Raw genomic sequence first — 55,573 nt, 5'->3', positions numbered from 1 at the left:
ATGAGGCCCGTCCAGACACCATAAAAATTGAGGTTTGCAATGAATCAACCCCGCTGGCTGCGCAACGTGCGCCCCTACGGCGCCCCCGCCGAAGACCTGCTGATCGAAAACGGCCGGTTCACCCTGCGTCGCCCGGCCTCGACTACCGAGCTGCTGGCCACCGACATCGACGGCCAGAACCAGTTGCTCACCCCCGCACTGGTGGAAAGCCACGTACACCTGGACAAAACCCTCTGGGGTCAACCGTGGCGCCCCAACAGCGCCGGCCCGACCCTCAAGGACTACATTGCCAACGAAAGGCGCATTCTGCGTGAAGTCACCACCCCCATCGCGCAACGGGCCGGTGCCCTGCTGGAAAACTGCATCGCCCGTGGCTCGCTGACCATGCGTTGCCATGTCGACATTGACCCGGAATTCGGCCTGCGTCATGTCGAGGCCATGCAGCAACTGCGTGAAAACTACCGCGACCTGATTGACCTGCAACTGGTGGTGTTCCCGCAAACCGGCCTCATCAGCCGCCCCGGCACCGCCGAACTGATGCGCGAAGCGATGGCCCTGGGCGTGGAGAACGTCGGTGGCCTGGACCCGTGCGGTATCGACAATGACCCCATCGCACAACTCGATTTCGTCTTCAAACTGGCCAGCGAGTTCGACCGTGGCGTCGACATACACCTGCACGACAAGGGTGAGCTGGGCCTGTGGCAGATCGCCCTGATCGCCGACTACACCGAGCGCTTCGGCCGCGAAGGCCGGGTGATGATCAGCCATGCCTACTGCCTGGGGATGTTACCGTGGAGCCAGGTCAAACCTGTGGCCGAGCGCCTGGCGACGCTGGGTATTTCGCTGATGAGCTCGGCCCCGGCCGATTGCGCGGTGCCACCGTTCCTGGCCCTGCGGGAAACCGGTGTGAATCTGTGCCTGGGCTCCGACGGCATTCGTGATGCCTGGTCGCCCATGGGCAACGGCGACATGCTGGAACGGACGATGTTGCTGGCGTTCCGTTTCGATTTGAACAAAGACGAAGAACTGGCGGCAGCGTTCGAAGCGGCGACCGTCAACGGCGCCCAAGCGCTGGGTTGTGAAGCCAATCGCCTGGAGATCGGCCAAGCGGCGGACTTCTTGTTGATGCCGGTGCAAACACTGGGTGAAGCTGTGGTTGCGCGGCCGCTGCGTCAGGTTTATCGCGCGGGTCAGTTGATTGCTGAGGGTGGCCGTTTGCTGGAAAGCCGCCTGTGAGGCGCATCGGCTTGCGGGCCAGTTGCGTGGTCGGCTTCGATGGCATGCAGCATGTGCTGTGGCGCGACGGCGAAGTGGTGTTCGAAGGCTCACGCATCGAGTTTGTCGGACGCGGTTATCCGGGGTCGGTGGATCAATGGATTGATTACGGCAACGCGCTGATCGGTCCCGGCTTCATCGATCTGGATGCCCTTGGCGACCTCGACTCCACGGTGCTGACCCTGGACAACGGCGACGAGCGCGACATGGGCCGGATGTGGTCGGCGGAATATCTGGCGCGTGGATCGCGGGAAAGCTACAGCCCCGAAGAAGAAGTCTTCAAATACCGCTACGCCTTCACCCAGTTGATCCGCAATGGCATCACCACGGCCATGCCGATCACCTCGATGTACTACCGCGAGTGGGCCGAGACCTACGACGAGTTTGCGGCGGTAGCCGGTGTGGCGGCCGAGTTGGGGCTGCGCACCTACCTCGGCCCCTGCTACATGAGCGGCATGAGTTACTGGCGCGCCGATGGAACCCTGGCGCACCACTGGGACGAAGCCAGGGGCATGGCCGGGCTCGATGCCGCCGAACGGTTTTTCCGGGATTTCGATGGCGCGCATAACGGTCTGATTCGCGGTGCACTGCTGCCCGATCGCATCCAGACCTGCACCCCGGCGTTGCTGCAACGCACCGCCGCGCTGAGCCAGGAACTGAACGCACCGATGCGTTTGCACTGCTGTCAGGGTCTCGGTGAAGTAGCGATGGTCGAGCAACTGCGCGGCACTTCGCCACTGGGCTGGTTGCAGCACCTGGAGCTGCTGACCCCGCGCAGCCTGCTGCCCCACGGTATCTACACCCGAGGCGATGATGACCTGCAACGGCTGGTGGATGGCGGCGCGAGCCTGGTGCATTGCCCGGTGGTATTTGCCCGGGACGGCGAGGCGCTGAATTCGTTTGGACACTATCGGGCCAAGGGCATCAACTTCGCCCTGGGCACCGACACCTGGCCGGCGGACTTGCTGGACAACATGCGCCAGGGTTTGAACATCGCCCGGCTGATGGAGGGCGGTAACGACCTGACCAGCACGCTGGATCTGTACAACGCCGCGACACTCGGCGGCGCCAAGGCACTGGGCCGTGATGATCTCGGCCGCCTCGCACCGGGCTGCAAGGCCGATATCACTGTGTTCAACCTGCACGGGATGCACCTGGGGCCGCTTTTCGATCCGCTGAAGAATCTTGTTCTGGCCGGCCGCGGCGATGACTGCATCGCCAGCTATATCGACGGCCGCTGCGTGATGCACGACGGTCAGGTCCAGGGCGTCGACTACCCCGCCCTGCAACGCCAGGCCCAACGCCAATTCGAAAAACTGATGCGCAGTCACAGCGACCGGGCCTTTGGCCAACCGGACTGGAAAAGCCTGTTCCAGCCAGCCATCCCGTTCGCCGACGACTACAGCGCCCACACGCCACTGAGCGCGATCGATCCACTTCTTTAGAGATTTCTGCTCATGCAAAGCTTCGATTTCAGCACCCTGAGCCCACGGGACAAATACAAGATTCTGATCGGCAGCGTCGTGCCACGGCCAATTGCCCTGGTCACCACCGTCGACGGCGAAGGCCGGGTCAACGCGGCGCCGTTCAGCTTTTTCAATGCACTGTCGGCCGATCCGCCCATCCTCGCCCTGGGCGTGGAAAATTACGGCGACCAAAGCCCCAAGGACACCACCCGCAATATCCAGCTCAACCAGGAATTCACCGTGAACATCGTCAGCGACGCGCTGGTGGAGGCCATGAACGTCTGCGCCGTGCCCTTCGCCCCCGGCTTCGACGAATTGACCGCCGCCGGCCTCACCGCCATCCCCGGCACCACGGTCAAATGCCCGCGTATCGGCGAAGCCCCGGTGGCGCTGGAGTGTCGGCGGATGATGGCGCTGTCCATCGGCCAATCCCGGGAGATCATCTTTGGTGAAGTGCTGATGGCGCATGTGCGTGACGAACTGATCGATCCGAAAACCCTGTACATCGATCAGTTGGGGCTTGATGCAATTGGACGGATGGGTGGTCATGGGTATGCGCGCACACGGGATTATTTCGATCTGCCGACGCGGTCGTTGCAGGCGTGGACGGATGCACCGGGGGGCGGGGAGCGGTTTTGGCCGCTGGCCAAGTAAGCCGCTGCTGCACAAAACCTGTGGGAGCGGGCTTGCCCGCGAAGGCGTCGGCACATTCAATATTAACTTGTCTGATACACCGCTATCGCGAGCAAGCTCGCTCCCACAGGAATTGCGGTATTAGTGAAAATCCCGGCTACGCACAGTGATCCCATCCAGCAACGAACTCAGATCACTCAAGCGCCCGGCAATCAGATGCCGCACCTCGCCCTCCTTCTCCCAGCGTCCATCGACCTTGAGCAGTTGCGAGCCGACCAACACCTGGCGTTGCCGCTCGGCCAAGTCGCGCCAGACCACCACGTTGACGTTGCCGAACTCGTCCTCAAGGGTGACGAACGTCACGCCGCTGGCGGTGGCCGGGCGTTGCCGGCCGGTGACCAGCCCGGCGACGCTGACCGGCCGACCGTGCTCTACTTCCAGCAACTCCTTGGAACTGCGGCAGCGCCGCGCCTTCAACTCACCACGCAACAGGGCCAGCGGATGCGGCCCGAGGGTGGTGCCGACACTGGCGTAATCGGCTTGCAGGTCTTCGCCCACGGTGGGCTTGGGCAACGCCACCGCGTCTTCCTCCTGGCGCGGCAGGCCGGCAAACAAACCCAGCTGCTTTTGTACTCCGGCCACTTCCCAGCGTGCCCGGTGCCGGTCGCCGGCCAGGCCACGCAACGCGCCGGCATCGGCCAGTTGCTCCTGGGCACGGGCATCGAGCCGCGCCCGCTCGCCGAGATCGGCGATGTCGGCGAACGCCCCTTTCGAACGAGCCACTTCGATGCGTCGGGCATCGTCCTCGCGAAAGCCCTTGATCATGCGCAGCCCCAAGCGAATCGCCGGTTGCGCAGCGCTGATCGGCTCCAGGCTGCAATCCCAGTCACTGGCACACACGTCCACCGGGCGAACCTGCAAATGATGGCGCCGGACGTCCTGCAGAATCTGGTCCGGGCTGTAGAACCCCATGGGCCAACTGTTGATCAGCGCACAGGCGAAGGCCGCCGGTTCGTGGCATTTCAACCAGCAACTGACGTACGTCAGCAAGGCAAAACTGGCCGCGTGGGACTCGGGAAAACCATAGCTGCCAAACCCCTTGATCTGCTCGAAAATCTGCGCGGCAAACTCGGCGGTGTAGCCGTTTTTTTTCATCCCGGCGGCCAGCCGCTCCTTGTGCGGCTCGAGCCCGCCATGGCGTTTCCACGCGGCCATGGAGCGGCGTAGCTGATCGGCCTCGCCGGGGCTGTAGTCGGCGGCGACGATGGCGATCTGCATCACCTGTTCCTGAAACAGCGGCACGCCGAGGGTGCGCTTGAGCACCACTTCCAGTTCCGGCGACGGATACGCCTCCGGTTCTTCCTTGTTCCGTCGCCGCAGGTACGGGTGCACCATGCCGCCCTGGATCGGCCCCGGCCGAACGATGGCGACCTCGATCACCAGATCGTAAAACGTCTTCGGCCTGAGCCTTGGCAACATCGACATCTGCGCCCGGGACTCGATCTGGAACACGCCGATGGTGTCGGCCCGACCGATCATTTCGTAGGTGGCCGCATCCTCGGACGGGATGGTCGCCAGACTCAGGTCCAGGCTCCGGTGCCGGCGCAGCAGATCGAAACATCGGCGAATCGCGCTGAGCATGCCCAGCGCCAGGATATCGACCTTGAGCAGGCCCACTGCGTCGAGATCATCCTTGTCCCACTGGATGATGGTGCGCTCGGCCATGGCGGCGTTTTCCACCGGCACCAGACTGTCCAGCGGCTGCTCGGAAATCACGAAACCGCCGGGGTGCTGGGACAAATGCCGGGGGAAGCCGATCAACTGCCCCGTCAGGCTCAGCACCCGATGCAGCACCGGACTCTCGGGGTCGAAACCGCCCTCGCGCAGCCGCTCCACGGGCGGCGTTTCATCGCTCCAGTGACCGCAGCAATCGGCCAGGGCGTTGATCTGGTCCGGCGGCAAGCCCAATGCCTTGGCCACATCACGCACCGCACCGGCTGCATGGTAGGTGCTGACCACCGCCGTCAGCGCGGCGCGGGCCCGGCCATAACGCTGGAACACGTACTGCAAGACTTCTTCGCGGCGTTCGTGCTCGAAATCGACGTCGATGTCCGGCGGCTCGTTGCGTTCTTTGGAAAGAAAACGTTCGAACAGCAGCGTGGTGCGGTCCGGGTCGATTTCGGTGATCCCCAGGGCGAAGCACACTGCCGAGTTGGCGGCAGAACCACGACCCTGACAAAGAATCTGTTGCTGGCGGGCAAAGCGGACGATGTCGTGGACTGTCAGGAAATAACTTTCGTAGCCCAACTCGGCAATCAGTTGCAGTTCCTTGTCGATTTGCTTCAGCACCTCGACTGTCGGGCCGTTTCCCCAGCGCCAGCGAATGCCCTCCTCGGTCAAATGACGTAGCCACGAGGTGGCTGTGTGGCCTTGCGGCACCAGTTCGCGGGGGTATTGATAACGCAGTTGGCCGAGGTCGAAGGTGCAACGCCGGGCAATGGTCAGCGTTTGCGCCAGCAAGGCTGGCGGGTAAAGCGCCTGCAGCACGTCGAGGCTGCGCAGATGGCGTTCGCCGTTGGGGTGCAGGCGCAACCCGGCATCGGCCACCGGCAGGTGATGACGGATCGCGGTCATGGTGTCCTGCAAGGCCCGTCGTCCGCGAGCGTGCATGTGCACATCGCCACTGGCCACGGCCGGAACGCGCAATTCCCTGGCCAGTGTCAGCAGATCGTCCAGGCGCCGGGCATCGTCCTGACCGCGATGCAACTGCACGGCCAGCCACAGGCGTTCGGCGAAGACCTGTTTGAGCCAGCGGCCCTGTTCAAAGGCATCGACTGCATCCGGCACCCACAATGCCAGCAGCCCCGGCAACGGTTCGCTGAAGTCTTCGCGCAGCACCTGGTACTGGCCTTTCTGCGTGCGGCGCCGGGCGCGAGTAATCAATCGGCACAGCGCCTGATACCCCTCCAGGCTCTCCACCAGCAGCACCAGTTTCGGACCGTTCTCGATGCGTATTTCACTGCCGATAATCAGCGGCAACTCCACGGACTTCGCCGCTTGCCAGGCGCGAACGATGCCCGCCAGGGTGCATTCGTCGGTAATCGCCAGGGCTTGATAACCCTGTTTTTTCGCTCGCTGGAACAGTTCGAGGGCACTGGAGGCACCACGCTGGAAGCTGAAGTTCGACAGGCAGTGCAATTCGGCATATTCGCGGCTCATGCGAACCAGCCCTGCAACCACAACGGGCCGTCCTCACCGACCGCCCGGTAGGCCCAGCCCTGTTGGCCGGCACGGGTTTCGATCAGGTAATAGTCGCGGCGTACGTCGCCGCCGTCCCACCAGCCGGACTCGATACGCTCCGGCCCCATGAGGATGCGCGCCGAGCCCTGATGCACGGCCAACGGCTCGGTCAGCAGCCAGCCCGGCCGTTTCACCGCGGCCGGCACCGCGCAAGGCTGGCTGTCGGCACTGGCCTGCCACGCGCACTCGGGGCGGTGATCGGCCTGAAAGCGCAAGCCATGCACCGCGTCATCCCCCAGCCGTGCACGCAGGCGTTCGCGCAGTTGCTCCCAGGGCAAGGACTGCTGCGGGCGATCGCCGAACAGTTCCTGATGCTGGGGCACGAAGCTCGGCAAATCCTCGGCGCGCAAGCGAAAGCCGCGCACCGGCGCCTCGACCTGCACTTGCTCCAGCCGCCCCCGGGCCAACTCGAAGAGCATCGCCGGATCGCGCTCGGCACTGAGCAGGCCGACCTTGATGACCGTATCCGGCAACCCGGCATGCTCCAGATGCAGGTCGAAACGCTGTACGCCGCTGTCGCGACCGCAGAGGAACGCCGACAGGTCGCCCGTCAACCGGCGCAACGGAAACAGCAGGGCTTGATGGGACTGCACATCGAAATTGAGCTCGATACGCACATCGAAACGGTCCGGCGGCAGGTAAAACGCCAGCGCCAGCCGCCGCGTGCCAAGCAACGCATCCAGGTGCTTGAGCACCTGGGCCTCGAAACGCCGGGCCAGGCTATGTCGGGGCAACGCCTGCACCTGGCTCAAGGTGCGCAAGCCCATGCGCGACAAGGCCGTGGCGACCGGTGCTTCGAGGCCGATCCGGTCGACGGGCATTTGCCCAAGGTGATGCTGCAAGGCTTGATCGTCCGGCACCACCAGACCGTCATAGGCGTTGGCCAGCACCCGCGCCGCCATCGGGTTGGGCGCGGCCACGATGCGGTGCCGAAACCCCAGCTCACCGAGCTCACGGCGCAAAAGCGCTTCGAATTGCGGCCAGGCGCCGAACAGTCCCAGGCTGGATTCGATTTCAAACACCAGCGCCCGTGGGTAATGCACGCTGACCTGGGAACTGAAGCGGTAGGCCCAGGCGGCGAGAAACTGCTGCCAGTGTTCGATTTCGGTGGCGTCGTATTCCGCCGTGACAAAGCCTTTGCTCAAGGCCTGCGCCGCACTCATGGACTGACCGGGACGCAAACCCAGCGCCCGCGCCGCACCGTTGACGGCCTGCAGCACCCGGCGCTGGGCCGGGCCGGTCAGCAAGGCCAGGGGCTCATCGGGGTCGACGCGCTGACGCAGTACCGCGTCCAGCGCCAATTGCGGGAAAACAATGCAGACCCAGCGCATGGCAACCTCAATGCCCCACGGCGAAGGCAATCGGCGCCGAACGGGCCAGGCCGCCGCGGCACTTGAGCACGCGCAGTTGTGCCGGTTGAGCATCGATGGCAATGCGCAAGGCCGCTGGCGAAGGATTGATCGCTTCACCGATGGGGCGATAGGCGAAGGCCAGGGTCTGGCCGGTTTCCGCCGCCACCTGCAAGCGGCGCAAGGCGCGGTCGTCGGCCTTGGGTGGCCAGCACAGCACCGCGCCGCAACTGCCCGAACGCAGGCATTGTTCCGCAGCCCACAGCGCGTCGCGCTCGCTGGCCTGGATGATCGACAACTGACGCAGATCCACCCCGGCGCTCTGCCACGCCTGGGGGTACGGTACGTAAGGCGGCGCCACCAGCACGATGCACTCGCCCGCCGCCGACAGCCGTGCCAGCGTCGGCCACACCAGTTGCAACTCGCCCACCCCCTGCCCGGCCAACAGGATTTCCGTCAGCGCCGCCTCTGGCCAGCCACCGTTGGGCAATGCCGCGTCCAGTGCGGCATGCCCGGTGGGTTGCGGGCTGGCGGCCGGTGGCGCAGGCCGGCCCTTCCAGACCTGGCCACCATTGAACAGCGTATCCAGCGCAACGACGGCCCCCATCAGCCTTGCCTCACCAGGCCACAGAACACGCCTTCGATGGCCAGGTCCCGGTCGGCTTCGACAATGATCGGCCGGTAGGCCGGGTTGCGTGGCAACAGGCGAACCACATCGCCGACCCGCTCGAAGCGTTTGATGGTGACTTCGCCGTCGAGCCGCGCCACGACGATCTGGCCGTTGAGCGCCTCGGGGTTGCGGTGCACGCCCACCAGATCGCCGTCGAGAATGCCGTCCTCGATCATCGAATCGCCCCGGACCCGCAACATGTAGTCCGGCACCCGAGAGAAGATCGACGGATCAAGCAGCAAACGGCTGTGCACCTCGGCATCGGCACCGATCGGCGCACCGGCCGCCACCCGGCCAAGTACCGGGATGTCCAGCAACTCGGGACGCGGCGGCTGCCCGAGCAGGCGAATGCCCCGGGCCTGATGCGGGTTGACCTCGATAAACCCGGCTTCGGTCAGCGCCAGCACATGCTTGCGCGCCACGCTGCGGGAGGCGAAACCAAACGCCTCGCTGATTTCAGCGAGGCTCGGAGGCTGACCGTGCTCGGCGATGCGATCGCGGATGAAGGTCAGGATGGCGGTACGGCGGGGAGTCAGAGTCGTCATGGAGTACATTTGTACTCTTTCGGCTTTTGCCTGGCAAGGACCGTCAATCATCTGGTCGATAACCTGTGGGAGCGGGCTTGCTCGCGACGGCGGTGGATCAGCCAATGAAGTATCGACAGACACACCGCTTTCGCGAGCAAGCCCGCTCCCACACTGGATTTCAGTGGCTCAAGGGGTGAGTTGTGCCAGATACGCCCACGGATAAATCCCGCGCTCATGGCCATCGCTGAAGACCAGTTGCAGGCCATAGCCCTGCGGATTCAGTTCGATCACCCGCACCCGGGCATCCACCAACGGCGCCATCCCCCGCATACGAAACGCCCGGCACTGCGAACACGGGCACTGACGACGCAGCTCGGCGTGGTCCAGCCACTGTTCGCGGCCATCGGGCCAGTTCAATCGCAGCAGCTGCCTACCCTGCGAATTACCCACCGCCAGCGGATTCATTGCAGTTGACTCAAGGCAATGCGCACGGCCTTGCGCACTTCAGGGTCGCCGTCGTGTTGCGCGGCCTGTAATGGCGCGATGGCCCGTGGGTCGTTCAATTCGCCCAGGGCCAACGCGGCTTCCTTGCGCAGGTTGCTGATGCGGTGGCCGAGGGTGTCGATCAGCGCATCGAGCGCAGGTACAAAACGCAAGCGGCCGAGGCTGCGGGTGGCGCGCAGACGCACTTGCCAGTAATCGTCGTCCAAGGCGTCGATCAGGGCCGGGCCGGCGTCGGGATGGCCGACCTTGCCCAGGGTGGTGGCGGCTTCTTCGCGGACTTGCCAGGCATCGTCCCGCAAGGCCTGGCGCAGGGCCGGCAGCACCTGTGCGTCAGACGCCAGGCCCAGCGCCCCGGTGGCGGCACGCCGCACGTCGGTGTCCGGGTCAGCGCTGGCCAACCGCGCCAGTGCCGGCAAGGCATCGAGTTGCTTGAGCCAGCCGAGTACGCCCACCGCCTCGCGACGCACGCTGGCGCTTTCATCGTCCAGTGCCCGGGCAGCCGCGTCGGCGGCATCGGGGCAACGCAACTCGCGCAACGCTCGGAACGCGGCAATGCGTACGCCGATGTCGGCGTGCCCGGTCCACGGCAGAATGACCCGGCCCGCCGCTTCGCTCTTGAGCAAGCTGAGGCTTTGCGCAGCGGCCGCCTGCACCGCCGGGGATGGATCCGTCAGGGCCTGGCACAACGCTTCGACCACGGGCGCGTCCTCCCAGGCTTCCAGTAACCGCGCGGCTTCGGCGCGAACGTCTGCACTCGGGTCTTCGGCCAGTCGATCGATCAACCACTGCAGGCCGTCCGGCTCCTCGAGATCGGCCAGCTCGATCAGTGCGATCCGGCGCACGCCGGGGTCGTCATCGGTCAGGCGCGGTTGCAGGGCAAGAATGTCGTCGTTATCGGTAACATCGAATAGAGAGGTCATAGGGCAAATCGCGGCAGTTTGTTTTCAGGGGGAAGTCCGAGCGGGTTCAGGCGCGGCAGCTGCCGACCGTCTTCGTGCCGCAGGAGTTCGAGGCAATGACGCTTGAGGTGCGAGAATTCAGGGCGGGTCACCAGTTCCGTGCTGCGCGGCCTGGGGAACTCCAGGCGCAGGTCTTCGATGATTCGGCCGGGACGCGGGCTCATGACCAGCAAGCGATCGGCGAGGAACAGCGCTTCGTCGATGTCATGGGTGACAAACACCACGGTGGTGCGGATGCGCGTCCAGATGTCCAGCAGCAGTTCCTGCATGTTCAACCGGGTCAGGGCATCGAGGGCGCCGAAGGGTTCGTCCATCAGCAACAGGCGCGGACGGTTGACCAGCACCCGGGCAATTTCCACCCGTTGCTGCATGCCGCCGGAGAGCTGGTCGGGCCAGCGCCCGGCAAAGCCTTCAAGGCCCACCAGCGCGAGGATTTCATCCGCCGCCTTGTGCCGTTCGACCTTGCCGACGCCGCGCATTTTCAAGCCGAACGCTACGTTGTCACGCACCGTGCGCCAGGGAAACAGGGTGTGCTGCTGGAACACCATGCCGCGTTGTGGCGATGGCCCAGACACCGGCGCGCCATCCACGTTCAAGGTGCCGCTGCGCGGTTGCAGGTGGCCGGCCAGGGCGCCAAGCAAGGTGGACTTGCCACAACCGGACGGCCCGAGAATGCACACGAACTGGCCCGGTTCAATCTGGCAATCGAGGCCCTGCACCGCTTCGAAAGCCCCGTGGCCCTCGCCCAGGCTGATCGACAGCCCGCGTATATCGATACGCCCTTCCAGGTGTTGAAAAACGCTCATCAGGCTTTTCCTCGCGGTCGATGCCAAGGTGTGAAGAACCCACCCAGGCGTTTGATCAACAGGCTGCTGCCCATCCCGAGCACGCCGATCAGCAACATGCCGACCACGATGTCGGCGTAGTTCTGGATGGTGTAGGACTCCCAGGTGTAATAGCCGATGCCGAATTGGCCGGAGATCATTTCCGCCGTCACCAGGCAGAACCACGAGGTGCCCATGCCGATGGCCAGGCCGGTGATGATGCTCGGCGCCGCGCCCGGAAGTACGACCTCCAGCAGGATGGCCCGACGCCCTGCCCCGAGGCTTTTCGCCGAGGCGACCAGCCGTGGGTCGACGCCTTCGACGCCGTGCACGGTGTTGAGCAGGATCGGGAACAGTGCGCCGGTAAAGGTGATGAACACCATCGACAATTCCGACGAAGGGAACATCAGGATCGCCAGGGGAATCCACGCCACCGCCGGGATCGGGCGCAGCACTTCCAGGGGTGGCAGCAATAGATCTTCGGCCCATTTCGAGCGGCCGATGGCCAGGCCCACGGCCACGCCAATGATCAGCGCCGCGAGGTAACCGGCGAACACCCGGCCGAGACTGCTGCCCAGGTGCTGGGCGAGTTTGCCGGAGTCGCCGAGGCCGAGGGCGGCTTCAATGACCGCCAAGGGTGTCGGGACGTTGGCGAAGGTCACCAGGCCAAGGTTCCAATGGTGGCTGGCGGCGAGTTGCCAGAACAGCAGGCAGAGCAGCAGTGAAGCGGCTCTGGGAATCCAGCGTGAATATGATCGGTACACAATTTTTCCTCTCAACCCACCTCCTGTAGGAGCGAGCTTGCTCGCGAAGAACGCCAACGATTACGCGCTCTGTCTGACGGATCGCGTTGTCCGGACGTTTTTAGCGAGCAAGCTCGCTCCTACAGGGGGCTGTGGTGTTTCGGCGGTTAGCGGGCGGCCACGGCCTGTGTGGTGGCATCGGCGAAGTCGAACACTTTGCCGCCCTGCGCCGTGGCGAACTGCTGGGCCTGGCCTTTGAGCAGGAACGCACTGAGTCGCCCCTTGGCATCGGTGGCAAACCACGCCTGATCCGCCAGCAACTTGATCCCGCTGTCGCTGGCCTGGGTGTACACCGCGCGGATGTTCTTGCCTTCCTGCTTGAGGCTGGCCAACGCGGCAAAGGCCGCTTGCGCCGAGGCGTATTGACGAACTTTCGGCTCGCCACGCACCCAGATTTCCGCCACGTGACTGAAGTCGGTGATGGCCTTGCCGCTGGAGGCATCGACGGCCTTGAGCGGCGTCTGCTGATAGTTCGCAAGCTGCGCGCTGTAGTCCAGGTTCGAGGCCTTGAAGGCGGCGCGGATGTACTGGTCGTCGATGAAGGTGTTGAGATCGAGACCGCGATCGGCCTTCTTCAACAACTTGAGGGTGTCGATGGCGGTGCCCACGGCCTGACGGTATTCCGGTTTCCAGCTCAGGTCGCGGGTCTGCACGCCGAGGGGACCATGGAACAGGTAATTGACCTCGGCATCGACCCCGGTGACCCTGGCGATCAGCTCGCTGTATTTCTCCGGTTCAGCCGCCAGCAGTTGGTTGGCTTCGATACTCGCCCGCAGGTAAGCGACGACGATTTCCGGGTACTGCTTCGCATAGGCCTGATCGACCAGCGCACCGTGAAAGGTCGGCGCATTGGCCTGGGAGCCGTCATAAATCTTGCGCGCGAAACCACGGCTCGGGAACAGTTCGGCGAAGGGCACGAAGTCGGCGTGAGCATCGATCTTGCCAGCCTGCAACGCGGAGCCGGCGACTTCCGGCGGCTGGGCGATGATGTTCACGTCCTTGAGCGGGTCCCAGCCCTGGGCCGCGACGGCGCGCAGCAACAGGCCATGGGCGGTGGAAGCGAACGGTACGGAAATGGTCTTGCCTTTCAGCTCTGCCAGCGACTGCACGCCCGATGCGCTTGGCACCACGATGCCATTGCCGCTGCCCTTGATGCTGCCCGACAGCACGCTGATAAACAGACTGTGCTTGCCCGCCGTTTCGAACGCGACACCGTTGAAGGCACCGGGGAAATCGGCCATGGCGCCGAAGTCGAGTTTGCCCGCCACCATCTCGTTGGTCAGGGGTGCGCCGCTGGTGAAGTTTTTCCACTGCACGTCGTATTGGGCGTCTTTGTAAGGGCCGTCGTGGGGCAGGTATTTGTCCAGCAGCCCGAGTTCGCGAATCAACAACCCGCCGGCGGCGCAGTTGATGGTGGTGTCCTGGGTGCCGATGGCAATGCGGATGGTTTCGGCCGAGGCCGACAGGGTGAATGAAGCCAGTACCAGACCGGCCAAAGCTGCACGCAACATCATGAGTGTTTCCCCTCGAATCATTTATTGGATGTTCGTCTCCGCCACGATCAGGGCGCGGTGGGAAACGAGGGGTGTTTTGAATCAGGCGTCCGGTGGTGGCCGGATGGCTTTAAATATTATTTGAACTGACGCTATCGCGAGCAAGCTCGCTCCCACAGGTTTCGTGGGTGTATGCAAGACCGGTGGCCGACAGAGACATTGTGGGAGCGGGCTTGCCCGCGATGGCGTCCTGTCAGTCAGCGCAATAAATAAGGGATCTCCACTTTCACGGCCCCGGTCGGGCAGTCCTTTTCACAGGGCATGCAGTACCAGCATTCGTCGAACGCCATGTAGGCCTTTTGCGTGGCCGGGTTGATCGCCAGCAGGTCCATCGGGCAAACGTCGACGCACACGGTGCAGCCTTTGTGGGCGATGCATTTGTCTTCATCGACCGTGACGGGTGCGTTGGAGCGGAAGAAGATTTCCTGGGGTTGGTAAGCCATGTTCGGTCTCTCTTTTGTGGTCGGCATCAAGCCGCATCGGCACCGACCCGCAGCCGGTCGTAGGCCTGCATCTCGTCGGCATCCAGCGGGATGATGTAAGGCTCGACGGCTTTCCTGAAACTGCTCATCAAACCGTTTTCGTCTTTCTTCAAGTGGCAATGGCAGAACCAGTCGCGGTCGTTACGTTGTGGGTGATCGACGCGATAGTGGTAAAGCCCCCAACGGCTTTCGGCGCGGAACAATGAAGCGCGGGCGGCCATTTCGGCGCAGTCGCGGATCATGCTGACTTCCATGGCGCGCATCAGTTCGTGGGCGTTGTGGGCCTTGATCTGGTCGAGGTCGCGCTGGATATCGCTGAAGCGTTGCAGGCCGATCTGCATCTTCTTCGTCACTTTCGGCGGTTGCAGGTAGTCGTTGACGAAGCGCCGCAGCTTGTATTCGACCTGGGCCGGTGGCAGGCCGTGTTCGCGGTCCAGCGGTGCATAGACCCGTTGTTTTTCGGTTTCGATCTGCCGGGCATCCAGTGCCGAAAACTCGCGCCCGGCGACAAAATCCGCCGCGTTGTTGCCGGCGAACCAGCCATAGGTGAACGCGCCGAGCATGTAGTTGTGCGGCACCGCGGCCATGTCACCAGCCGAGTACAAGCCCTTGACCGAGGTTTCGGCCTTCTCGTTGACCCACACACCCGAGGCCGAATGCCCGCTGCAAAAGCCGATTTCCGAGATGTGCATCTCGACCATCTGCGTGCGGTAGTCGGTGCCGCGATTGGCATGGAACTGGCCGCGACTCGGCCGCTCGTTGCTGTGCAGGATCTCTTCGATGTTCTGGATGGTTTCCTCGGCCAGGTGATCGAGCTTGAGAAACACCGGCCCATTGCCGCTTTCCAGCTCCTGGTGAAACTCCCACATCATCTGCCCGCTCCAGTAGTCGCATTCGATGAAGCGCTCCCCCTTGTTGTTGGCGGTGTAGCCACCCAAGGGGCCGGTGACATAGGCGCAGGCCGGGCCGTTGTAATCCTTGATCAGCGGGTTGATCTGGAAGCATTCCAGGTTCGCCAGTTCAGCCCCGGCGTGGTAGGCCATCGAGTAGCCGTCGCCGGCATTGGTCGGGTTTTCGTAGGTGCCCATCAGGTAACCGGATGACGGCAACCCCAGGCGTCCGGCAGCACCGCAGGCGAGGATCACCGCCTTGGCCTTGATCACATGGAAGTCCGCCGTGCGGCAGTCGAAGCCCATCACGCCATTGACCGCGCCCTCCTCATCCGTCAGCAAACGCGTGCAAACCAGGCGATTGGTGATGCTCACCCGCGCGCGCTTCAACTGCCGATAGAGGACTTTCTTGATGTCGTGCCCTTCCGGCATCGGCAACACGTAAGCGCCCATGTGGTGAACCTTCTTTACCGCGTAGTCGCCGGTTTCGTCCTTCTCGAACTTCACGCCCCAGCGGTCCAGTTGCTCGATGGTTTCGAAGCTGTGGGTGGCATAGGCGTACACCGCGGCCTGGTTGACGATGCCGTCGTTGGCGATGGTGATTTCCTTGGTGTATTGCTCCGGTGTCGAGTGACCGGGAATGATCGCGTTGTTCAGGCCGTCCATGCCCATGCTGATCGCGCCGCTGCGCTTGACGTTGGCCTTGTCGATCAGCAACACCCGCAGGTCGCGGTTGCGTTCCTTGGCCTTGATCGCCGCCATGGGACCGGCGGTGCCACCGCCGATCACGACGATGTCGTATTCCTGTTCGAGGGTGCTTCTAGTCATGGAGCTGCCAGTCATTGAGCTATGGGTCATGCCTGATCCCCTTTGTGCCGGTCGATCCGCAGGCGGTACTGGAAGGCATCGCCACGGTAGTAAAGGTGTTCGAAGTCCAGTGGGCGACCGTCGACATCATGGGTCAGGCGCTCGATTCGCATGATCGGCGAGCCGGGCTCGACGTTCAGCGCCCGGGTCAGGTCACTGTCGGCCAGTACCGCATCGATGGCCAGATCGGCGTGTCCCAGGGCCAGGCCGCAGTCGTTTTCCAGGATCAGGAAGATGTCGCGGGTGACCAGGTCGGCTTTTTCCAGGCGCTCACCAATGGCCTTGGGCAGGTAAGTGATTTCCAGGGAAACCGGCTCGCGGTTGATCAGGCGCACCCGTTTGATCTGCGCCACGGTCTCGCCTACGGCGACCTGCAAACGCTCGGCCACCCGCTTGTCGGCGGCAATGAATTTGAAGCTGCGCAGACGGTTGATCACCTCGTAGCCGCGACCGGTCATGGACTCGGCCAGGCCTTGCAGGGTGCCGACGTTCTGGAAGGTCTTCGGCTTGGCGACGAAGGTGCCTTTGCCGTGGATCCTGAAAATCAGCCCTTCCTTTTGCAGGTCACCCAAGGCCTGGCGCACGGTGATGCGGCTGACCTTGAACAACACGCCGAGTTCGCTCTCGGAGGGCATCTGGCTGTCTTGCGGGTATTCACCGTCGAGGATGCGGGCGCGCAGCACGTCTCGCAGCTGTGTGTGCAACGGGACACTGCTCAGGGATAGAACGTTATCGGTCATGGCAGATCACTTGTTATAACGAGTTATGACGTGATCTTAGAGAAGCGCTGTGCCGGATGAGAAATACTGTTTGCGCATAAGGTTAGATTCGACGCGATCCCTGTGGGAGCGAGCTTGCTCGCGAAAGCGCCGACACATCCAGCATTGATACTGGCTGACACACCGTCATCGTCGGAACGCCGCCCGGAGCAAGCTCGCTCCCACAGGGGGTTATGTGTGGTCTGAAGGATCAGTGGCGCTTGAGGATCTGGTCCATCACCCAATCGGTCTTCAGCGCCTGCTCGGCCACGGCGGGGTGCTGAGCCTCACCACGAATATGCGCATTCATGCCCAATACGTGGTGCCACTGAATGTGGGCGTGATGCTCGATGTTCAGGCTGAGGTGTTCGTCGGCGTGCAGCTCGACAGGGTGTTCATCGAACACTGAAAAGGTGATCCGGCCTTGACTGCCAATCACTTCGACACGGTCTTCGCGGCGGTCTGCAACGAAGTTCCAGCAACCCATCCCCAGTGCCCCGCTGGCAAACCGCCAAGTGGCGCTGACGGCATCTTCGGCCGCGTACAAACCGGCCTGCCGTGCGGTGAACCCGGCGACTTCGACGATATCGCCGAACAGATACTGAAACAGGTCCAGGCCATGGCTGGCCAGATCCGCGAAGTAGCCCCCGCCGGCAATCGCCGGGTCGGTACGCCAGTTATCAGTGCCGTTCCGGTCCGCTGCCGATGGAGCTTTGGTGAGCGTCCAGGTCAAGTGCCGGACCTCGCCGATCCGCCCCTCCTCCAGCCATTGCCGCACTTGCCGGAAGCGTGGCAGCGAACGTCGGTAATAGGACACGAACAAGTGCAGCCCGGCATCGGCAAACACCTGCTGCATCTCGCGGCTTTGTCCGGCATTCAGCGCCATCGGCTTTTCGACGCAGCAATGCTTGCCGGCGGCGGCCACCTGCAAGGCGTAAGCGTGATGACTGTCGGGCGGCGTGGCGATGTACACCGCGTCGACCTCGGGATCGTTGATCAACGCTTGCACATCGGTGTAGACCCGCGCGATGCCGTGGCGCGCGGCATAGTCGGTGACAGCGTCCAGGCGCCGCCCCATCACCGCCACCAACGCCGATCCAGGCGCCTTGTAGAAGGCCGGCCCGCTTTTGCGTTCAGCGACACTGCCACAACCGATCATGCCCCAGCGCACCATGCTCATAGCTCTCCCCGATGCTTAGCCGATGCGCAACGCGCGCAGGTCCAGTCGACCGTCCTTGAGTGGCGGACACCAGTAGTAGCCACCGGTGATCGGACGGCTGATGCGGTACAAACCGTCGGTGATGCCGTCTTCCAGGCCACTCATGCGGCGCAGTTGGGCTTCGAAGGCGTCGAGGGAAAAGCCGAAGGCCAGGAACATCAGGCCGGCGCGGTCGCCTTCGATCCACGGCATCGAACGGCGCACCACGAAGGCTTCAGGCGCAAAGCTTTCCTGGGCAGTACGTTTGACGTGGGCGGAAACCGGCGCATCGTCGATCTCTTCGTTATCGCTCAAGCGGCGACCCATGATGTTGTCCTTCTCATGGGACGGCAACGCGTGGAAGCCTTTGAGGTCATGCTGCCACTGCTGGATCGCGGCGAAGCTGCCACCCACCAGACCGTCGGCGCCTTCGCTCAACAGCGCGGCAGCGACAGCGGCTTCGTCGTGGGGGTTTTCGGTGCCGTCTTCGTAACCGGTGAGGTCGTGGCCGTTCAGGTGGCGGAAGGTTTCATTCATCTGCACCAGACGCAGGGCTGGCGCGAGTGCGGCTTCGATGGCCTGGCTGCGATTGAGCAACTCACCACGGTCAACGCCGTGCAACCAGCACCACAGTGCGTGCTGCGTCGATGGGTTGTCGACGCCAACACCGGTCAACGCCGGAAAGGTTCGCAGGCCGTCGATCCGGCCATGCAGCGCATTGACCAGCGACTCACCGAAGCCAGCGACAGCCGATTTCCCGTCCACCAGTTGCATCAAGTTGTCGAGCGCAACCGGCAATGCTTCGACGGATTCGAGGGCGAAGAACATATGGCGAGCTTGAGGCGGAACGGGGGTGGCGAGGATGCCCGGCTGGTAATAACTCATATGAACTCCTTGAAAAAGAGCATGGAGTTTAACCGGAGTACGAGGGTTTGTGTGCCGTCAGGGGCCACAGAAGCCCCCTCGCCACAAAAAGAAGACGCTGCCCGCCAAAGCCAAACAAAGGCTAGGCTTTTCAGTTAATCGGCTTGCCCGCAGGGCTGTCCTCTTTTTCGGTGCCCGGTCAGTCGGGTGCACCTTTTTTGTTGTGCTCAAGGAGAGGTCAACACTAAGGCACCCCGCGTGGGCGGGTTGAGGGCATTGGGAGTCAACAAGGGGAGCGTCTGAGGCCTTGACTGAAGACGTCGATGAATCCGCGAACCATCAACCTGTACGGAAAAACGCTGAAATGAGTCATGACAAGCGTTGCTGAGGTCTGCTAAAACGATTCATCAGTGCATCAGCCAATCCAGAGGGGTAGCGACATGACCACAGCCAATATTCTCGACAATCTGTTCCCGAGCCCCGCCGACATCCCGGAAAAGTACCGCCTTGACGGCCAGACCGAGCAGCGTGAGTACCTGGTCGATGGCAAACTGAGAACCTGGAACGGGCCACTGGCCCAGGTCCGCAGCCCGGTGTACCTGACCGGCGTCAATGGCGACGAGCAAGTGATCCTCGGCAGCACGCCGCTACTGGATGCCGACACCGCACTGACCGCCCTCGACGCGGCGGTCCGCGCCTACGACCGCGGCCAGGGATTGTGGCCAACCATGCGCGTGGCCGAGCGTATCCAGCACGTCGAAACCTTCCTTGGGCGCATGCGCGAGCAGCGCGACGCCGTGGTCAAGTTGCTGATGTGGGAAATCGGCAAGAACCTCAAGGACTCGGAAAAGGAGTTCGACCGCACTTGCGACTACATCGTCGACACCATCAACGCGCTGAAAGAACTCGACCGCCGTTCCAGCCGTTTCGAACTCGAACAGGACACCCTCGGCCAGATCCGCCGCGTGCCAATGGGCGTCGCCCTGTGCATGGGGCCTTACAACTATCCGTTGAACGAAACCTTCACCACACTGATCCCGGCGCTGATCATGGGCAACACGGTGGTGTTCAAGCCGGCCAAACTCGGCGTGCTGCTGATTCGCCCGCTGCTGGAAGCCTTCCGCGACAGCTTCCCCGCCGGGGTGATCAACGTCATCTATGGCAGCGGCCGCGAGACGGTCAGTGCGCTGATGGCCAGCGGCAAGATCGACATCTTTGCCTTCATCGGCACCAACAAGGCTGCCAGTGACCTGAAAAAACTCCATCCAAAACCACACCGCTTGCGCGCGGCGCTGGGCCTGGATGCGAAAAACCCGGGCATCGTCCTGCCGGAAGTGGATCTGGACAACGCCGTCAGCGAAGCGGTCACCGGTTCGCTGTCTTTCAATGGCCAGCGCTGCACAGCGTTGAAAATCCTTTTTGTCCACGAAGACGTGGTCGAATCCTTCATCGAGAAATTCAATGCCAGGCTGGCTACGCTCAAACCCGGCATGCCTTGGGACAGTGGCGTATCCCTGACGCCTCTGCCGGAATCGGGCAAGGTCGACTATCTGCACTCACTGGTGACGGACGCCGAGAGCAAAGGCGCCAAGGTGGTCAATCCCAACGGCGGCGAGGCCCGAGCATCGTTTTTCTACCCGGCGGTGCTTTACCCGGTCACCCCGCAGATGCGCGTTTATCAGGAAGAACAGTTCGGCCCTGTCGTCCCCATCGTGCCGTACCGTCATCTGGATACCGTGATCGACTACGTGCTGGAATCGGACTTCGGCCAGCAGTTGAGCATCTTCGGCACCAACCCGGTCGCCGTCGGCCGACTGGTGGACACGTTTGCCAATCAGGTCGGCCGCATCAATCTGAATGCCCAATGCCAGCGTGGCCCCGACACTTATCCATTCAATGGTCGCAAGAACTCGGCCGAGGGCACCTTGTCGGTACATGATGCACTGCGCGTGTTTTCGATCCGCACCCTGGTCGCCACCAAATTCCAGGAGACCAACAAGGACCTGATCAGCGAAATCATCAGCGGCCGCAGTTCGAGCTTCCTGACGACCGACTACATCTTCTGAGGAGCGCAAGCCTGAGCACATCCAGAGCCCATTGGCTGCCACCGTTGCTGCGCCGACTGCTGCGTCCGTTGCTGGACCCGTATCGGCGCTATCGCCACGCCCGGGTGATTCACGCCGTGCGCGTGTCGCTGGGATTGCTGGCAACGATCCTGCTGACGACCGGCATCCATCTGCCCCACGGTGAGTGGGCGTCGGTAACGATGCTGGTGGTGATCGGTGGCTTGCAGCACCACGGCAACATCGGCAAGAAAGCCGCCGAACGCGCCATTGGTACCTTGATCGGGGCCGGCGTCGGCCTGGCGTTGGTGGCACAACAGGCCTGGCTCGGGATGCCCTGGCTGACCTATTTCGCAATGTCGGTGGTCTGCGGGTTTTTCTCGTATCACGCCATCGGCAAGGGCGGCTACACCGCACTGCTGTCGGCGATTACCGTGTTCATCGTCGCCGGGCACGGCGACAACCCGGTCACCGATGGCTTGTGGCGAGGGGTGGACATCCTGATCGGCATCGCCCTGGCCCTGGCGTTTTCCTTCGCCCTGCCGCTGTACGCGGTTTACTCCTGGCGCTACAACCTGGCCGATGCGCTGCGAGATTGCGCAAAAATTTACGGGCGCATCATTGACGGCCAGGCCATCACTGCCGAAGAACACCTCAAACTCATGACCCGCCTGAACGCGGTGATGGTGCAGTTGCGCTCACTGATGCCTTCGGTGTCCAAGGAAGTGAAGATTTCCATGACTGACCTGGATGCCATCCAGCGTAACTTGCGCATGTGCGTCAGCACCCTGGAAATCCTCGGCAATACCCGGCCGGACACCAATGACCCCGAGGCGATGACGCTCCTGCAAACGGCATTGAAAGCTGAACACCGGCAGATTCGCGTGCAATTGATCGGCATGGCCCGGGCATTGAAATCCGGCGCCTGCCAGCGGCTCGATCGCCCCATCAGTTTGCCGGCTGTCAGCCTCGACGCGCCGGTCTACAACACGCTGGACGGGTATCGCTTGTTGACTCAACAGTTGGCCGCCAACATCGGCGAGATGCGCCAGCGGCTGGTCAGGAGCGCGCCGCACTGGAACATCTAATGCCTGTGTAGCGGCTTACGGCGTCACCGTGCGCCGAAACTTCAGCGACCAGCCTTGTTGCATGCCGGCAGCGGCCAGCAGAATCGCCGCAACTCCGATCCATTGCAGTGGCTCCAGGCGATGGCCGAAGGCAACCCAGTCGACGAAAATCGCTGCAATCGGGTAAATGAAGGACAACGCGCCTGTCAGCGCAGTCGGCAGTTTTTGAATTGCGCCGTACAGCAACACGTACATCACACCGGTGTGCACCATGCCCAGCGTCACCAGACTGGCCCACGCACCCGGTGCCTGCGGCAGTGTCGAAAAATGCGCGAATGGCGCGAGCAACAACACGCCGGTGCTGACCTGGATCAACGCGATCAAATGCGGCGGGGTTCCAGTCAGGCGCTTGATGATCAGCGCGGCAATCGCATAGAGAAACGCCGCGCCCAACGCCAAGGCAATGCCCATCAGGTAATCGCTGCCGCTCTCGCCCTGGCTGCCATGGGCGCTGACAATGGCCAGCATCCCGAGAAACGAAACGCCCAGCCAGGCAAGTTTCTGCGTGGTGATTTTTTCATTGAGGAACAGCGCCGCCAGCCCTACCAGCATGAACGGCTGGACGTTATAAACGGCGGTGCCGATGGCAATTGACGCCCGGGAATAGGATGCGAACAACAACACCCAGTTACCGACAATCGCCACACCGCTGAGCACCGCCAGCAGGAAGGTCGTGCGAGTCAAAATGCCGGGGCGCAGAAAGCCGAAAGCTGCGCAAATCAACAGCAAGGTGCCGGCACCGAACAGGCAGCGCCAGAACACCACATCCAGCACCGGTTGCCCGGACACCAGTACGAACCAGCCGATGGTGCCGGAGATCAGCATGGCGGCCGTCATTTCGAACGAACCGCGGCGTAGGGTTTTGTCCATCATCAGACTCCTGTATTTGTGGCCAAAGTATGCCAAGGCACCCAGGCGCCATTCCAGAGCAAAAAGCAGGCTAAACTCTAGATCTGCCTTTTTTATCAAGGCTGTTTTGAAAAAATGCCTAACAGAGGTTTTCGCCATGACCGATGACATCGACCAGGTGCTGATCACGGCCCTGATGGAAGACTCGCGACGCTCGCTCAAGGCCCTGGCGCAAATCAGTGGCCTGTCCTCCCCCAGCGTTGCCGAGCGTCTGCGCCGCCTGGAAGAGCGTGGCGTGCTCAAGGGCTACACCGTTGAAATAGACCCGAAATGCTTTGGCTATCAACTCCAGGCCATCGTGCGTATTCGCCCGTTGCCGGGGCAATTGCAGGAAGTGGAACGGCAAATCATGGCCATTCCCGAATTCACCGAGTGCGACAAAGTCACCGGCGACGACTGTTTCATTGCGCGCCTGCATGTGCGCTCGATGGAACAACTGGACACCCTGCTCGACCGCCTCAACACCCACGCGGAAACCAATACGGCAATCGTCAAGAAAACCCCGGTCAAGCGCCGGTTACCGCCCATGGCGTGAGTGATACTTGTTTCAGACTGAAGTAGATTGACGGTTTCCGGCGAAGGATTGGCGGTATGAAAACTCAGGCAATGTTACTGGTGGCTACGATGCTTGCGGGTTGCGGCACGATTCAAACGGTTGTGCGCAGCGACGAAGTGGCCTCGAAAAGTCTCAAGAAACAAAAGAGTTACTGCGGTGCGGTACCGCGAATCTACAGCGGCGTGACCTACGATTTCTGCTACCTCAACGCGCCCCTCGAAAACGGTCGGGATGCGCAGGTACATGGCCCCGCCCCCGCCATCGTGCTGCTCGACGCGGTCGTGTCCGGGGCGATGGATACGTTGCTGCTGCCCTACACCATCTACCGGCAACAAGCCGACGGCAGCATTGTCATTACGGAGTAACCCTGGATTTCCGGTAATAAAAAACCCGCCTGAGCGGGTTTTTTAATTCAAGGCCGACGATCAATCATCGCGCCCCATGATGCCGAACAGCTGCAACAGGCTGACGAACAGGTTGTAGATCGATACATACAGGCTGATGGTAGCCATGATGTAGTTACGCTCGCCGCCATGAATGATGGCGCTGGTCTGGAACAGAATGCAGACCGAGGAGAACAGCACGAAACCTGCGCTGATCGCCAGTTGCAGGCCGCTGATCTGGAAGAACATGCCCGCCAGCGTCGCACCCAGCAGCACGAAGAAACCTGCCGTGATGAAACCGCCGAGGAAGCTCATGTCCTTGCGGGTAATCAGCACATAGGCCGACAGGCCGCCGAACACCAGAGCGGTCATCGCGAAGGCCGAACTGACCACTTCAGCGCCGCCCTGCATACCCAGGTAACGGTTGAGGATCGGGCCAAGCAGGAAACCCATGAAACCGGTCAGGGCAAATGCCGACACCAGGCCCCAGGCCGAATCACGGAGTTTGTTGGTGAGGAAGAAAAGACCGTAGAAGCCGATCAGCACCACGAAAATGTTCGGGTAGCCAACACGCATCTGCTGGGCAACGTAGGCCGTCACACCGCTGAATGCGAGGGTCAGGGCGAGCAAGCCGTATGTGTTGCGCAGGACGCGGCTAACCTCTAGCTGCTCAGCCTGCACGCTGTTATTAACTGCGTAATCCTGTTCGCGCATGGCGACACTCCTGTTGGTTTGAAACGTTCAGTCGCAAAGATCATAACAGACGCTCTGTAACTAGCTATGCAGAGAGTTTGACAGTGTGTTTCATTCAGGTATTATGGCGCCCGCAACGCAAACGGAGGTGTGGCCGAGTGGTTTAAGGCAACGGTCTTGAAAACCGTCGACTGTAACAGGTCCATGAGTTCGAATCCCATCGCCTCCGCCATCTTTATACGACAAAGCCCTGATTATTCAGGGCTTTGTCGTTTCTGGCTTTTGGAAAAACCTGCCAGTCCACACTTCAGCCCACACCCTGGATGAAGTATTGCTTTTCGACCAACGAATAATTTTTCGAGTTTTCTTCTGTCGCTGCACTCCTGAAGTATCGATTCAGTAGCAGTTGAACACCTGGGTCAGTTTTCGGTCAGCGGCAACAGGCTGGATGTCACACAGGTGGGGATCGCCCCGGACTGACAATCCAGTCCGGTATTTCTTTCGAAGAGGCATAAACCAAACTCCATGGAAAGGAGCTCGTTGAATACTCGGAAAGCCGCTGATTCTCGGCAAACTGCAACGCCCAAACCTGAACGGAGTCGCAGGTCAGGCTTGGGTGTTGTCCAGGATGAACTCGATCAGCGCCCGGGATGCGGCTGACAATTGCCGGTGAGGCGGGTAAATAATCGAGAAGGGCCGACTGCGCCCACTCAATTGCGCAAGTATTTCCACCAACTGCCCGCGCTGTATTTTATCCCGGACGATGAAGTCATAGGTCTGGCAGATGCCCAGATCGCTTTCCGCCAGCGAAACGATGCCCAGGACATCATCACAAACCTGCACATTGGCTTGCGGCAGCCATTCGATATTTTTCCCGTCAACGCAGAACAACCACGGTCCAATCTTGCCACTGCTGGGCATGATGAACGGCAGGCAAACGTGCTCGCCTAACATTTCCAGCGTCGCAGGAACACCGGCGCGAGCCAGGTATTGGGGAGACGCGACCAGGCAGAGCCGTGCATCTTCCAGCTTGCGCCCCACCAGGCCACTGTCCGGCAACTGCCCCAGGCGAATCGCCAGATCGTAGCCTTCGGCGACCAGGTCGACATTGCGGTTGGTGATGCTCAGTTCCACCCGCACAGCCGGATATTGTCGGGCAAACGCACTGAGCAGCGGTGGCAAACGATGATGACCGTAAGTCGTTGGCACGCTCATCCGAACGCGCCCGCTCAACTCACCTTCCTGCCCGCGAATGTTGCGCTCTACCTCTTCGATCTGTGAAAAAGCCAAACGGGTTTGTTCCAGGTACAGCTTGCCGGCGTCGGTCAGGCTGAGCTTGCGGGTAGTGCGTCGCAACAACTGCACGCCAAGGCGCGATTCAAGCCTCGTCAACGCACGACTGAGCACTGAAGGTGTGGTCGCCAGGACGATGGCAGCAGCGCTGACAGTGCCCTGCTCCACCACGCGAATAAAGGCTTCCACATCGCCGAGATGGTCGAATTTACGGGGCATTATTGCCTCTAAGGTCCAAATGAATTCCATTGGCGGTAGTTTATCGCCATATCACACATCAATAGAGTATCCAGGCAGGGGCGGCAACCGTTCGCCCGACTATTTCTGGACACGACATGAAACAACTGACCCGTATTGCATTGGCCGCAGCCCTTGCCAGCACCAGCCTGGTGGCCAGCGCTGACAACGTGCTTGTGGTGCTTTCCGATTCGGCGAAACTCGATTTGAAGGACGGCAAGGTCTTTGCGACCGGCTTCTACCTGAACGAGCTTTTGCAACCGGTGAAGCTGCTGCTCGACGCTGGCCATAACGTCACCTTTGCGACCCCGAACGGCGACGTACCGACGGTGGACAAGACCTCCATCGACAAAATGTACTTCAACGACGATGAGGCAGCGCTTCAGACCTACAAGAACCTGCTTGATCAACTGAAACTGACCCAACCAGAACAGTCACCGGTCATCAGCCTTTCCCGGGTGGAACAGATCGGTTACGCGCACTTTGATGCGGTCTACATTCCCGGCGGCCATGCCCCCATGCAGGATCTGCTCCACAGCCGTCCGTTAGGTCGCTTGCTGGCAAACTTCCATGCACAAGGCAAGACCACCGCACTCGTCTGCCATGGCCCGATCGCCCTGCTGTCGACCTTGCCTGAAGCCGAAAATTTCACCCGCCAACTCCAGAGTGCGAACCCGGTGAAGGGCAGCGCCGACTGGATCTATGCGGGCTACAAGATGACCGTGATCAGCAACAAGGAAGAGGAAGCAGCCAAAGGTCTGCTCAACGGTGGCGCGATGAAGTTTTACCCGCAAACCGCGCTGGAACAGGCCGGTGGGTTGTACCGCAGCAACACGTCAAATTGGGCGCCCAATGTGGTCATCGATCGCGAATTGATCACTGGCCAGAATCCAGCCTCGGCCATCGAGGTCGGGAAGGCATTGCTCGCTCGACTGAAGTAACACGCCTGCCGCACTGCGCAATCCCCTCCCCCGATCCCGGATGTTGTCGGGTATTTGGAGCACTGCAATGAAAACTCGCACTTTCCTTATCACCGGTGCCAGCAAAGGCATCGGGCGTGCGCTCGCGACCCAACTGTTCCAGGCGGGCCACCAGGTGGTCGGCATCGCTCGCACCAGCAACGATCCGCACTTTCCCGGCACCCTCATTTCCCTGGATATGAGCAACCAGGCACAGACCGAAAAAATATTGGCCGAACTCGTTTCACGTTATGACTTTGATGGGTTGATCAATAACGTCGGCTTGGTACGCCCGCAACCATTGGGCGAAATACAGCTCGACGACTTTGATGAGGTCATGCGGATCAACTTGCACAGTGCCTTGCAGGCAACACAAGCATTGCTACCGGGAATGCGCCATCGAGGTTGGGGAAGGATCGTCAACATCTCCAGTCTGACCGTCCTGGGGATCCCACATCGCACCGCTTATGCTGCGGCAAAAGCCGCGCTGGTCAGTTTCACGCGGTCCTGGGCGTTGGAACTCGCAACCACCGGGATCACCGTCAACGCCATTGCACCTGGCCCCACGGAAACCGAGTTGTTCCGCGCAGGGAATCCGCTCGGCAGTGACGGCGAAGCACGTTATCTGGCGAGCGTTCCCATGGGCAGGCTCGGTCAGCCGGATGAAGTCGCGGCAGCCGTCGCCTTCCTGTTATCGGAACAGAGCGGTTTTATCACTGGCCAAACATTGTTTGTCGATGGCGGAGCGTCAGTCGGCAAATCGGCTTTCTAACGGAAACACTTGCGGCTCAGCCGCTCCAGCGAATCCCCAGACTGTACCAGTGGTCACTACCGCCGGCATTGCTCCTTCAACTTGAACTCTAGAGAAAAAATCATGACGCCCGCATCCGCAAACCAACACAAACCACTATTGATGGTCCTCACCAGCCACGCCAGCAAAGGTGATGGTGGCGAGCCGACTGGCTTTTACCTTGGCGAAGTCACCCACCCGCTTGCCGTACTCGAAGCGGCCGGTTTTACAATCGAGTTCGCCTCGATCCAGGGCGGCGAACCTCCGGTCGATGGTCTCGACCTGAATGATGCCACCAACGCACGCTACTGGAACAACAGCAGCTTTCGCGCCGCCATTGCCAACACACAACGCCTGGACGCCCTGGATGCGTCGAAGTACGACGCTATCTTCTTTGCCGGCGGCCATGGCGCAATGTGGGATTTTCCGACCAGCCCTGCCGTGCATAGCATGACCCGCGACCTCTTTGAGGCCGGTGGTGCGGTGGCCGCAGTCTGTCACGGGCCCGCGGCGCTGGTGAACGTGACGCTCAGCGATGGCAGCTACCTGGTCGCAGGCAAGCACCTCAGTGCGTTTACCGACGACGAAGAACGTGCGGTCAAGCTCGACAAAATCGTGCCTTTCTTGCTGGCCAGCACCCTGAGTGCGCGTGGTGCACATCATCACGGCGCAGCAGACTGGACTGCCAAGGTGATGGTCGATGGTCGGCTCATCACGGGGCAAAACCCTCAATCCGCCACCGGAGTGGGTGAAGCACTACGCGATCTGCTGCTCACTCAGCCACGCTGAAGCCGTGCGCATCTGTAAGGAGAAAGCTATGAAATGCATCGCATTGGCAAGTACTCTGGCACTGGCCGCAGTGACACAAAATTCCTCATTCGCGGCGGCACAAACGTCTCACGAACCAGAGCTCTGGCGCAGCTACACGGGGGTGTCATGGGACCTTGGCACTGAGCACAAAATTGATACCGTGTCCCACCAGGCGCCCATTGCCGGTCTACATTTTTCACAAGACGGCAGAGCCTTCGTTTCCACCCCGCGCTGGATTACCTCCGCTGTTCCCGCGAGCCTGAATACCTTGTCACTCGACAACACGACAGGGCCTGCTGTTCTGTCCGCCTTCCCCTCCGCACTGTGGAATGCAGCCGATGGCCCACCCGCACAAACGCTGAGGAACGTGCTCGGATTTCACGTCGACAATACCAACAATTGGCTATGGGCCTTGGACATGGGGTTTGTGCCTGGTGAGAAAGCAGCCCCCATCGGCGGGCAGAAGATCGTCATTTTCGACCTGAAGACCGGGCAAGTGGTACGCAACGTATCCCTGGATAACGTGGCGGATCGACAAGGCAGTTTTCTCAACGATATCGCCGTCGATGAAGTCCGACGGATCGCCTACATGTCGGACAGCGGCTTTCGCAGCGCACCAGACAACTCCACCGGTATAATTGTCTACAGCTTCAGCCAAAACAATACCCGACGTGTCCTGCACAAAGACGCTTCTGTTCAGGTGAAACAAGACGTGCCGGTGATATCTCATGGCAAGGCAGTCTGGGAAGGACAGCCGCTACGCATCGGTATCAATGGTATTGCACTGTCCAAAGACAGCAACACGCTCTACTGGACGGTGACAACCGGCGATTCGCTATTTGCCATCGACACGGCAAAACTCACTGACCCGAACCTACCCGCTGCAGAACTGGCTGCGGCAGTAAGAACAATCGCGCATCCGAGCGTCAACACGGATGGCATAATGGTCACGGATGACGGTAAGGTCTTGATCACTGACGTGACCCGCAACGGCATCGCCAGTGTCGATCCGGCTACCGGGGTGACACATCTGATTGAAACCAGTGATCGGGTGTACTGGCCGGATACCGTCGCAGCGGGTGTGCAGAATCGTATCTATTTCACATCCAGCAACACGAATGACCATTTTGCCAATGCCGTCGCGCGCGGCGCCGAACGTTACGATATCTGGCGTTTTGCACTACCTCTCAACTGAGAACTACATAGCGGTTTCAGCCGTGGTCTAGTCCGGGATCTGGGGCCGCGTGGTATCACCGTGAACACTGTTCACCCAGGGCCGACTGATAGCGATATGAACCCTGCTGATGGTCCGGTGGCAGACTTCGTTCGTCCCAACATTGCCGTGGGCCGTTACGGAGAAGGTAAGGATATCGCAAGCGCCGTGGCCTACCTGGCTAGCTCGGAAGCTGGTTTCGTCAGCGGCGCAGAGCTGATGGTTGATGGCGGCTTCACGGCCTAAGGAGACTGCCATGAGCATCAGCATTATTGGAGCGGGCGGAATTGGCGCTGCTATTGCCCGTCTGCTGACCAACGCCGGGTTGGCGGTCAGCATTGCGAATAGTCGTGGACCGGAAAGTCTGGCGCAGCTCGTTGCGCATTTGGGACCGAAAGCTCGTGCTGTAACCGCAGAGGAGGCCAGCCAAGCGGACATGGTCTTTCTGGCAGTGAATTGGTCGAAGCTTCCAGCCGCGCTCCATGGTCTCGGAGATTGGGGTGGTCGGATTGTGGTGGATACCAATAATCCGATTGAAGCGCCGTTGTTCAAGCCGTTTGACTTAGGGGTAGATCCTCTACCGAAGTCATTGCTGCAATGCTGCCTGGTGCTCGGGTGGTTAAGGCGTTCAATCACCTTGCTCCACCGCCGTTGGCCAATCCGAATGCGGAGGGTGGGAAACGGGTACTTTTCTACTCTAGCGAGCACAACGATGCCAAACAGCAAGTTGGTCAATTGATCTCGCAATTGGGGTTCTTTGGCATCGACTTGGGTGGTTTGCAGCAAGGCCAATTGGCGCAGTTCCCAGGCGGATCACTGCCGGGCCTCAACCTGGTCAAATTTGGCTGAATACAAGGCCGGCGAAAGCCGGCCCTGTTTTAGGAGACGAATGTGCAAGCTTCAAACTCTGATCTCACCGCTAGCGCCACTTGGGCGTCGGTAGCAGCCGTAGGCATTGGGGCCTTTGCCTTGGTGACCACCGAGTTTTTACCCGTTGGACTTTTGCCCCAGGTCGCCAAGGAGTTGGCTATCAGTGAGGGCCAGGCCAGGCTGATGATTACTCTGCCCGGTCTGCTCGCTGCAGTGACTGCTCCGCTAACCCTGCTATGGGTAGCGCTCGTTCGGTGCCAGCAGGTTGCGGCTACAGTCGGGCGAGACCTTTTCGGCAAAACTCAGTGCGTCACGAATATGATCATCTACCGTAATCCAACGAGGTGCTGACGCGCCTGAACGGCCACCTTTGGTGCCGTCCTGGATGTTGATCTTGCCAAATTGCTTGGCTTCACCTTTTAGACGGGGCAGGTCGGCCAAAATGGCCTCGCGCAAGCGCATGGCCGATGCACACCGGGCAGTTGGAAGGTATAAACAATCGAATAAAGGTCATCACGCGGATGGCGTACGGTTACCGAGATAGCGAATTCTTTTTCATGAAGATCAAGAGCGTCTTTCCCGGTAATCCGTGAAGAACCTAAAAAAAGCCACCGCCTTCTTTGCCCGCGAGCACCGAACACAATCCCCCTGGCACCCCATGCTACATCTCAAGACCCGCCAGTTACGGGACAGGTGCGCCTGCACAAAGCAAAAAACCTCGATAACGCCGCTACTATCTCCATAAATGGGGCATTACACCCACCCAACCGGGTGTTTACCACCTGATTTGAGGAATATCCCCCCCTCCCCCTTTCCCTCGCTTGAAATACTCAGAATCAGCTTGTTAATTGATTGGACTTTTTCTTCGCTCTATTGAAATGGCTCATTAGTTGCTTCCCCCCGTGGTACCCACAACAGCTGTCGTCCCGGACATCATGGAGACGGCGGGGCTTGCCAGATTCGGCATGACGCGAGGGGTAAAAAATGAAACGCGCGACACCATCATGCAGCTCCATCGCCTTGCTATTCAGGTCAAGCCACCCCTGTGCGCATCTGGCCGAAGATCATCCCGCCGGTGATCCTGATGTACACCTTCTGGAGCTATTACGTGCTCCGCGCAAAAGTGAGAATTGGTGATGGCTTCCACTGATAGATCAATTGCTCGAATCACGAAAAGGCCGATAGCCCTTTACAAGCAGCTCGCTGAGTTGAGCCTGATGTTTATCGCGTTGCTGATTATGCTGGCATTGTCCGCTGCACTGGCGATGGAGTTGACCTTTGGAGCGCTCTGACGTGTCCGGTAAATGAACATGGCCACAGTAGTAAGTGCCGTGATTTCCAGTCTCGCACCAAGTGTGTTCGACCAGAACGGCCTGCAAGAACCCGGCGCGCATGTCCCGGCCGTCGAATACCACTGAGGGATGGACATCGATGTGAAGAAGGTGCTGGCCTGGCGCCTGTGCATGGTGCCCAAAAACTAAACATTACTCCTCGTTCAACGCATCGATGATAGGGCAAGCGGTTCCGCCGCCAACATCGCATTGCCGCACCAGTCCGCCCAGCACCTGCTGCATTGCTGCAAGGTCGGCCATCTTTTGCTCGATCAGGGCCAGCTTATGCACGGCCAGTGCCCGAGTCTCGCTACAAGTGCAGGCCGCATCCAGCGTCAGCAGTGCGCCCACCTCATCCAGCGTGAAGCCCAGCGCCTGTGCCCGTTTGATGAAGCGCAGCCGTTTGACCTGCTCCGGTAGATAGCACCGATAACCACCGAGCGGCTTTGGCGGCTCATCCAGCAAGCCGCGTCGCTGGTAATAGCGAATAGTCTCGATGTTCACCCCGGCAGCTTCCGCCAACCTGCCGATACTCATTCCTGTCGCCATCACACGCCCCTTGATTCTGTACCTAAGTACGGAGTGTAGAGTGACTCTAGGTTAGATCGATTCAATGGAGAAGACGATGGTTCAACAAATCGGCAAAGGTTCGCCGGTCAAAGTGACGACGAATGCGGGCTATCCCTCCACCATGCACAAATGAGGCAGCTATGAGTGCCGTCATCCTCGAGTCCGTGTTGACCTGTCCGCATTGCAGTTTCGCCAAGCAGGAAGCCATGCCCACAGATGCCTGTCAGTTTTTCTACGAATGTGGCAATTGCAGGACTCTGCTGCGCCCAAATCCCGGTGACTGCTGTGTGTTCTGCTCGTTTGGCTCGATGAAGTGCCCGCCGATCCAGGAGCAGCGCGGATGCTGTGACAACCGGACGAATGTTCCCCCACATGTGGGAAATCCCACTTGTGGGGGGGAGATTTAGGTCAGCTTTCGTCTGAAGGAAGTAGCCTGGAACGCAGCGCTAAAGGCCCAAGGCTTGTGGCCAATCAAATGGCTTGATTATTGCGTTATTGCTCATACGAGCTCCCAACTTACCAGGCACCCATGTAATAACAGCAGTTATGGGAGGTGTGTCATGTGGAATCAGCCTCTGATGCTTGTGGTGATCTACCTCACCATCACCCTCAGCATCGGTTGGTTGTGGTCCACTGCTATCCTGTATTGGCTTTGATCCAGTGGGAAAAGTGAATCACCACCTGATTTTATGAACACAAATGACCGGCAGCTTCACGCCCTGAGGAAGTCAGTCAACCCGAATCAAGACTCTTGAAGATCAATGAACGCTCGTCTGTGGAAAACATAAGAACACTGACCTGTATCGGTCAGAAGCAGAACTGACAACGAACCCGGCCATTACGCAGTTGTCATAACAGTCGATGGCATCGCAAATGATCAGTAGTCCCGGGCCAAGGCCGCAGACCACGGCCGCAAACCAACTTCATTCAAGAGCGATGCCTGAAAATCACACACTTCAGGGTGCGCCGGACAACCTCAGCGGGTTCGGTTCCTGCCTGGCGCAGGCGCTTGCCGCTGTTCTCTTCCAATGCTCCCTCAGCGGAGTACGCAAATGACTCAATCAATGCGGTTCTTCCTGTCGATCTTCCTCGCTACGGCATCATTGGCATCGGTTGGTTTCCTGAACAATGCAGGAGCGGCCACCGCCGAGGATCTGAATGCCGACTCTCGACAAGCGTTGCAAACGCTCTACAAGACCAATCCTTTTTCCGAAACCATCTCACACCAAGCCAAAGCAGCGCTTGTTTTCCCGAACATCATCAAGGCGGGTCTTGTGTTCGGCGGCAGCTATGGCGAAGGCGTACTGATGAAAGGCTCCAAAGTCGAGAATTACTACAACTCCGTCACCGGCTCTTGGGGGCTGCAGGCCGGCGCCCAGTCGTATGGCTACGTGGTTTTCCTGATGACCGATAAAGCCGTGAAATATATAACCGACACCAAGGGCTGGGAAATCGGTGTAGGGCCAACGGTTGTGCTAGTGGATGCAGGGGTTGCGAAGAACCTGTCCAGCTCGACACTGAAAGACGATGCCTACGCGTTCATCTTCGACCAGCAAGGGTTGATGGCGGGGGTCAGTATCGAGGGAACGAAGATTTCTCTGATCAAGCGCTAAATTCAACCGTTTGATTTGCCATCGGGAACGTGAGGCAGCCTATGCCACCCCGGAGTTTAGGCTAGGCTGTCCTCACTCCTGGCGCACAGACACATCTGGTGATTGGGAAGCTGCCTGGACGAGCCAGGCTTGCATTTGCTGAATCCACCGTTCATTGACTCAGGTCTAAACACTGAGCGACCGAATCCTGATAATGATTTTTCATATTTTTAGGTAGGCCTTGAATGACTCCTCAGCTCTTCCCGATTCACGGCCTCGTGAGTTTCACCCTCGCCATCCTCCTGCTTTTCCTCGGCAAAACCCTTGTCCAGCGCAACGCCTTGCTCCGTCAATACTGTATTCCCGAATCGGTGGTTGGCGGCTTTGTCTGTGCGGCGGTGACGACCCTGTTTTACTTCGGCCTCAATATCGAGATCGAATTTGATCTGCAAATTCGCGACACCCTGCTGCTGTATTTCTTTGCCGCCATTGGCTTGAAATCGGACATGCGCCAACTGCTCAAGGGAGGACTGCCGTTGCTGATCCTGCTGGTGCTCGCCGCTGTGTTCATCGTTCTGCAGAACGCGCTGGGCATGGCTGTGGCCGAGGCATTTGGGCTCGCGCCCAAGGCGGGTTTGATGGTGGGCTCCGTTTCCCTTACGGGTGGGGCGGGCACCACACTGGCCTGGGCACCGCTTTTCGTCGACAAGTTGGGAATCAGTAACGCGCATGAACTGGGCATGGCCAGCAACACCGTCGGCCTGATTGCCGCTTGCGTGATCGGCGGCCCGATCGCCAACCGACTGATACGTCGTCATCGACTGACGCCTTCCGGGGATGCGGCGCTGGAAGTCGGTATTTTCGAGCAACAACCGAGCAAGCCAATGGACTACTACGACGTGCTCTGGGCGTGGATGTGGCTCAATCTGACCCTGATGCTCGGCTACGGACTCAACCTGCTGTTGGTCGATGCGGGCATCACCCTGCCCAAATTCGTCAGCTGCCTGTTCGCGGGCATCGTCATTCACCACATCGTTCTCGCCGTGATCGGTGATCGGCGGCTGAAAACCTGGAGCGGCGCCAGCCTGGGTCTGTCGCTGATCTCCGATATCTGTCTGGGCATGTTTTTGACCATGGCCCTGATGGGGCTTCAGTTATGGCAGCTCAGCGGCGCATTGATGTTCATTCTGTGCGCCTTGACCCTGCAAATTCTGCTGACGGTCGTCTATACGTATTTTGTGGTCTTCCGATTCATGGGGCGCGATTACGAAGCCAGCGTGATTGCTTCCGGATTCGGCGGGATTGCCCTCGGTTCCACGGCGACGGCCATCGTCAACATGACAACCGTGACGCAAAAATACGGTGCGGCCCACCAGGCCTTTCTGATCGTGCCGCTGGTGTGTGGCTTTTTCATTGACCTGGTCAATGCCGTGATCATCAGTATGTTCAGTGGGCTTTAGCGACCGGACGCCTGGTTTACTTGAAAACCGGCACGCTGGCTGACGCGTTTGGTTTTTTCAGGTACTCACGCAGCCGCGCGCCAATCTCGGCAATTTTCGCCTCCCCCGCACGCAAGGCTTGCGGGTTGGTATGTACCGAGTAGTTTCCCAGCGCAAGGTCATAGGGATGAGGTTGCGCTGAGCCGATCACGAAGACCGCATCTTTGTGCATGGCCTTGAGCGTGACGGCACCGTTACCTGGCTCGAAGATGACCATTTCTCCCGCCATGACCACCCCTGGCGCGCAAAGGGAACCGCGGCTGACGCTCAACCACAATGACGCGTGTCCACTGGGTGGAACATAGGTCCAGGACTCCCCGGCGGGTAGCGTGACCAGCAGATAGTTCATTCCGGCGGGAGCGCGGACCGGGCTTTGGACACCCTGGTACGCTCCAAGAATCACCCGCGCCGGCCCCACTTCAGGCATCACGCTTGACTCCAGGTATTGGCTATCGACACTCGCGTTTTCCAAGGCTGGCGGCAGTGCAACCCACAGTTGAAAACCCTGAATCCGCTTCGATGTGCCTACCGACATTTCCTTGCCGTGCCAGACTCCGCCCCCGGCACGCATCCATTCGACAGCGCCATAGTCAATCATCCCCGTACCCGAATCAGCATCCTCGAAGCGCAAATTACCCTCGGTAATGACCGTGACGGTGGCGATGCCCGAGTGCGGGTGCATTGGCATGCCGTTGATGAATGAGCTCTCACCTTCAAACAGGTCAAGGAAAACAAATGGCTTGATCAGGTGGCCCAGATCGGAAGGACTCATCAACCGGACAATCGCACCATGCCCGCTACCGGTGGTGCGGTAGCTGATTGCGCGGGTAGAGCCGGAGGCGATACCGGAGAGAGGTTGTTGCAGCAGCGTCATGAAGATTACTCGCAGAAGAGTGGGAGCCTCGCGGCCCAATGCCTGAACAATAGGGCCGGACCGATTACTTGATTAGTCGATACAATTGGATTGCACTCGTCCACCAACGCCAGGAATGCCTCGCCATGATCGACCTCAATGACATCGCCATGTTTGTGCAGGTAGTACGCAGCGGCAGTTTTGCCGAGGCGGCACGACGGCTGGGCATGCCACCCAATACCGTGAGTCGTCGCATCCAGCAGCTCGAAGCGCAACTCGGCACTCGGCTGCTGCAACGCTCCACTCGCAAACTCACGCTCACCAGTGCTGGCCAGGGCTTTCATGAGCGTTGCGTGGGAGCCGTCGATGGTTTGCTCGAAGCGGGACAGGAGTTGATGACAGGCAGTAACGAACCTAGCGGGCTAGTGCGCGTGGCGGCTCCTGCCGACTTTTTCGACTTTTTCCAGATGGCGTGGGTGGCCGAGTTCCTGGCCGCGCACCCACGCGTGCGGCTGGACTTCGTGCTCAGTGATGCGAAGGCCGACCTGATCGCAGAACAGATCGACGTCGCCTTTCGCGGCGGGCCCTTGCGCGACTCAGGCTATGTCGGCCGGCAGATCCTTGACCCGCGCAGCGTCGGGATGGTGGCCAGTCCCTCCTACATTGCGACGCGTGGTTCACCTCGCACGTTGCAGGACCTGGCGAACCACGATTGTGTGATCTCCGCGCATCCAGGCGGCCACACCACATGGCGCTTGGTCGGTCCCAATGGCGAGGAAGAAGTGCAAGTTGCCGGGCGCTTCAGCGGCAATACCGCCCAGGCACTGCGCAAGGCCGCCGTGGCCGGGCTCGGCATCGCGCTGCTGCCGCCCGTGATGGCCAGGCTTGAGGTAGAGGCCGGGACGCTTGTCCCGGTACTGCCACAATACCAACCCAAAGGCTATGGCCTGAACGTGCTGTATCCGACCCGCCGGCAGCTGCCACTCGCCGTGTCGGCGTTCATCGGGTTGGTGATCCAGAAAATGAACACTACAGAAGCACCGGAGATGTATCGATAGCGAGTGGCGATTATTGCGTCAGGCGGACGCTGGAATTTCGAAGTTTGCCCGGGCCCACGCGGCAAACTTCGTCGGCTGTCGGCCGGCGACTCTGTTGGCCAGCGCGATGGCTTCGCGTGAATCTGCACCAAGATAAGTGTGGGCCTCAAAGTAGGCGAGCATTTGCGCGATCTCCTGGGCACCCGGGAACCAGCCGGCAAAAATTTCTTGCGGGACGTGTTTGAACGAGAAATGGTGCCCCAGTCGATTCAGCTCGGTGATCACCTCGTTGAAGCTCAGGAAGTCGCCGACCATTGGCAGATATTCGCCGTTCCCGGCGAGTTCAGGCTGCGCGAATGCCCCGGTCACGACGTGGCCAAGCTCAGTGATGTCACCCATGTGAATGACGCGCTGCTGCGGATCGAGCGGTATTGCCCAGCCAATGGTTCCATCGGCTTGCTGCTTCGGAGCCATTGCACCGAGCAGATTCTGATAGAAGAACGGTGCGATCACGAAAGTGTGGTGTGCGAATCCAGCGTCAGCCACGATGCGATCGACTTTTGCTTTGTCGGTGAAATGCGGGACATCGAGCTTGCCGCGGCTGATTGCCTCCACGTTGGGCAGCGTCGACCAGATGAAGTGTTGAACGCCCGCAGCTTTGGCTGCTTGAACGGCTGCCAGCGCCTGTTTGTGCTCGCCTGTGCCGGCTTCCCAGAAATTGGTGACCAGAAAAACCCCGTGCGCTCCAGCAAACGCGGCTTTCAGTGTTTGCGGACGATCCAGATCCGCCAACACCACTTCGTCAGCCAACCGCGGGTGCTCGGCCGGATTGCGCGTCAACGCACGGACCTTGAATTGACCGCTCGCCTGCAGTGCACGCACAACGGCGCCGCCCTGATGACCGGTTGCGCCGACAACGGCGATGAGCTTTTTGCTGCCTGACATGGTCGTTTTCCTGTGAATGGTGACTGCGTGGAGTAATCGGCGGGCCTCACGGCCCGATGCCTGAAACAGTAGAGTTGGGCCAATTGGTTGACTAGTCGGAACAATTGGATTGCACTCATCCAGCAAAACGAGGAATGACCCGATAGACACGACCTCAGGTCAATTGCTGACACCCCATGGATCTACACCCCTTGTGGACTTAAACTTTGCATCTCCCTGCCCTCCTCGCCGATTGTCGTACGGGTTCCATGACTGAGCATGCCAAGTACCATCACGTGTCCGAAGTACCAGGCCTGGTGCTGGGTTCCGCACGCTTTGCGAATGTCGGTTTCGACCGCCATTACCACCTCGATTTCCACATTGGCTTTGTCACCGAAGGCATCCAGCGTCATCGATCGAAAGGCGAGTCGTTTCTTTTAGGTCCGGGCAGTATTGCCCTGATGCCGCCGGGTGAAATCCACGATGGTGTGTCCGAGGGCGGCGGCACTTATACGCTCAAGACATTTCGCCTTTCGCAGGCGCTGGTTGCGAATCTGGCCGAGGAGATCAGCGGTCGACCGAGAGAGCTTGAGTTGACCAGTGTGTTGCTGGACAACGCGCGCCTTGTCGGCCACCTGCGCGGGCTGCACGAAGCGATGCAGCAGGCCGTTGGACCCGGCAGCCTCGCGGTGCAGACGCAATGGATCACCCTCCTTGAACACCTGTTGAGCCAGTCCCGGGCGATCAAACCCGAAACGATTACAGGCACGCTATCCCCCCTGCAATGGTCTCGCGTCAGGGACTATTGTTTCAGCCACATCGATGAGCGAATCACCCTCGATGATCTCGCTGGATTGTGTGGGCTGGGCCGCTTCCCGTTTCTCAAGCAGTTCAAGCGGACTGTCGGCATGACGCCCCACGCGTGGCTGCTTCGCCTGCGTCTCGAACGGGCCTGTGGCCTGTTGTCGCGTAGCGGGCAACCGATCATCGAGGTCGCCCACGCTGTCGGCTTTTACGATCAAAGCCATTTCAATCGCGCCTTTCGACAGGCATTTGGCGTCGCGCCCTCCCGCTACAGGACCTAGGGCGTCGGCGATCAGAAGACCGTCAATTTTTTACAAGCGCGACAACCGTCCCTCTCCATAGGATGCGCCAATCCGGGCGAAACACCTTCGCCCGCACAGCCGAGAACTGGATGATGAACGGTGAAGCAAACAGACCGCCCGCTCTGGGTTTTTCAAGTGACAACATCGCAGGCGCATCGCCGGAGGTGGCGCAAGCCATCGTCAAACACAGCACGGGCCAGGCGAGCCCCTATGGCACTGACGAGTTGACGGCGCAGGTCCAGCGCAAGTTCTGCGAGATCTTCGAGCGCGACGTGGAGGTCTTCCTCGTGCCCACCGGCACCGCCGCCAATGGCCTGTGCCTGAGCACGATGACGCCACCCTGGGGGAATATCTATTGCCATCCGGCCAGTCACATCAACAACGATGAATGTGGCGCGCCCGAGTTCTTTTCCAACGGCGCGAAGCTGATGACCATAGATGGCCCATCGGCCAAGCTGGACATCACCCGACTGCGCGAGCGGACTCGCGAGAAAGTCGGCGACGTGCACACGACTCAACCTGCCTGCGTCAGCATCACTCAGGCCACCGAAGTCGGCAGCACTTACACCCTGGACGAAATCGCAGCCATCGGCGACGTCTGCAAGTCAGCTTCCCTTGGCTTCCATATGGATGGGTCGCGGTTTGCCAACGCCTTGGTGTCGCTGGGTTGCTCTCCCGCAGAGATGACGTGGAAGGCCGGCGTGGATGCCCTGTCGTTTGGTGCCACGAAGAATGGTGCGCTGGCGGCTGAAGCCATCGTCCTGTTCAACACCTCGCTCGCCACCGAGATGAGTTACCGGCGCAAGCGCGCAGGCCATCTCTTCTCCAAGATGCGTTTTCTTTCGGCGCAGATCGATGCGTATCTGACTGACGACCTCTGGTTGCGCAATGCACGCCAGGCCAACGCTGCGGCCCAGCGCCTGGCGCAAGGGCTTGCCGGACTGAACGGCGTTGACGTGTTCGGCGGCACTGAGGCGAACATCCTGTTCTGTCGGCTGGACTCGGCAATAATCGAAGCGCTGCTACGGGCCGGGTTCGGGTTCTACCATGATCGCTGGGGACCGAACGTCGTTCGTTTTGTCACGTCATTCGCAACCACCGCCGAGGATGTCGATCACCTGTTGAGTCAGGTGCGGCGAGTTGTTGATCATGTACAAAAATAACAGCCGTAATAGTCGATGATTGATGGCGGTTGTGCTCGCTCAAACTCGAATGAGCACCCGCCACTGCGGTATCAGGCTTCTACATCTCGCGATAAAGAATCATGCCTGCGTGATACAAAATCCCGTCGCGGAACTCACCATCAGCCGTGAAGCCGGTGTCGTCGACGTACTCAATGTGGTCACCTTCCAGCCAATACCGGCCCTGGTAGGCACTCACCTTCCTGCCCCGGGCTTCATCGTATCGACCACCCGGTAAAAGCTCGTGGCGCATGAGCCCGTCCGCCGTGACCCACATACCGACGTACTTTTCCTGATCAGCGGATTTCTTGACTGTCATGTTCAAGTCCTCCGTTCAGAATGCACTGGCGGTTGGGCGGACAATCAGTTCACTGACGTCCACATCGGCAGGCTGTTCAATGGCATAAGCGATAGCGCGAGCGACGGCCATTGCAGGGATGGCGATCTTGCGGAACTCGCGCATCTCGGCCCGCCCGCCTTCGTCGGAAATACTCTCGGCCAGTTCGGACTCGGTAACGCCAGGCGAAATCACGGTGACACGAATGTCCCCGCCGACCTCCTGGCGCAATCCTTCCGAGATGGCGCGCACTGCAAACTTGGTCGCGCAGTAGACCGCCGCCGTCGGGCTGACGGTGTAGGCACCAATCGATGCAATATTGATGAACTGGCCTGATTTCTGTTGTTGCATCAAAGGCAAACCGGCCGCGATACCGTGCAAGACGCCACGAATATTGACGTCGATCATCTGGTCCCATTCAGCAACTTTCAACACATCGAGTTTCGACAGCGGCATCACCCCGGCGTTATTGACCATCACATCGACCCGGCCATGCAGCTTTAATGCAAAATCGACAAACGCTTGTACGTCGGCTCGACGGGTGACATCCAACGCCTGAAAGTGCGCGACTCCGCCGCTCGCGTTGATCTCCCCACAGAGTATTTCGAGGCGTTCCGTGCGACGTGCCCCGAGCACGACATGTGCGCCGTTGCTGGCTAAAAGACGCGCTGTCGCCTCGCCTATTCCGCTGCTCGCGCCCGTGATTAGAACGACTTTTTTCGAGATATTCGACATGACCCTAACCCCTCACTTGAGTGCCTGGTGACGCGAGAGCGGTGTCTCGCTGCCAGTCCAGATTAGGGATAACGGCGACAGCCAGTTAGTCAGATCCTTCTGACAACTTGCCTGATCCTGTCGGGGATGACTGGCTACCACTCACTTCGTTGTATCGAGAACAAGCCGGCCACGTAAGTGACGGCCCATGCTTTTCTCGATCGCCACTTTCGCATCACTCAAGGGGTATGCCTCAACGTCGACCGTGAGGTGTCCCTTGTCGAACAGTTCGGCAATGAGCGAGAGCTGCCGGCCATCCGAGCGGGTGGCAAAGTTGGCGGGGGTCACGCCGTAGTCGTTTGCCAGTGACATGCTCGGCAGGCTCACCGGCGATACCAGCACACCGTTTCTTTTCAGTACCGCAAAGGAACGGGTCTGTGTGTCGCCGCCCACCAGATCCAGTACCACATCGACGCCGGACACCAACTCTTCGAATGCCTGGGTCGTATAGTCGATGGTGTAATCCGCTCCGATTTCCTTCAGGTAAGCATGATGGTGTGCCGAGGCCGTTGTGTAGACTTCCGCGCCCAGGTACTTGGCAATCTGCACGGCCATGCTGCCCACGCCACCGGCCGCAGCGTGGATCAACACCTTCTGCCGCCGTTGCACACCCGCGTGTTCGGTCAGGGCCTGCCAGGCCGTCAGGGCCGATGCGGGTACAGCGCTGGCCTGCAAGGCACTGAGCGATTTTGGTTTGATCGCCAGTTTTGAAACCTGGGCGATTGCTTTGGTCGCATAACCACCAACGATGTTGATGAAGCCAAACACTTCATCGCCAATGCTGAACTCAGTGACGCCCTGCCCCACTGCCACCACCGTACCGGCCACTTCGACACCCGGGGTAAAAGGCAGCGGCAAAGGGATGAACGCCTTCATGGCTCCGGAGAGGATCTTCCAGTCAATCGGGTTCACCCCAGCTCCAGCGACATCGATCAGCACTTCACCGACGCCGGCCACCGGGTCGGCAATATCTTCCAGACGCAAAACTTCAGGACTGCCGTATTCGTACACGCGTAGGGCTTTCATGGAGGCCTCGATCATTGAAAAAGTAGGGAGACAAACACTGCGCTGCGAGGGACCGCCCTTCGCAGCGCGGGGTATCAACGACGGCGAGCGTCGAGGCTGAAGCGACCGGCACCGAAGGCCACGACCTGCAGCAAGCCACCAGCCATCGCGATGTTCTTGAAGAAGTGGATGAACTGGTTCTGATCGCCCAGTGCGTTATGGAACGCCAGGGCGGTAAACACGCTGAACACAGCCAGTACAGCGGCGACGGTGCGGGTGCGGTAACCCGCGATCAGCGCCAGGCCACCACCGATTTCAACGATGATCGCCAGCGCCAGCGCCAGTTGCGGAAACGGAAGCCCGACAGAGCCGATGTAACCGACCATCATGGCCGGAGCGGCCAGTTTGGAAAAACCGGAAAGGATGAAGATTGCGCTGAGCAGTACGCGGCCGATCAACGAGGCCGAAGCCTGGGTCACGTCGGAACGGCTCTGTTCAGCGGTGGCGGAATGAGCGATGTTTGCAGAAGTCGTCATGGGGTATTTCCTTCAGTTGGGTGCGATTCGACTTGAACCGCCCGGGTGAGGAAATGTTGCTCCTGATCAGCTCATCTTAATAGCCGACTAATTTAGATCATTAGATTCGATTAAATAGACAAGTCACTCACTCCACCGAATGGGAGTTCAATCGTGCAATCCGCTGAGCGAACGTCTGCAACAGGCCTGGAAGCGCACATTCGCGGTCAGCGCCTGGCGGCCTCAGACGAGGTTTTTTCCAGCGATGTGCTGGTGCAGATCTTTAACCGGGAGCGGATCGAGCAAAGCGTTATCGTTCCCGCCGTGGCCGAGCCGCTGATTGTCTGGGTGCTTACCGGGAGCGCCACCGTAGAGGAACGGGAGGCTGGCGAAGCGTGGCGGGCGAGTGAAGTGACGAAGGGGGATTTTTTTCTCACCACCAGCGCCGTGCCCTACGAAATGCGCTGGCAAGTGACCAGTGCGGAGCCCTTTGTGGTGATGCACATTTACCTCGGCCTGCCCCTGCTCGAACGTGCAATCCAGGAAACCCGCAAGGCAGTCACCGGTTCGATTTGCCTGCGTGAAATATCCGGTGGTCGAGATGAAGCGCTGTCGGTACTGTTCGAACAGTTCAGAGTTGAACTGAGCAACCGGGGAGAAGCCAGCCCACTGCTGATGCAAGGCATCGCTCAGTGCATCGCCGTGCGCCTGGCACGCGATTATCTTGATGCGCAAGCCGATAACATCGTTCAGCGCAATGCCCTGCCGGCCTTCAAACTCAAGCGTGTGGTGAATGCGATGGAGAAGTCTCTGGGTGAGACGTTTTGCCTGGGGGATCTGGCCGACGCAGCCGGCATGAGCGAGTACCACTTCAGCCGTCTGTTCAAACGCGCCACGGGGCTTTCACCCTCCCGTTACTTCATCAGGCTGAGAATGACCAGGGCCAGGCAACTGTTGATTGAAACCGACATGAGCATCATCGATGCCGGACTGGAGGTCGGATACAGCAGCGCCAGTCATTTTTCCCAGGCGTTCAAACGGGAGGTCGGCGTCCTGCCCAGTCATTACCGCAAATGAAAACGCGGCACGGCGCTCGCCGTACCGCAAGTACAACCGGCCAATCAACTGCCCACGGGAATGCTCATGCCGCCATCGGCCATGACGACCGAGCCGACAATAAAGCTGGCGCGCTCGGACGCCAGGAATGCCACGATCTCGGCGATTTCAGCGGGCGAAGCCGCACGGCCGATCGGTGCCGACTTGCCGTGCTCCTGCAGAAAGCCCGGGCCGTCCTCCATGAAGTGATTGAGCAGATTGGTGACCACGTCGCCCACACCAATCGCGTTGACCCGAATACCGTGCTCAATCGCTTCCAGCGCCTGGGTCCGGGTCAATTGCGCCAGTGCCCCTTTCGATGCGGTGTAGGCCGCGACTCCCGGGAACGCAAAGTAAGAGGCATAGGACGCAATGTTGACGATTGCGCCTGACTTTCGCTTCATCATTTCTTTCGCCGCTTCACGGGAATGGAGAAACGCACCCGTTACATTTGTCTCCATCTGCCAGCTCCAATCCTCGCGCGTCATCTCGACCAGAGGCTTGTAGATGATCCGTCCGGCGTTGTTGACCAGCACATCGAGCTTGCCGAAGTGTTGAACGGCCAGTGCAACCGCTTGTTCCGCCGAGCCATCGACCGTGATATCCGCGACTAGGGGCACCAATCCAGGGCGCTCAAGTGCATTCACTTCAGGGTTGATGTCTTCGGCAATGACTTTGGCGCCACGGGCATGAAACAGCTCGGCGATGGCTCGGCCGATACCGCTGGCGGCGCCCGTGACAATCACGACTTTCCCGGCGATCTCGTTGGGGGTAGCAATAAAATCAGTCATCTCGTTTCTCCTGGCAAGAGAGCAGCTGAACCGTTCCAGCCGCTGCGCATACGCCTGAACGTATGCGGGTGTCGCTTTCGACGACTCAACTTTCGCCGATCACGATCCACCACTCTTTAGGAGCCTTGCTCACCCTGTCGGGGCTTTGCGCTTATCTGCCTGGCGTTTCATTTTTTCAGCACGCCGAGCTGATGCAACCCGGTCATCCAGTCCTCCATGTGCCAGGTGCGAACGATTTTCCCGTTTTTGAATTCATGGATATCGGTGGCCATGATGTCGATTCGTTGGCCGGTGGGCGTCACCCCCACAAAGACACCACTTTGGATACCGGAAATGCGCGAGCGCACGATGACTTTGTCGCCGTCCTGCAACACCTCCTCAATCTTGATGCTGAAATCCGAGAAGGTGCTATGAAGATGGTGCAGCACTGCTTTGGCACCCTCAGGGCCCGGGGCCTGATTCGCGCCGGCTGGGATGTCTATCCAGTCTTTGCTCAGGATGTGGTCAATAAGGCTGGGGTCGTTCTGGTCGAAAGCGGCATACCAGAGTTCGACATCTCGCTTGTTTTGACTGGACTGCCCGCCGCTGACCAGTGCACTGACACATACCAGGGCAACGCAGAGCGCTGCCTTCCAGTTTTTTATGGCGTTCATTTCAGTCTCCCTGATGGTCTGGTTGAAACCTAGCCGGACAGGCAATCTAGACTGATGAAGCTTTTAGTAATACCGGGATAAGTTTGACCATTAAGTTCGAGGAAATAGGCATGATTTCTGATCCCGGAACACTATGCCTTCGACGTCATCCACCGCACGGATCTGCCACCGGGAACTGCCGCACGGCGGTTGATTGACCGTTTCGTTCAACAAAGCACGGCGCAGGAGGCAGCCGCTTGAGGGAAGAACTTGTCGATTTTCTGGAACCTGGAGATCGAAATTAATCGGGTTCTATTCGAGCCGGGATCCATGGGACATTCTTTCGACCAAGCCGTGAACAGCATTCGCTGTGCACCGGTCATCAAACCTTGGAGGCGAAAGATGAACCACGCTCAAGCGCTGCTTCAGGCGCACTTCGACACGTTTGTCGCCAACCCTGAAAAATGGAAATCGCTTATTTCTGACGACATTGTCTGGGAGCTTCCCTACGCCCCGAGCCTCGGGCATCCGACCCGATTGACGGGTCGTGATCAGGTGTTGGGGCATGTCGGCTGGTTTATCGAAGCGGTGCAAGACTTTCGCTTTTACGACCTTCAGATCAATGCCTTTGCCGATCATTCAAAAGCCGTCGCGCAAGTAAAGGCCGAAGGGAGGATCAAGACGACGGGGCGAATCTACAGGCAGACCTACGTTTTGTTCGTGGAGGCTGAAAACGGCAAGCTCAGGTTTATCCGAGAGTACTTCGATCCAATTCCAGCCGCTCACGCACTGGACGAAGAGATCAGGCTGCCGTCCGTCTAGACAGTGGGCCTCTTACTCAGTGAATTCCGAGACAAGCCGGCGGGCAAGTGGATGATGTCCTGATAGGGGCCTAATCTGAATAGGTACGACCTTGAACACGCCTCTTGATACAGGGGAACCGGGATGACGGGACATACAGCACGCCAATGCTCGCCATGGCTCCTGCTCTCCCTGCTCGCCGTCAACATGGCGCTGCTAGCCGGATGTTCAAGCAAAGCCACCACGGCTCCACATCCTGCCTCAAACACCGACTCAAACACCGGCTCAGTCTGCTTTGCAAAAGCACTCCCCACTGTCGGCGAAGGTGGCCTCGCCTGGGGCGACACTCTGGACATGGCTCGGCAAAAATCCCTGGATAATTGCATACGCTATGCCGGCCGATCCGGCGGTACACCGGATACCTGCCACGTGGTGATGGCGGAATGTAAACATTGATAGAGCGGTTTTTCGTTTCTGCGCCGCTTTTGCCTTTCTGTGCGACAGATCCCACTTCAGGGGCTCCCGTTTCACACGCTCGTGGTGTTAGTTTTGAAATGTTTCTGATCAAACGATCAGATATTTCTTACAAACCGCCTGCAAAGGAATGCCCCCAGCAATGGATTTTTCACTCAAGCACCTGGCCGCGACCACCCTCATGCTCGCCAGCCTTTCGTCGTTCACCACCGCAGCCCACGCCAACATCACCCCGCAACAGAACGCGATCATCCTCAAGACCTTCAGTGATGCGTCGGTCAAGGATTTCAGGCAATTCCTGGGAAGTCTGGCCAAGAGCGATTTCGCCAAGACCGACAACCTCGGCCCGGCCATCAGTGCGTTCCTCGACAACAAGACGCTTACTTCTGAGCAGCAAAACGAAATCCATCGCCTGCTTGGCCTCTATGCACGGGTGAAATACGGCAGCGCGGCCACCGACACCTTGAAGGAGCTGGTGGCCATTGCGACCGTGCGCGTGGATGGCGTTGCCCAGCACGACAATCCCGAATTCCTCAAGATAGCCGAGAAGATCAAGGGCCTTGCCCAGGCGTTCAACCTGAACTTCCGTAACATCGACAACCGCGTCTATGAGATCTCCCTTGAAGGCACCGGCGATGAAGTCGTGGGCATTCACGCCCATGCCGATGTGGTGCCGGTAACACCGGAGAACTGGGTGCTGCAGGACGGCACCCGCCTCGATCCGTTCAAGGTCACCCTGGTCGGCGATCGCATGTATGGCCGCGGCACCGAGGATGACAAGAACGGCATCGTGGTGGCGCTCTACGCCATGAAGATCATCAAGGAAGAGCAGCTGCCGCTGGCCAGAAATTTCAAGCTGCTGGTCGACACCACCGAAGAGACCACGGGCGATGCCATCCCCTACTACTTCGAACGCAACCCGACGCCCAACTACAACCTGGCACTGGATGGCGGCTATCCGGTGGTGATCGCCGAGAAAGGCTATGGCACGATCATGGCCAGCTTCGCCAAACGTAACGCTGAAGGCCAAGGCGCGGAAATCACCTCGATGACCGGCGGCCTGGCCACCAACCAGATTCCGTCGACATCGGTCGCGACTCTGGTGACCGACAAGCCCGCCGAACTGGCCGCCAGCCTGCAAAAGGCCGGCACTGATTATGCCAAGCGCAACGGCGGCAATTTCGAGGTGGCTGCCAGGGTCGACGGCAAGGACGTCAAGCTGACCGTCACCGGTGTTTCCGCCCACTCCTCCGAGCCGGAGTCCGGCGTCAACCCGGTGGCCAGGATGCTCGATTTCATCAATAGCCTCGACGGCAAGGTCGCGCTCAAGCACAACCAGATCACTGACGCTGCCCGCTACGCCACCGACAACTGGGGGCTGGACTACCTGGGTGGCAAGTTGGGGGTCGGTTTTGCCGATCAGTTCATGGGCCCGCTGACCACTTCCCTGACCTATGTCGGGATGGATGACAACGCCTTCAAGCTCGCGGTCAACCTGCGCGTGCCGAAGGGCAAGTCGCCGGAAATGCTCAAGTCCGAAATCGCCGCAAAGCTGGACGCCTGGAGCAAGAAGACCCGGATCGCACCGGCCTTCGACCTGTCGATTGCCGAACCGATGTACCGCAACCCCGAGGGTGAATGGACCAAGGCCCTGCTCGCCGTGGCCAGTGAAAACCTCGGCATGGAACACAAGTTCGGCACCTCCGCTGGCGCCACGTCCGTACATGAACTGCCCAACGGCGTGCAATTCGGCCTGGCCATGCCGAACGTCAAATACACCGGCCACAACGACAACGAGTTCAAGACTACCGAGCAGTTCCTGCTGGACTTGCAGATCGTGACCGAGATGATGGGCCGCATCGGGCAACTGCCGAAGCTTTGATCCCCCTTCGGACCCGCCCTTCTGGCGGGTCCGGTTTGAGGCCGGCTAAGCTGGAAACACGACTCGAATGTCGCGCTGATCCGCGCTCTCCAGGCCCAATGAAGTAAAAAAGCATCATTCAGGCAGAGTAGCGACCCTCCATCGAGGGTCGCGGCTCCAACATCAATAACTACAAGAACCCAATACGCACGATACATTCACCATCAGAACGGTTATTTGTTCGCTTTAACCGGTCCCTGATAGTAAGGCAGGCTGTCAATCCGTGGCGTATAGACCCCAGTGCGGACACTACGCTGAACATGCGCCGCGATCTCATCCATACGTGCAAACCAGACATCGCCTTTTTGCATCATGTATTCGATCAACTTCGAAACTTCATGCCAGCGTGCCAAACGGCCGGAAAGGAAGGGATGCCAGACGGGTATGAAAAGACCGCCATATTCCCATGCTGCATCAAACTCGGCCTTGAATACCTCTACGGCGCGTTGCGGCGACTGAATCGGCATCTGAAAATCAAGGTCGATACTGTGCATGTACTGGGGCCAGTCATCCAGCGCCCAGCTGGAGGGCAGCTCCACCAGCTCTCCAGCATTTGTGCGCAACAGATAAGGAACATCATCCCCCATCAATGAGGCGTCATAACTGAAGCCTCGCTCGATCAGCAAGTCAGCCGAGTGCTCCGACATATTGTAGAGGGGAGCCCGCCAGCCTCGCGGTGCCTGGCCCGTGAAGCGCTTGATGGTGTCGCAACCACGATCGAGCCAATAGGCTTCTTCTTCTCGAGTCAGCTCGTTTGGATGTTCATGTATATAGCCATGGTGAGCAATTTCGTGTCCATTTTCGACGATCGCTTCAATGGCCTCGGGGTATTGCTCAATGCACCAGGCCGGAATGAAGAACGTTTGTTTAATCTCGAAACGTCGATAGGTTTCCAGGATCCTTGGAATCGCCACCTTCGGTCCGTAGTGCAGCATTGAAATACTGGCAACTCGCGTTGCTGAATCCTTGGGGTGCGCCACATGCAGAATGCTGTCTGCATCCATATCAAAGGTAAAGGAGACGGCACAGCGTGCGCCGTTTGGCCAGACAATAGGGTTTTCAATCATGTTTAATCACCAATGGCTGCTGAATATCATTGATTTACCAGGAACCGTGAGCTATCCCGATATCAATACTCGTGATCGAGCAGCCAATTGGAATAATGCGTCAGTCCTTTTTCCAGCGACCATTGCGCTCGATACCCCAACTCCCGCTGCGCAGCACTCAGGTCCCATTCCCCATGCCGATCGAGATGCCAATAGCCATCGCCGATTTCGATGCGGGCATCAGGAATTATTTTCCTGATCAGTTCAACGGCCTCATGCAGCGTCCAGGAGCGGTCACCGGCAATATTAAATATGCCGCCCTTCGTATCTCTGGTTTCAGCCGCCATCAGTACAGCACGCACAACGTCTTCCACATGAATATAATGGAACCGATGATCGCCGCCGGTAGGTAAGTTGAATGTTTCACCCTTATGAACTGTTTTAAGTATGTCCCTGAGAACCTGCGGCATTTTATTTTCAGGGCCATACACTTCAGCAATCCGCAGCGAGATTACTTCCATACCATAAAGATCATTGTAGACTCGGCCAAAATGCTCGGTGGCAACTTTGGTTACACCATAGGGTGTCGTTGGATTAGTCGGTGTTTTTTCATTGATCACACCTTCGAAATGCCCGTACACCGTTTCAGAAGAAAAATTCACTAGCTTTTTAATGCCCGCCAGGCGCATTGCCTCAAGCAAATGAATGGTGCCATCGATATTCGCTGCCACTGTCGTAATCGGCAGATCTATGGACAAGTCAGGATGTGACATCGCGGCCGTATGAATAACACGATCAACCCCAAAGTCCTGAATGGTTCTGACGATCCTGGGAATATCGTACAACTCGCCCTGTACAGGGGTCATGAACTCCGACCTGGCCTCTGAGTAGTCACGATTGTAACTAACCACCTTAACGCCCTGTTCGCTGAGCTTTTTAGTCAGGTACCTGCCAACATAGCCCAAACCACCGGTAATCATCACAGCGCTCATTTTGTATCCTTCTTGTTATTAGAAAAATCAGAGCCACTTATTTGACTGGGAAATTCATGACTCAGTGAAGTTTAATTGCACGACACTCAACTAGATCGCGGCCCCGCCATTGGGGCTGACTACTTGTCCAACCATATAATCTCCCGCAGGTCCGGCCAGGGCTTCGACCATGGCCGCAATCTCGTCCGGTTTTCCGAAGCGCTTCAATGGAATGGTCGCGCGCGTCTCGTCGTTGTATTCAATGGTGTCGTTGATCAGCATGTCCGTTTCGATCGGCCCCGGTGCCACCGAATTCACCAATACGCCTTGTGGGGCAACTTCCTTCGCAACCGCTTTTGTCAACGCGATCACCCCGCCCTTGGAGGCGCAGTACGCGGCGTAGGTCGGAAAGCCAATCAACCCCAGCTCGGAACTGATATTGATAATCCGCCCCTGACCACGTGCCAGCATGCCCGGCAACACGGCCTGCATGCAGGCCCAGGTCCCGCCGAGATTGGTGCTGATCATCTGTTCCCACTGCGCCCAGGTCGTCTGCGCGACGGTCGCCGAAACCAGCCTGCCGGCATTGTTGACAAGAACATCGACCCGCCCATAGCGGTTCTCTGCTTCCCTGATGATTCCGGCTGCCGCCTCGGGATGACTGACATCCGCTTGAACAGTGATCCCATCGCCACCGTTGTCTTGGGCAATACGTATCACTGCGTCGAGTTGATCCTTGACGTCGAAGTAGTTGAGTACCAAATGATCGCCACTTGCAGCAAAACGCTTGGCAATTGCCAGCCCTATGCCCCTTCCCGCTCCCGTAATTACGACAACACGCTTCATAAGTTCACCCATGGTTTTAAATGAACACCACACGCAGGCGCCAATCTCCGGTTAACGCAGGCTGCAACATTGACCGCACGCGTTAACTTCGCAATCAGGACTCTTGCATTGGCGTTAGTACGGTTTGCCTGGAAATTCGCGACTGCCAAAACAGAATCATTGCGCCAGAAAGGATGGTCAGCGCGCCGAGGTACCAGGCGGTGTATTGATCCTCGGGCGAAACCGGATTGGCTCCGGCGGTATAACCGATGTATCCCAGCACAAGGATTGCCAGCGCAGCCGGGATCGACAGTGCCAACGCCATACCGAAACGTTGACGGCGAAAGGTCATGACAATGAATGCTGCGATAGCGGCCATGTAGGACATCACCAGCGTGATGGTCACGACATCGTAGTACCACGAGATCTTGTCCAGTGGCTTCCACCAGAGCAGTGTAATGGCGAGGGTCGAGACGATAATGCTGGCCAGCCATGGCGATCTCGATTTATTGACTGAGCGAAGCGCTGTTGGCAGATGCCCTTCCTCACTCATTCGATAGAGCGTACGCGCAGCTGCACTCGAAGAAATTTGCAAGCCGGCACATGCCGAAGTGATCACGACGAATAGAGCGATCCAGGCCATGGCGGGGGGCAAGTAGACATTCGCCACGGCGGCGATCGGCCCACCGTTGCCGTCTTCGATAATTGCCGCCAACTTCTCTACAGGCACCGCGTACTGCCAGCCAATCGCCGCAAGACTGTAAATGACGAATGCCGAAGTCAGAACGAGTAGCATGGAGCGCTGTACAGTCCGAACCGGAATACGCGACTCTTCGATATAGTTGATCGCCGAATCGAAGTTCGCGAGCATCCAGACACCGAACAGCACCCCCGGCCCGATCGCGGACCAACCACCAGACCCTTCCGGCGTGTACATGGAAATCACTGACAAATCCGGAACCTGAGGATTGATGATTCCCATCAACCCGAGCCCGGCTACCACGCTGATCTCGAAAATCAGAAATACGCTGGCTACTTTGGCTGTGGCATTGACGCCGTTGCAGGAAATGGCCAGGAAGATCAGAACCATACCCGTCCCGATCAGTTTTGCATTGAGCGGGCCCGCCAACACCGGGAACAACGCCTGTATATATTCGGTTCCGATAATTGCGCACATTGCCATCACTGCCATGCAGGCAACCGAGTACGCCCAACCGAGAATGGTCCCTACACGGGTGTGCAGAAAACGCGACGTGAAAGTGAAGACGCCACCCGCCGACGGTGCCTGGCGAGTGAGTGAGATCATGCAGAATGCCATGACCAACATCGGAAAGAAGTACGCAATCAAAATGGCCAGTGGAGCGTGGTGGCCCGATATTGAGTAAAGAATCGACATGGAAGAAGCTGCGATCCAGCCAGGCGCATTGAAGCCCAGCGCCGAAAACGTCACATCCCTGGTGGTTAGAGTTCCCTTGTTTAACGCAGTATCCAGATCACGAACAGTTCCGTCACGGTCATAGCCGATGATTTCATAAAAGTTCATTTTTCAGGCTCTGATTAATAGCTATAGAAGATGTTGTAGCGTCAAACCATTTGAGTTGATTTGAACGCCGTTCTTATTATTCAACTAAGCAAAATGCAGATATTCAAAACCCGAACAAGCCAGACACCGATAGCTTATTCAGATTTGACTTACAGCGTTCTTTTTTATTGCTGCCCAGGAAAACCCTCAAGTCGAGATTATTTTTTCCAGCTGCCAGCAGTCACTTCAACTGCATAGCTGCGTGCGTGACCAGTTGTGGTGCTTAAACTTCTGAATGGGGGGGGCCAGTATAGGAACAGGCAAAAAATACCTACCATCAGCAATTGCCGATGTTTAAATCTGAATTAGCGAAGTAAATTATCAGACGCCCTCAACGGCAACCAGCCACGCCCCCCCTATCAGCTCTGTACCTGCTGCAGGTGCTCATCGAGAAGCGTGCTGCCCGAGCTCCTGGGCAAGCCCGATGAGAATTCCTTCGGGCCCCCGAATGTAGCAGAGCCGATACGTATTTTCGTACCGGACCACTTTGCCGACGAGCTCCGCGCCGCGTTTGTGGAGCCTGGCGAGCGTGTCGTTGATGTCCTCCACGGTGAACATGACGCGCAGGTAACCGAGAGCGTTCACCGGAGCGCTGCGGTGATCGGCGACCACAGGTGGGGCGAGGAATCGGGACATCTCGAGACGGCCGTGACCGTCTGGTGTACGCATCATGGCAATCTCGACGCGCATGTCGCGCAATCCAGTGACACCATCTGCCCAGTCTCCTTCGATTGGCGCGCGCCCCTCGAGTTCGAGGCCAAGTTCGGTGAAGAACTCAATGGCAGCGTCGAGGTCTTCTACAACGATGCCGATGTTGTCCATACGCTTGACTGTCATGATGTCTCCTTGCCATCCACGTAACGTAGCCGGGCACCTAGCCTGGCATTCCCAAGCAAGACGTCGAAATAAACTGGACCAGCGGGTCCGATTGAAACAGCGAAAAGCGCTGCCAAGCGGCTAGTAGGGAGCACTGAGGGACGTCGCGTCCGGCATAAGGCTTCCTTGGAAAATGCAAATTCGAGGGACGACTTTAGCATTGAAGGCGACTTGCTGTAGGAGCGAGCTTGCTCCGGGCGGCGTTCCGACGATGAGCTTCAGAACGGCGCGGGGCATCAGCAAGTTAGCGTCAGCGTTGACGACCATCGCGAGCAAGCTCGCTCCTACAGGAGCCAGAAAAACAAAACCCCTACCTGCATACGCAGATAGGGGTTTCGGAATTTAATCTTGACGATGACCTACTCTCACATGGGGAAACCCCACACTACCATCGGCGATGCATCGTTTCACTGCTGAGTTCGGGATGGGATCAGGTGGTTCCAATGCTCTATGGTCGTCAAGAAATTCGGGTACCGAGTCGTGACCACGATGGCCTCGCTTCAGCAAATTGGGTAGGTGATAGCTTCGGTGTTTGGTGAGTATCTCGAACTTTCGGTTCTTGCGTCTTCACACACCGCAATCTGGCCTCTTCCGAGTTCGCAAATTGCTTGGGTGTTATATGGTCAAGCCTCACGGGCAATTAGTATTGGTTAGCTCAACGCCTCACAGCGCTTACACACCCAACCTATCAACGTCGTAGTCTTCGACGGCCCTTCAGGGGACTCAAGGTCCCAGTGAGATCTCATCTTGAGGCAAGTTTCCCGCTTAGATGCTTTCAGCGGTTATCTTTCCCGAACATAGCTACCCGGCAATGCCACTGGCGTGACAACCGGAACACCAGAGGTTCGTCCACTCCGGTCCTCTCGTACTAGGAGCAGCCCCTCTCAAATCTCAAACGTCCACGGCAGATAGGGACCGAACTGTCTCACGACGTTCTAAACCCAGCTCGCGTACCACTTTAAATGGCGAACAGCCATACCCTTGGGACCGGCTTCAGCCCCAGGATGTGA

At 59.2% G+C, this 55,573-nt stretch carries 52 protein-coding genes, 1 tRNA gene, 2 rRNA genes and 7 pseudogenes (1 of these 62 only partly in view); 28 read left to right on the top strand and 34 right to left on the bottom strand.

The genetic code is table 11. The features are described from left to right. Window positions 1-39: 39 nt before the first annotated feature. From ACEN8Z_RS15370 to ACEN8Z_RS15360, 3 genes are read left to right on the top strand one after another with little or no spacing between them, the layout of a single operon-like run. A complete protein-coding gene (locus tag ACEN8Z_RS15370) occupies window positions 40-1,236 on the top strand; it encodes an amidohydrolase family protein (protein WP_495594739.1) in 1,197 nt (398 codons plus the stop codon). Continuing rightward, the gene (locus tag ACEN8Z_RS15365) at window positions 1,233-2,720 is read left to right on the top strand and encodes an amidohydrolase family protein (protein WP_495594738.1); all 1,488 of its coding nucleotides are present in this window, start codon (window positions 1,233-1,235) and stop codon (window positions 2,718-2,720) included. Before ACEN8Z_RS15370 ends, ACEN8Z_RS15365 begins: the two co-directional genes overlap by 4 nt. A 12-nt stretch (window positions 2,721-2,732) precedes the next feature. Next, window positions 2,733-3,395 carry a flavin reductase family protein gene (locus tag ACEN8Z_RS15360; RefSeq protein ID WP_007995928.1) on the top strand — a complete coding sequence of 221 codons (663 nt, stop codon included), beginning with the start codon at window positions 2,733-2,735 and terminating at the stop codon, window positions 3,393-3,395. 120 nt (window positions 3,396-3,515) lie between these two features. Here the strand turns inward: ACEN8Z_RS15360 and ACEN8Z_RS15355 are convergent, their stop codons facing one another. From ACEN8Z_RS15355 to ACEN8Z_RS15290, 14 genes are all read right to left on the bottom strand, one after another. Continuing rightward, on the bottom strand, window positions 3,516-6,614 hold the full coding sequence (locus ACEN8Z_RS15355) for an error-prone DNA polymerase (protein ID WP_495594737.1): 3,099 nt from the start codon (window positions 6,612-6,614) through the stop codon (window positions 3,516-3,518). Continuing rightward, a complete protein-coding gene (locus ACEN8Z_RS15350) occupies window positions 6,590-8,005 on the bottom strand; it encodes a Y-family DNA polymerase (RefSeq protein WP_495594736.1) in 1,416 nt (471 codons plus the stop codon). The genes ACEN8Z_RS15355 and ACEN8Z_RS15350 overlap by 25 nt, the downstream gene beginning before the upstream one ends. 7 nt (window positions 8,006-8,012) lie before the next feature. Next, complete coding sequence (imuA, locus tag ACEN8Z_RS15345) at window positions 8,013-8,630, bottom strand: translesion DNA synthesis-associated protein ImuA (RefSeq protein ID WP_495594735.1); 618 nt, start codon at window positions 8,628-8,630, stop codon at window positions 8,013-8,015. After that, entirely contained in the window at window positions 8,630-9,247 is a 618-nt protein-coding gene (gene lexA, locus ACEN8Z_RS15340; RefSeq protein ID WP_008016176.1) for a transcriptional repressor LexA, read from the bottom strand. Before lexA ends, imuA begins: the two co-directional genes overlap by 1 nt. Window positions 9,248-9,406: 159 nt before the next feature. Further along, entirely contained in the window at window positions 9,407-9,685 is a 279-nt protein-coding gene (locus ACEN8Z_RS15335; protein ID WP_495594734.1) for a DUF971 domain-containing protein, read from the bottom strand. Continuing rightward, a complete protein-coding gene (locus tag ACEN8Z_RS15330; protein ID WP_495594733.1) occupies window positions 9,682-10,644 on the bottom strand; it encodes a HEAT repeat domain-containing protein in 963 nt (320 codons plus the stop codon). Before ACEN8Z_RS15330 ends, ACEN8Z_RS15335 begins: the two co-directional genes overlap by 4 nt. After that, window positions 10,641-11,489: an ABC transporter ATP-binding protein gene (locus ACEN8Z_RS15325; RefSeq protein WP_495594732.1), complete on the bottom strand. Its 849-nt coding sequence runs from the start codon at window positions 11,487-11,489 to the stop codon at window positions 10,641-10,643. The genes ACEN8Z_RS15330 and ACEN8Z_RS15325 overlap by 4 nt, the downstream gene beginning before the upstream one ends. Beyond that, window positions 11,489-12,271: an ABC transporter permease gene (locus tag ACEN8Z_RS15320; protein ID WP_495594731.1), complete on the bottom strand. Its 783-nt coding sequence runs from the start codon at window positions 12,269-12,271 to the stop codon at window positions 11,489-11,491. The genes ACEN8Z_RS15325 and ACEN8Z_RS15320 overlap by 1 nt, the downstream gene beginning before the upstream one ends. Before the next feature lie 146 nt (window positions 12,272-12,417). Beyond that, on the bottom strand, window positions 12,418-13,824 hold the full coding sequence (locus ACEN8Z_RS15315; protein WP_495594730.1) for an ABC transporter substrate-binding protein: 1,407 nt from the start codon (window positions 13,822-13,824) through the stop codon (window positions 12,418-12,420). Window positions 13,825-14,060: 236 nt separating this feature from the next. Continuing rightward, window positions 14,061-14,306 (bottom strand): 4Fe-4S dicluster domain-containing protein, encoded by a 246-nt coding sequence (locus ACEN8Z_RS15310; RefSeq protein WP_003180418.1) that lies wholly within the window; start codon window positions 14,304-14,306, stop codon window positions 14,061-14,063. A gap of 26 nt (window positions 14,307-14,332) precedes the next feature. Continuing rightward, on the bottom strand, window positions 14,333-16,063 hold the full coding sequence (locus ACEN8Z_RS15305; RefSeq protein WP_495594729.1) for a fumarate reductase/succinate dehydrogenase flavoprotein subunit: 1,731 nt from the start codon (window positions 16,061-16,063) through the stop codon (window positions 14,333-14,335). 26 nt (window positions 16,064-16,089) lie between these two features. Next, window positions 16,090-16,842, bottom strand: coding sequence for a GntR family transcriptional regulator (locus tag ACEN8Z_RS15300; protein WP_495594728.1), 753 nt, complete (start codon window positions 16,840-16,842; stop codon window positions 16,090-16,092). 229 nt (window positions 16,843-17,071) lie between these two features. Further along, entirely contained in the window at window positions 17,072-18,040 is a 969-nt protein-coding gene (locus tag ACEN8Z_RS15295) for a Gfo/Idh/MocA family protein (protein ID WP_495594727.1), read from the bottom strand. Between the two features lie 15 nt (window positions 18,041-18,055). After that, window positions 18,056-18,943 (bottom strand): Dyp-type peroxidase, encoded by an 888-nt coding sequence (locus tag ACEN8Z_RS15290; protein WP_495594726.1) that lies wholly within the window; start codon window positions 18,941-18,943, stop codon window positions 18,056-18,058. 419 nt (window positions 18,944-19,362) lie between these two features. Between ACEN8Z_RS15290 and ACEN8Z_RS15285 the strand changes: the two genes are divergently transcribed. Both ACEN8Z_RS15285 and ACEN8Z_RS15280 read left to right on the top strand, forming a co-directional pair. After that, window positions 19,363-20,988, top strand: coding sequence for an NADP-dependent glyceraldehyde-3-phosphate dehydrogenase (locus ACEN8Z_RS15285; RefSeq protein ID WP_495594725.1), 1,626 nt, complete (start codon window positions 19,363-19,365; stop codon window positions 20,986-20,988). Window positions 20,989-21,032: 44 nt separating this feature from the next. Further along, window positions 21,033-22,073 carry an FUSC family protein gene (locus ACEN8Z_RS15280; RefSeq protein WP_495594724.1) on the top strand — a complete coding sequence of 347 codons (1,041 nt, stop codon included), beginning with the start codon at window positions 21,033-21,035 and terminating at the stop codon, window positions 22,071-22,073. A gap of 15 nt (window positions 22,074-22,088) precedes the next feature. Here the strand turns inward: ACEN8Z_RS15280 and ACEN8Z_RS15275 are convergent, their stop codons facing one another. Beyond that, window positions 22,089-22,982, bottom strand: coding sequence for a DMT family transporter (locus tag ACEN8Z_RS15275; RefSeq protein ID WP_495598134.1), 894 nt, complete (start codon window positions 22,980-22,982; stop codon window positions 22,089-22,091). A 136-nt stretch (window positions 22,983-23,118) separates the two neighbouring features. On the opposite strand from ACEN8Z_RS15275, the gene ACEN8Z_RS15270 reads away from it, so the two are divergent. After that, window positions 23,119-23,556 (top strand): Lrp/AsnC family transcriptional regulator, encoded by a 438-nt coding sequence (locus ACEN8Z_RS15270; protein WP_007987480.1) that lies wholly within the window; start codon window positions 23,119-23,121, stop codon window positions 23,554-23,556. 56 nt (window positions 23,557-23,612) lie between these two features. Continuing rightward, entirely contained in the window at window positions 23,613-23,942 is a 330-nt protein-coding gene (locus ACEN8Z_RS15265) for a YceK/YidQ family lipoprotein (RefSeq protein ID WP_495594723.1), read from the top strand. Window positions 23,943-24,002: 60 nt separating this feature from the next. On the opposite strand, the gene ACEN8Z_RS15260 is transcribed toward ACEN8Z_RS15265, so the two are convergent. Beyond that, window positions 24,003-24,674: a Bax inhibitor-1/YccA family protein gene (locus ACEN8Z_RS15260; protein ID WP_007995889.1), complete on the bottom strand. Its 672-nt coding sequence runs from the start codon at window positions 24,672-24,674 to the stop codon at window positions 24,003-24,005. Between the two features lie 123 nt (window positions 24,675-24,797). Here ACEN8Z_RS15260 and ACEN8Z_RS15255 point away from each other — a divergent pair. Further along, a tRNA-Ser gene (locus ACEN8Z_RS15255) sits at window positions 24,798-24,885 on the top strand. Window positions 24,886-25,259: 374 nt separating this feature from the next. Here the strand turns inward: ACEN8Z_RS15255 and ACEN8Z_RS15250 are convergent. Further along, window positions 25,260-26,165, bottom strand: coding sequence for a LysR family transcriptional regulator (locus ACEN8Z_RS15250; protein ID WP_495594722.1), 906 nt, complete (start codon window positions 26,163-26,165; stop codon window positions 25,260-25,262). A 116-nt stretch (window positions 26,166-26,281) separates the two neighbouring features. Between ACEN8Z_RS15250 and ACEN8Z_RS15245 the strand changes: the two genes are divergently transcribed. The 7 genes and pseudogenes from ACEN8Z_RS15245 to ACEN8Z_RS15215 form a co-directional block, all read left to right on the top strand. Then, complete coding sequence (locus ACEN8Z_RS15245) at window positions 26,282-27,124, top strand: type 1 glutamine amidotransferase domain-containing protein (RefSeq protein WP_495594721.1); 843 nt, start codon at window positions 26,282-26,284, stop codon at window positions 27,122-27,124. A gap of 67 nt (window positions 27,125-27,191) precedes the next feature. Next, window positions 27,192-27,914 (top strand): SDR family oxidoreductase, encoded by a 723-nt coding sequence (locus ACEN8Z_RS15240; RefSeq protein ID WP_495594720.1) that lies wholly within the window; start codon window positions 27,192-27,194, stop codon window positions 27,912-27,914. A 102-nt stretch (window positions 27,915-28,016) separates the two neighbouring features. Continuing rightward, on the top strand, window positions 28,017-28,721 hold the full coding sequence (locus ACEN8Z_RS15235) for a type 1 glutamine amidotransferase domain-containing protein (protein WP_495594719.1): 705 nt from the start codon (window positions 28,017-28,019) through the stop codon (window positions 28,719-28,721). A gap of 28 nt (window positions 28,722-28,749) precedes the next feature. Further along, window positions 28,750-29,937, top strand: coding sequence for an L-dopachrome tautomerase-related protein (locus ACEN8Z_RS15230; protein WP_495594718.1), 1,188 nt, complete (start codon window positions 28,750-28,752; stop codon window positions 29,935-29,937). Window positions 29,938-29,949: 12 nt separating this feature from the next. Next, window positions 29,950-30,201, top strand: a pseudogene (locus ACEN8Z_RS15225) (SDR family oxidoreductase); the annotation flags it as partial. Between the two features lie 10 nt (window positions 30,202-30,211). Then, window positions 30,212-30,804 (top strand): annotated as a pseudogene (locus tag ACEN8Z_RS15220) (NADPH-dependent F420 reductase). Window positions 30,805-30,846: 42 nt separating this feature from the next. Then, window positions 30,847-31,053, top strand: a pseudogene (locus ACEN8Z_RS15215) (MFS transporter); the annotation flags it as partial. Between the two features lie 12 nt (window positions 31,054-31,065). Here ACEN8Z_RS15215 and ACEN8Z_RS15210 read toward each other — a convergent pair. Beyond that, a pseudogene (locus ACEN8Z_RS15210) lies at window positions 31,066-31,296 on the bottom strand (integrase domain-containing protein); the annotation flags it as partial. Window positions 31,297-31,304: 8 nt separating this feature from the next. On the opposite strand from ACEN8Z_RS15210, the pseudogene ACEN8Z_RS15205 reads away from it, so the two are divergent. Beyond that, a pseudogene (locus ACEN8Z_RS15205) lies at window positions 31,305-31,418 on the top strand (transposase); the annotation flags it as partial. 711 nt (window positions 31,419-32,129) lie between these two features. After that, window positions 32,130-32,240, top strand: a pseudogene (locus ACEN8Z_RS15200) (DUF2790 domain-containing protein); the annotation flags it as partial. A 69-nt stretch (window positions 32,241-32,309) separates the two neighbouring features. On the opposite strand, the gene merR reads toward ACEN8Z_RS15200, so the two are convergent. Next, a complete protein-coding gene (gene merR, locus ACEN8Z_RS15195) occupies window positions 32,310-32,705 on the bottom strand; it encodes a mercury resistance transcriptional regulator MerR (RefSeq protein WP_495594717.1) in 396 nt (131 codons plus the stop codon). Window positions 32,706-32,827: 122 nt separating this feature from the next. Between merR and ACEN8Z_RS15190 the strand changes: the two genes are divergently transcribed. The 3 genes from ACEN8Z_RS15190 to gltS all read left to right on the top strand — a co-directional run bounded on the left by ACEN8Z_RS15190 (window position 32,828) and on the right by gltS (window position 35,778). Continuing rightward, window positions 32,828-33,133 carry a GDCCVxC domain-containing (seleno)protein gene (locus tag ACEN8Z_RS15190; protein ID WP_495594716.1) on the top strand — a complete coding sequence of 102 codons (306 nt, stop codon included), beginning with the start codon at window positions 32,828-32,830 and terminating at the stop codon, window positions 33,131-33,133. Window positions 33,134-33,778: 645 nt separating this feature from the next. After that, the gene (locus ACEN8Z_RS15185) at window positions 33,779-34,339 is read left to right on the top strand and encodes a lipid-binding SYLF domain-containing protein (RefSeq protein WP_495594715.1); all 561 of its coding nucleotides are present in this window, start codon (window positions 33,779-33,781) and stop codon (window positions 34,337-34,339) included. Between the two features lie 224 nt (window positions 34,340-34,563). Continuing rightward, on the top strand, window positions 34,564-35,778 hold the full coding sequence (gene gltS / locus ACEN8Z_RS15180) for a sodium/glutamate symporter (RefSeq protein ID WP_495594714.1): 1,215 nt from the start codon (window positions 34,564-34,566) through the stop codon (window positions 35,776-35,778). 16 nt (window positions 35,779-35,794) lie between these two features. Here the strand turns inward: gltS and ACEN8Z_RS15175 are convergent, their stop codons facing one another. Continuing rightward, window positions 35,795-36,691, bottom strand: coding sequence for a pirin family protein (locus ACEN8Z_RS15175; RefSeq protein ID WP_495594713.1), 897 nt, complete (start codon window positions 36,689-36,691; stop codon window positions 35,795-35,797). A gap of 125 nt (window positions 36,692-36,816) precedes the next feature. Here ACEN8Z_RS15175 and ACEN8Z_RS15170 point away from each other — a divergent pair, with 125 nt between their 5' ends. Continuing rightward, window positions 36,817-37,728, top strand: a complete 912-nt coding sequence (locus ACEN8Z_RS15170; RefSeq protein WP_495594712.1) for a LysR family transcriptional regulator — start codon at window positions 36,817-36,819, stop codon at window positions 37,726-37,728. Window positions 37,729-37,746: 18 nt separating this feature from the next. Here ACEN8Z_RS15170 and ACEN8Z_RS15165 read toward each other — a convergent pair whose 3' ends face one another. Further along, a complete protein-coding gene (locus ACEN8Z_RS15165) occupies window positions 37,747-38,652 on the bottom strand; it encodes an NmrA/HSCARG family protein (RefSeq protein WP_495594711.1) in 906 nt (301 codons plus the stop codon). A 275-nt stretch (window positions 38,653-38,927) separates the two neighbouring features. Here ACEN8Z_RS15165 and ACEN8Z_RS15160 point away from each other — a divergent pair, with 275 nt between their 5' ends. Together ACEN8Z_RS15160 and ACEN8Z_RS15155 are read left to right on the top strand one after the other, a co-directional pair. Then, entirely contained in the window at window positions 38,928-39,716 is a 789-nt protein-coding gene (locus tag ACEN8Z_RS15160; RefSeq protein ID WP_495594710.1) for an AraC family transcriptional regulator, read from the top strand. Window positions 39,717-39,826: 110 nt separating this feature from the next. After that, window positions 39,827-40,900, top strand: coding sequence for a threonine aldolase family protein (locus ACEN8Z_RS15155; protein ID WP_495594709.1), 1,074 nt, complete (start codon window positions 39,827-39,829; stop codon window positions 40,898-40,900). A 79-nt stretch (window positions 40,901-40,979) separates the two neighbouring features. Here the strand turns inward: ACEN8Z_RS15155 and ACEN8Z_RS15150 are convergent, their stop codons facing one another. The 4 genes from ACEN8Z_RS15150 to ACEN8Z_RS15135 form a co-directional block, all read right to left on the bottom strand. Beyond that, entirely contained in the window at window positions 40,980-41,237 is a 258-nt protein-coding gene (locus ACEN8Z_RS15150) for an Atu4866 domain-containing protein (RefSeq protein ID WP_495594708.1), read from the bottom strand. A gap of 15 nt (window positions 41,238-41,252) precedes the next feature. Beyond that, complete coding sequence (locus ACEN8Z_RS15145) at window positions 41,253-41,990, bottom strand: SDR family oxidoreductase (protein ID WP_495594707.1); 738 nt, start codon at window positions 41,988-41,990, stop codon at window positions 41,253-41,255. A 141-nt stretch (window positions 41,991-42,131) separates the two neighbouring features. After that, the gene (locus ACEN8Z_RS15140) at window positions 42,132-43,055 is read right to left on the bottom strand and encodes an NADP-dependent oxidoreductase (RefSeq protein ID WP_495594706.1); all 924 of its coding nucleotides are present in this window, start codon (window positions 43,053-43,055) and stop codon (window positions 42,132-42,134) included. Between the two features lie 74 nt (window positions 43,056-43,129). Continuing rightward, on the bottom strand, window positions 43,130-43,570 hold the full coding sequence (locus ACEN8Z_RS15135; RefSeq protein ID WP_495594705.1) for a DoxX family protein: 441 nt from the start codon (window positions 43,568-43,570) through the stop codon (window positions 43,130-43,132). Between the two features lie 153 nt (window positions 43,571-43,723). Between ACEN8Z_RS15135 and ACEN8Z_RS15130 the strand changes: the two genes are divergently transcribed. Next, entirely contained in the window at window positions 43,724-44,626 is a 903-nt protein-coding gene (locus ACEN8Z_RS15130; RefSeq protein WP_495594704.1) for a helix-turn-helix domain-containing protein, read from the top strand. Window positions 44,627-44,670: 44 nt separating this feature from the next. Here the strand turns inward: ACEN8Z_RS15130 and ACEN8Z_RS15125 are convergent, their stop codons facing one another. Together ACEN8Z_RS15125 and ACEN8Z_RS15120 are read right to left on the bottom strand one after the other, a co-directional pair. Beyond that, window positions 44,671-45,435 carry an SDR family NAD(P)-dependent oxidoreductase gene (locus tag ACEN8Z_RS15125; RefSeq protein WP_495594703.1) on the bottom strand — a complete coding sequence of 255 codons (765 nt, stop codon included), beginning with the start codon at window positions 45,433-45,435 and terminating at the stop codon, window positions 44,671-44,673. Between the two features lie 167 nt (window positions 45,436-45,602). Beyond that, window positions 45,603-46,088 (bottom strand): ester cyclase, encoded by a 486-nt coding sequence (locus tag ACEN8Z_RS15120; protein ID WP_495594702.1) that lies wholly within the window; start codon window positions 46,086-46,088, stop codon window positions 45,603-45,605. Between the two features lie 132 nt (window positions 46,089-46,220). Here ACEN8Z_RS15120 and ACEN8Z_RS15115 point away from each other — a divergent pair. The 4 genes and pseudogenes from ACEN8Z_RS15115 to ACEN8Z_RS15100 form a co-directional block, all read left to right on the top strand. Then, window positions 46,221-46,328: pseudogene (locus tag ACEN8Z_RS15115) on the top strand (LysR family transcriptional regulator); the annotation flags it as partial. A gap of 141 nt (window positions 46,329-46,469) precedes the next feature. Beyond that, a complete protein-coding gene (locus ACEN8Z_RS15110) occupies window positions 46,470-46,889 on the top strand; it encodes a nuclear transport factor 2 family protein (RefSeq protein ID WP_495594701.1) in 420 nt (139 codons plus the stop codon). Window positions 46,890-47,012: 123 nt separating this feature from the next. Then, window positions 47,013-47,324 (top strand): hypothetical protein, encoded by a 312-nt coding sequence (locus ACEN8Z_RS15105; RefSeq protein WP_495594700.1) that lies wholly within the window; start codon window positions 47,013-47,015, stop codon window positions 47,322-47,324. 160 nt (window positions 47,325-47,484) lie between these two features. Beyond that, window positions 47,485-49,224, top strand: a complete 1,740-nt coding sequence (locus tag ACEN8Z_RS15100; RefSeq protein WP_495594699.1) for a dipeptidase — start codon at window positions 47,485-47,487, stop codon at window positions 49,222-49,224. Between the two features lie 212 nt (window positions 49,225-49,436). On the opposite strand, the gene ACEN8Z_RS15095 is transcribed toward ACEN8Z_RS15100, so the two are convergent. The 7 genes from ACEN8Z_RS15095 to ACEN8Z_RS15065 all read right to left on the bottom strand — a co-directional run. Continuing rightward, on the bottom strand, window positions 49,437-50,330 hold the full coding sequence (locus ACEN8Z_RS15095; protein WP_008000549.1) for a polysaccharide deacetylase family protein: 894 nt from the start codon (window positions 50,328-50,330) through the stop codon (window positions 49,437-49,439). A gap of 62 nt (window positions 50,331-50,392) precedes the next feature. After that, a complete protein-coding gene (locus tag ACEN8Z_RS15090) occupies window positions 50,393-51,301 on the bottom strand; it encodes an NAD-dependent epimerase/dehydratase family protein (protein ID WP_495594698.1) in 909 nt (302 codons plus the stop codon). Window positions 51,302-51,391: 90 nt separating this feature from the next. Continuing rightward, window positions 51,392-52,126 carry an SDR family NAD(P)-dependent oxidoreductase gene (locus ACEN8Z_RS15085; protein ID WP_495594697.1) on the bottom strand — a complete coding sequence of 245 codons (735 nt, stop codon included), beginning with the start codon at window positions 52,124-52,126 and terminating at the stop codon, window positions 51,392-51,394. A 94-nt stretch (window positions 52,127-52,220) separates the two neighbouring features. Next, entirely contained in the window at window positions 52,221-53,648 is a 1,428-nt protein-coding gene (locus ACEN8Z_RS15080) for an APC family permease (protein ID WP_008000543.1), read from the bottom strand. A 423-nt stretch (window positions 53,649-54,071) separates the two neighbouring features. Then, window positions 54,072-54,524: a VOC family protein gene (locus ACEN8Z_RS15075; RefSeq protein ID WP_495594696.1), complete on the bottom strand. Its 453-nt coding sequence runs from the start codon at window positions 54,522-54,524 to the stop codon at window positions 54,072-54,074. A 385-nt stretch (window positions 54,525-54,909) separates the two neighbouring features. Beyond that, window positions 54,910-55,025 (bottom strand): 5S ribosomal RNA (gene rrf / locus ACEN8Z_RS15070). Between the two features lie 157 nt (window positions 55,026-55,182). Then, window positions 55,183-55,573, bottom strand: a 23S ribosomal RNA gene (locus ACEN8Z_RS15065); it runs 2,502 nt beyond the window's last position.

The organism is Pseudomonas sp. Pseusp10 (assembly GCF_059492225.1).
The sequence above is the reverse complement of the archived record's forward strand: the minus strand, read 5'-3'. Positions and strand labels throughout refer to the sequence as shown.

Excerpts from the sequence above, each read along its gene's own strand:
- ACEN8Z_RS15370 (WP_495594739.1), top strand. The coding sequence starts at position 40 with ATGAATCAACCCCGCTGGCTGCGCAACGTGCGCCCCTACGGCGCCCCC.
- ACEN8Z_RS15360 (WP_007995928.1), top strand. The coding sequence starts at position 2,733 with ATGCAAAGCTTCGATTTCAGCACCCTGAGCCCACGGGACAAATACAAG.
- ACEN8Z_RS15350 (WP_495594736.1), bottom strand. The coding sequence starts at position 8,005 with ATGCGCTGGGTCTGCATTGTTTTCCCGCAATTGGCGCTGGACGCGGTA.
- imuA (WP_495594735.1), bottom strand. The coding sequence starts at position 8,630 with ATGGGGGCCGTCGTTGCGCTGGATACGCTGTTCAATGGTGGCCAGGTC.
- lexA (WP_008016176.1), bottom strand. The coding sequence starts at position 9,247 with ATGTACTCCATGACGACTCTGACTCCCCGCCGTACCGCCATCCTGACC.
- ACEN8Z_RS15335 (WP_495594734.1), bottom strand. The coding sequence starts at position 9,685 with ATGAATCCGCTGGCGGTGGGTAATTCGCAGGGTAGGCAGCTGCTGCGA.
- ACEN8Z_RS15330 (WP_495594733.1), bottom strand. The coding sequence starts at position 10,644 with ATGACCTCTCTATTCGATGTTACCGATAACGACGACATTCTTGCCCTG.
- ACEN8Z_RS15325 (WP_495594732.1), bottom strand. The coding sequence starts at position 11,489 with ATGAGCGTTTTTCAACACCTGGAAGGGCGTATCGATATACGCGGGCTG.
- ACEN8Z_RS15315 (WP_495594730.1), bottom strand. The coding sequence starts at position 13,824 with ATGATGTTGCGTGCAGCTTTGGCCGGTCTGGTACTGGCTTCATTCACC.
- ACEN8Z_RS15310 (WP_003180418.1), bottom strand. The coding sequence starts at position 14,306 with ATGGCTTACCAACCCCAGGAAATCTTCTTCCGCTCCAACGCACCCGTC.
- ACEN8Z_RS15305 (WP_495594729.1), bottom strand. The coding sequence starts at position 16,063 with ATGACTAGAAGCACCCTCGAACAGGAATACGACATCGTCGTGATCGGC.
- ACEN8Z_RS15300 (WP_495594728.1), bottom strand. The coding sequence starts at position 16,842 with ATGACCGATAACGTTCTATCCCTGAGCAGTGTCCCGTTGCACACACAG.
- ACEN8Z_RS15295 (WP_495594727.1), bottom strand. The coding sequence starts at position 18,040 with ATGAGCATGGTGCGCTGGGGCATGATCGGTTGTGGCAGTGTCGCTGAA.
- ACEN8Z_RS15290 (WP_495594726.1), bottom strand. The coding sequence starts at position 18,943 with ATGAGTTATTACCAGCCGGGCATCCTCGCCACCCCCGTTCCGCCTCAA.
- ACEN8Z_RS15285 (WP_495594725.1), top strand. The coding sequence starts at position 19,363 with ATGACCACAGCCAATATTCTCGACAATCTGTTCCCGAGCCCCGCCGAC.
- ACEN8Z_RS15275 (WP_495598134.1), bottom strand. The coding sequence starts at position 22,982 with ATGGACAAAACCCTACGCCGCGGTTCGTTCGAAATGACGGCCGCCATG.
- ACEN8Z_RS15270 (WP_007987480.1), top strand. The coding sequence starts at position 23,119 with ATGACCGATGACATCGACCAGGTGCTGATCACGGCCCTGATGGAAGAC.
- ACEN8Z_RS15265 (WP_495594723.1), top strand. The coding sequence starts at position 23,613 with ATGAAAACTCAGGCAATGTTACTGGTGGCTACGATGCTTGCGGGTTGC.
- ACEN8Z_RS15260 (WP_007995889.1), bottom strand. The coding sequence starts at position 24,674 with ATGCGCGAACAGGATTACGCAGTTAATAACAGCGTGCAGGCTGAGCAG.
- ACEN8Z_RS15250 (WP_495594722.1), bottom strand. The coding sequence starts at position 26,165 with ATGCCCCGTAAATTCGACCATCTCGGCGATGTGGAAGCCTTTATTCGC.
- ACEN8Z_RS15245 (WP_495594721.1), top strand. The coding sequence starts at position 26,282 with ATGAAACAACTGACCCGTATTGCATTGGCCGCAGCCCTTGCCAGCACC.
- ACEN8Z_RS15240 (WP_495594720.1), top strand. The coding sequence starts at position 27,192 with ATGAAAACTCGCACTTTCCTTATCACCGGTGCCAGCAAAGGCATCGGG.
- ACEN8Z_RS15235 (WP_495594719.1), top strand. The coding sequence starts at position 28,017 with ATGACGCCCGCATCCGCAAACCAACACAAACCACTATTGATGGTCCTC.
- ACEN8Z_RS15230 (WP_495594718.1), top strand. The coding sequence starts at position 28,750 with ATGAAATGCATCGCATTGGCAAGTACTCTGGCACTGGCCGCAGTGACA.
- merR (WP_495594717.1), bottom strand. The coding sequence starts at position 32,705 with ATGGCGACAGGAATGAGTATCGGCAGGTTGGCGGAAGCTGCCGGGGTG.
- ACEN8Z_RS15190 (WP_495594716.1), top strand. The coding sequence starts at position 32,828 with ATGCGGGCTATCCCTCCACCATGCACAAATGAGGCAGCTATGAGTGCC.
- ACEN8Z_RS15185 (WP_495594715.1), top strand. The coding sequence starts at position 33,779 with ATGACTCAATCAATGCGGTTCTTCCTGTCGATCTTCCTCGCTACGGCA.
- gltS (WP_495594714.1), top strand. The coding sequence starts at position 34,564 with ATGACTCCTCAGCTCTTCCCGATTCACGGCCTCGTGAGTTTCACCCTC.
- ACEN8Z_RS15175 (WP_495594713.1), bottom strand. The coding sequence starts at position 36,691 with ATGACGCTGCTGCAACAACCTCTCTCCGGTATCGCCTCCGGCTCTACC.
- ACEN8Z_RS15170 (WP_495594712.1), top strand. The coding sequence starts at position 36,817 with ATGATCGACCTCAATGACATCGCCATGTTTGTGCAGGTAGTACGCAGC.
- ACEN8Z_RS15165 (WP_495594711.1), bottom strand. The coding sequence starts at position 38,652 with ATGTCAGGCAGCAAAAAGCTCATCGCCGTTGTCGGCGCAACCGGTCAT.
- ACEN8Z_RS15155 (WP_495594709.1), top strand. The coding sequence starts at position 39,827 with ATGATGAACGGTGAAGCAAACAGACCGCCCGCTCTGGGTTTTTCAAGT.
- ACEN8Z_RS15150 (WP_495594708.1), bottom strand. The coding sequence starts at position 41,237 with ATGACAGTCAAGAAATCCGCTGATCAGGAAAAGTACGTCGGTATGTGG.
- ACEN8Z_RS15145 (WP_495594707.1), bottom strand. The coding sequence starts at position 41,990 with ATGTCGAATATCTCGAAAAAAGTCGTTCTAATCACGGGCGCGAGCAGC.
- ACEN8Z_RS15140 (WP_495594706.1), bottom strand. The coding sequence starts at position 43,055 with ATGAAAGCCCTACGCGTGTACGAATACGGCAGTCCTGAAGTTTTGCGT.
- ACEN8Z_RS15135 (WP_495594705.1), bottom strand. The coding sequence starts at position 43,570 with ATGACGACTTCTGCAAACATCGCTCATTCCGCCACCGCTGAACAGAGC.
- ACEN8Z_RS15125 (WP_495594703.1), bottom strand. The coding sequence starts at position 45,435 with ATGACTGATTTTATTGCTACCCCCAACGAGATCGCCGGGAAAGTCGTG.
- ACEN8Z_RS15120 (WP_495594702.1), bottom strand. The coding sequence starts at position 46,088 with ATGAACGCCATAAAAAACTGGAAGGCAGCGCTCTGCGTTGCCCTGGTA.
- ACEN8Z_RS15110 (WP_495594701.1), top strand. The coding sequence starts at position 46,470 with ATGAACCACGCTCAAGCGCTGCTTCAGGCGCACTTCGACACGTTTGTC.
- ACEN8Z_RS15105 (WP_495594700.1), top strand. The coding sequence starts at position 47,013 with ATGACGGGACATACAGCACGCCAATGCTCGCCATGGCTCCTGCTCTCC.
- ACEN8Z_RS15100 (WP_495594699.1), top strand. The coding sequence starts at position 47,485 with ATGGATTTTTCACTCAAGCACCTGGCCGCGACCACCCTCATGCTCGCC.
- ACEN8Z_RS15095 (WP_008000549.1), bottom strand. The coding sequence starts at position 50,330 with ATGATTGAAAACCCTATTGTCTGGCCAAACGGCGCACGCTGTGCCGTC.
- ACEN8Z_RS15090 (WP_495594698.1), bottom strand. The coding sequence starts at position 51,301 with ATGAGCGCTGTGATGATTACCGGTGGTTTGGGCTATGTTGGCAGGTAC.
- ACEN8Z_RS15085 (WP_495594697.1), bottom strand. The coding sequence starts at position 52,126 with ATGAAGCGTGTTGTCGTAATTACGGGAGCGGGAAGGGGCATAGGGCTG.
- ACEN8Z_RS15080 (WP_008000543.1), bottom strand. The coding sequence starts at position 53,648 with ATGAACTTTTATGAAATCATCGGCTATGACCGTGACGGAACTGTTCGT.
- ACEN8Z_RS15075 (WP_495594696.1), bottom strand. The coding sequence starts at position 54,524 with ATGACAGTCAAGCGTATGGACAACATCGGCATCGTTGTAGAAGACCTC.